At 66.0% G+C, this 51,906-nt stretch carries 64 protein-coding genes (1 of these 64 only partly in view); 26 read left to right on the top strand and 38 right to left on the bottom strand.

The features are described from left to right. The first annotated feature begins 64 nt into the window (after positions 1-64). The 3 genes from NDI54_RS10715 to NDI54_RS10705 all read left to right on the top strand — a co-directional run bounded on the left by NDI54_RS10715 (position 65) and on the right by NDI54_RS10705 (position 2,134). A complete protein-coding gene (locus tag NDI54_RS10715) occupies positions 65-973 on the top strand; it encodes an AEC family transporter (protein ID WP_310896439.1) in 909 nt (302 codons plus the stop codon). A 45-nt stretch (positions 974-1,018) separates the two neighbouring features. Then, positions 1,019-1,393, top strand: coding sequence for a cupin domain-containing protein (locus tag NDI54_RS10710; protein ID WP_310896438.1), 375 nt, complete (start codon positions 1,019-1,021; stop codon positions 1,391-1,393). Between the two features lie 90 nt (positions 1,394-1,483). Next, positions 1,484-2,134, top strand: coding sequence for a bifunctional 4-hydroxy-2-oxoglutarate aldolase/2-dehydro-3-deoxy-phosphogluconate aldolase (locus tag NDI54_RS10705; protein ID WP_310896437.1), 651 nt, complete (start codon positions 1,484-1,486; stop codon positions 2,132-2,134). Positions 2,135-2,199: 65 nt separating this feature from the next. Here NDI54_RS10705 and NDI54_RS10700 read toward each other — a convergent pair whose 3' ends face one another. From NDI54_RS10700 to NDI54_RS10670, 7 genes are all read right to left on the bottom strand, one after another. Next, positions 2,200-2,646, bottom strand: a complete 447-nt coding sequence (locus NDI54_RS10700) for a cell wall anchor protein (protein WP_310896436.1) — start codon at positions 2,644-2,646, stop codon at positions 2,200-2,202. 550 nt (positions 2,647-3,196) lie between these two features. Then, positions 3,197-4,807 carry a Coenzyme F420 hydrogenase/dehydrogenase, beta subunit C-terminal domain gene (locus NDI54_RS10695; RefSeq protein WP_310896435.1) on the bottom strand — a complete coding sequence of 537 codons (1,611 nt, stop codon included), beginning with the start codon at positions 4,805-4,807 and terminating at the stop codon, positions 3,197-3,199. Next, positions 4,800-6,539, bottom strand: coding sequence for a nitrite/sulfite reductase (locus NDI54_RS10690; protein WP_310896434.1), 1,740 nt, complete (start codon positions 6,537-6,539; stop codon positions 4,800-4,802). The genes NDI54_RS10695 and NDI54_RS10690 overlap by 8 nt, the downstream gene beginning before the upstream one ends. Before the next feature lie 229 nt (positions 6,540-6,768). Beyond that, positions 6,769-8,064: a signal recognition particle-docking protein FtsY gene (gene ftsY, locus NDI54_RS10685; RefSeq protein WP_310896433.1), complete on the bottom strand. Its 1,296-nt coding sequence runs from the start codon at positions 8,062-8,064 to the stop codon at positions 6,769-6,771. Positions 8,065-8,070: 6 nt separating this feature from the next. Then, entirely contained in the window at positions 8,071-8,538 is a 468-nt protein-coding gene (pfdA, locus tag NDI54_RS10680; protein WP_406600177.1) for a prefoldin subunit alpha, read from the bottom strand. After that, entirely contained in the window at positions 8,535-8,708 is a 174-nt protein-coding gene (rpl18a, locus tag NDI54_RS10675; protein ID WP_004594032.1) for a 50S ribosomal protein L18Ae, read from the bottom strand. Before rpl18a ends, pfdA begins: the two co-directional genes overlap by 4 nt. A 129-nt stretch (positions 8,709-8,837) precedes the next feature. Next, positions 8,838-8,975: a hypothetical protein gene (locus NDI54_RS10670; protein WP_310896432.1), complete on the bottom strand. Its 138-nt coding sequence runs from the start codon at positions 8,973-8,975 to the stop codon at positions 8,838-8,840. Positions 8,976-9,071: 96 nt separating this feature from the next. Here NDI54_RS10670 and NDI54_RS10665 point away from each other — a divergent pair, with 96 nt between their 5' ends. After that, complete coding sequence (locus NDI54_RS10665) at positions 9,072-9,236, top strand: hypothetical protein (protein WP_310896431.1); 165 nt, start codon at positions 9,072-9,074, stop codon at positions 9,234-9,236. A 29-nt stretch (positions 9,237-9,265) separates the two neighbouring features. Here NDI54_RS10665 and NDI54_RS10660 read toward each other — a convergent pair whose 3' ends face one another. Genes NDI54_RS10660 through NDI54_RS10650 form a run of 3 tightly spaced genes read right to left on the bottom strand, consistent with a single transcriptional unit; the run spans position 9,266 to position 10,364 of the window. Further along, positions 9,266-9,931 (bottom strand): translation initiation factor IF-6, encoded by a 666-nt coding sequence (locus NDI54_RS10660; protein ID WP_310896430.1) that lies wholly within the window; start codon positions 9,929-9,931, stop codon positions 9,266-9,268. A 2-nt stretch (positions 9,932-9,933) separates the two neighbouring features. Next, positions 9,934-10,212 (bottom strand): 50S ribosomal protein L31e, encoded by a 279-nt coding sequence (locus tag NDI54_RS10655; RefSeq protein WP_137682999.1) that lies wholly within the window; start codon positions 10,210-10,212, stop codon positions 9,934-9,936. Beyond that, positions 10,212-10,364: a 50S ribosomal protein L39e gene (locus NDI54_RS10650; protein WP_004518346.1), complete on the bottom strand. Its 153-nt coding sequence runs from the start codon at positions 10,362-10,364 to the stop codon at positions 10,212-10,214. The genes NDI54_RS10655 and NDI54_RS10650 overlap by 1 nt, the downstream gene beginning before the upstream one ends. 186 nt (positions 10,365-10,550) lie before the next feature. On the opposite strand from NDI54_RS10650, the gene NDI54_RS10645 reads away from it, so the two are divergent. After that, on the top strand, positions 10,551-11,003 hold the full coding sequence (locus NDI54_RS10645; protein ID WP_310896871.1) for a hypothetical protein: 453 nt from the start codon (positions 10,551-10,553) through the stop codon (positions 11,001-11,003). Here NDI54_RS10645 and NDI54_RS10640 read toward each other — a convergent pair. Beyond that, positions 11,000-11,812: a ZIP family metal transporter gene (locus tag NDI54_RS10640; protein ID WP_310896429.1), complete on the bottom strand. Its 813-nt coding sequence runs from the start codon at positions 11,810-11,812 to the stop codon at positions 11,000-11,002. The two genes, NDI54_RS10645 and NDI54_RS10640, sit on opposite strands and share 4 nt — an antisense overlap. A 163-nt stretch (positions 11,813-11,975) precedes the next feature. On the opposite strand from NDI54_RS10640, the gene NDI54_RS10635 reads away from it, so the two are divergent. Beyond that, complete coding sequence (locus NDI54_RS10635) at positions 11,976-12,248, top strand: hypothetical protein (RefSeq protein WP_310896428.1); 273 nt, start codon at positions 11,976-11,978, stop codon at positions 12,246-12,248. Positions 12,249-12,261: 13 nt separating this feature from the next. Here NDI54_RS10635 and thpR read toward each other — a convergent pair whose 3' ends face one another. Beyond that, on the bottom strand, positions 12,262-12,825 hold the full coding sequence (gene thpR, locus NDI54_RS10630) for an RNA 2',3'-cyclic phosphodiesterase (protein ID WP_310896427.1): 564 nt from the start codon (positions 12,823-12,825) through the stop codon (positions 12,262-12,264). Between the two features lie 45 nt (positions 12,826-12,870). Continuing rightward, complete coding sequence (locus tag NDI54_RS10625) at positions 12,871-13,269, bottom strand: hypothetical protein (protein WP_310896426.1); 399 nt, start codon at positions 13,267-13,269, stop codon at positions 12,871-12,873. Between the two features lie 84 nt (positions 13,270-13,353). On the opposite strand from NDI54_RS10625, the gene NDI54_RS10620 reads away from it, so the two are divergent. The 6 genes from NDI54_RS10620 (at position 13,354) to NDI54_RS10595 (ending at position 17,660) form a co-directional block, all read left to right on the top strand. After that, positions 13,354-14,082: a tetratricopeptide repeat protein gene (locus NDI54_RS10620; protein ID WP_310896425.1), complete on the top strand. Its 729-nt coding sequence runs from the start codon at positions 13,354-13,356 to the stop codon at positions 14,080-14,082. Continuing rightward, positions 14,079-14,369, top strand: a complete 291-nt coding sequence (locus NDI54_RS10615; protein ID WP_310896424.1) for a DUF424 domain-containing protein — start codon at positions 14,079-14,081, stop codon at positions 14,367-14,369. The genes NDI54_RS10620 and NDI54_RS10615 overlap by 4 nt, the downstream gene beginning before the upstream one ends. A 63-nt stretch (positions 14,370-14,432) precedes the next feature. Then, positions 14,433-14,900: an SET domain-containing protein gene (locus NDI54_RS10610; protein WP_310896423.1), complete on the top strand. Its 468-nt coding sequence runs from the start codon at positions 14,433-14,435 to the stop codon at positions 14,898-14,900. 59 nt (positions 14,901-14,959) lie between these two features. Next, positions 14,960-16,207, top strand: coding sequence for an aminotransferase class V-fold PLP-dependent enzyme (locus NDI54_RS10605; RefSeq protein ID WP_310896422.1), 1,248 nt, complete (start codon positions 14,960-14,962; stop codon positions 16,205-16,207). 178 nt (positions 16,208-16,385) lie between these two features. Then, positions 16,386-16,814 (top strand): Fe-S cluster assembly sulfur transfer protein SufU, encoded by a 429-nt coding sequence (gene sufU / locus NDI54_RS10600; RefSeq protein WP_310896421.1) that lies wholly within the window; start codon positions 16,386-16,388, stop codon positions 16,812-16,814. Between the two features lie 84 nt (positions 16,815-16,898). Beyond that, positions 16,899-17,660: a methyltransferase domain-containing protein gene (locus NDI54_RS10595; protein WP_310896420.1), complete on the top strand. Its 762-nt coding sequence runs from the start codon at positions 16,899-16,901 to the stop codon at positions 17,658-17,660. A 30-nt stretch (positions 17,661-17,690) separates the two neighbouring features. Here the strand turns inward: NDI54_RS10595 and NDI54_RS10590 are convergent, their stop codons facing one another. After that, the gene (locus NDI54_RS10590; RefSeq protein ID WP_310896419.1) at positions 17,691-19,718 is read right to left on the bottom strand and encodes a heme-binding protein; all 2,028 of its coding nucleotides are present in this window, start codon (positions 19,716-19,718) and stop codon (positions 17,691-17,693) included. Between the two features lie 123 nt (positions 19,719-19,841). Here NDI54_RS10590 and NDI54_RS10585 point away from each other — a divergent pair, with 123 nt between their 5' ends. Next, positions 19,842-20,768 (top strand): S49 family peptidase, encoded by a 927-nt coding sequence (locus NDI54_RS10585; protein ID WP_310896418.1) that lies wholly within the window; start codon positions 19,842-19,844, stop codon positions 20,766-20,768. Position 20,769: 1 nt separating this feature from the next. Then, a complete protein-coding gene (locus tag NDI54_RS10580; protein ID WP_310896417.1) occupies positions 20,770-21,849 on the top strand; it encodes a DUF4350 domain-containing protein in 1,080 nt (359 codons plus the stop codon). A gap of 170 nt (positions 21,850-22,019) precedes the next feature. Here the strand turns inward: NDI54_RS10580 and NDI54_RS10575 are convergent, their stop codons facing one another. From NDI54_RS10575 to NDI54_RS10555, 5 genes are all read right to left on the bottom strand, one after another. Beyond that, positions 22,020-22,337, bottom strand: a complete 318-nt coding sequence (locus NDI54_RS10575) for a DUF5783 family protein (protein ID WP_310896416.1) — start codon at positions 22,335-22,337, stop codon at positions 22,020-22,022. 112 nt (positions 22,338-22,449) lie between these two features. Then, complete coding sequence (locus NDI54_RS10570) at positions 22,450-22,683, bottom strand: hypothetical protein (RefSeq protein ID WP_310896415.1); 234 nt, start codon at positions 22,681-22,683, stop codon at positions 22,450-22,452. 92 nt (positions 22,684-22,775) lie between these two features. Beyond that, positions 22,776-24,296 (bottom strand): DHH family phosphoesterase, encoded by a 1,521-nt coding sequence (locus NDI54_RS10565; protein WP_310896414.1) that lies wholly within the window; start codon positions 24,294-24,296, stop codon positions 22,776-22,778. Between the two features lie 94 nt (positions 24,297-24,390). Next, positions 24,391-24,942, bottom strand: a complete 552-nt coding sequence (locus NDI54_RS10560) for a hypothetical protein (protein WP_310896413.1) — start codon at positions 24,940-24,942, stop codon at positions 24,391-24,393. A gap of 1 nt (position 24,943) precedes the next feature. After that, positions 24,944-25,198 (bottom strand): hypothetical protein, encoded by a 255-nt coding sequence (locus tag NDI54_RS10555; protein WP_310896412.1) that lies wholly within the window; start codon positions 25,196-25,198, stop codon positions 24,944-24,946. Positions 25,199-25,414: 216 nt separating this feature from the next. Here NDI54_RS10555 and NDI54_RS10550 point away from each other — a divergent pair, with 216 nt between their 5' ends. Next, positions 25,415-26,140 (top strand): PspA/IM30 family protein, encoded by a 726-nt coding sequence (locus tag NDI54_RS10550; RefSeq protein ID WP_310896411.1) that lies wholly within the window; start codon positions 25,415-25,417, stop codon positions 26,138-26,140. A 33-nt stretch (positions 26,141-26,173) separates the two neighbouring features. Here NDI54_RS10550 and NDI54_RS10545 read toward each other — a convergent pair whose 3' ends face one another. From NDI54_RS10545 to NDI54_RS10520, 6 genes are all read right to left on the bottom strand, one after another. Continuing rightward, positions 26,174-26,989 carry a uroporphyrinogen-III synthase gene (locus tag NDI54_RS10545; protein ID WP_310896410.1) on the bottom strand — a complete coding sequence of 272 codons (816 nt, stop codon included), beginning with the start codon at positions 26,987-26,989 and terminating at the stop codon, positions 26,174-26,176. After that, positions 26,989-27,750, bottom strand: coding sequence for a uroporphyrinogen-III C-methyltransferase (gene cobA, locus NDI54_RS10540; RefSeq protein ID WP_310896409.1), 762 nt, complete (start codon positions 27,748-27,750; stop codon positions 26,989-26,991). Before cobA ends, NDI54_RS10545 begins: the two co-directional genes overlap by 1 nt. Further along, a complete protein-coding gene (gene hemC, locus NDI54_RS10535; RefSeq protein WP_310896408.1) occupies positions 27,747-28,901 on the bottom strand; it encodes a hydroxymethylbilane synthase in 1,155 nt (384 codons plus the stop codon). Before hemC ends, cobA begins: the two co-directional genes overlap by 4 nt. 56 nt (positions 28,902-28,957) lie before the next feature. After that, positions 28,958-29,230: a hypothetical protein gene (locus NDI54_RS10530; protein ID WP_310896407.1), complete on the bottom strand. Its 273-nt coding sequence runs from the start codon at positions 29,228-29,230 to the stop codon at positions 28,958-28,960. A gap of 64 nt (positions 29,231-29,294) precedes the next feature. Further along, on the bottom strand, positions 29,295-29,840 hold the full coding sequence (locus tag NDI54_RS10525) for a CDP-2,3-bis-(O-geranylgeranyl)-sn-glycerol synthase (protein WP_310896406.1): 546 nt from the start codon (positions 29,838-29,840) through the stop codon (positions 29,295-29,297). Between the two features lie 156 nt (positions 29,841-29,996). Further along, entirely contained in the window at positions 29,997-30,371 is a 375-nt protein-coding gene (locus tag NDI54_RS10520; protein WP_004594065.1) for a NifU family protein, read from the bottom strand. Between the two features lie 144 nt (positions 30,372-30,515). Here NDI54_RS10520 and NDI54_RS10515 point away from each other — a divergent pair, with 144 nt between their 5' ends. Continuing rightward, on the top strand, positions 30,516-31,040 hold the full coding sequence (locus NDI54_RS10515) for a helix-turn-helix domain-containing protein (RefSeq protein ID WP_310896405.1): 525 nt from the start codon (positions 30,516-30,518) through the stop codon (positions 31,038-31,040). Between the two features lie 7 nt (positions 31,041-31,047). Here NDI54_RS10515 and NDI54_RS10510 read toward each other — a convergent pair whose 3' ends face one another. Further along, positions 31,048-31,521: a DUF6789 family protein gene (locus tag NDI54_RS10510; RefSeq protein WP_310896404.1), complete on the bottom strand. Its 474-nt coding sequence runs from the start codon at positions 31,519-31,521 to the stop codon at positions 31,048-31,050. Positions 31,522-31,671: 150 nt separating this feature from the next. On the opposite strand from NDI54_RS10510, the gene NDI54_RS10505 reads away from it, so the two are divergent. After that, entirely contained in the window at positions 31,672-32,244 is a 573-nt protein-coding gene (locus NDI54_RS10505; RefSeq protein WP_310896403.1) for a peroxidase-related enzyme, read from the top strand. A 27-nt stretch (positions 32,245-32,271) separates the two neighbouring features. Here NDI54_RS10505 and NDI54_RS10500 read toward each other — a convergent pair whose 3' ends face one another. Beyond that, positions 32,272-32,439: an FmdB family zinc ribbon protein gene (locus tag NDI54_RS10500; RefSeq protein ID WP_310896402.1), complete on the bottom strand. Its 168-nt coding sequence runs from the start codon at positions 32,437-32,439 to the stop codon at positions 32,272-32,274. Positions 32,440-32,582: 143 nt separating this feature from the next. On the opposite strand from NDI54_RS10500, the gene NDI54_RS10495 reads away from it, so the two are divergent. From NDI54_RS10495 to NDI54_RS10475, 5 genes are all read left to right on the top strand, one after another. Beyond that, positions 32,583-32,720: a hypothetical protein gene (locus NDI54_RS10495; protein WP_004964745.1), complete on the top strand. Its 138-nt coding sequence runs from the start codon at positions 32,583-32,585 to the stop codon at positions 32,718-32,720. An 85-nt stretch (positions 32,721-32,805) separates the two neighbouring features. Continuing rightward, positions 32,806-33,786, top strand: a complete 981-nt coding sequence (gene twy1, locus NDI54_RS10490) for a 4-demethylwyosine synthase TYW1 (protein ID WP_310896401.1) — start codon at positions 32,806-32,808, stop codon at positions 33,784-33,786. 190 nt (positions 33,787-33,976) lie between these two features. Then, the gene (locus NDI54_RS10485) at positions 33,977-34,675 is read left to right on the top strand and encodes a DUF120 domain-containing protein (protein ID WP_310896400.1); all 699 of its coding nucleotides are present in this window, start codon (positions 33,977-33,979) and stop codon (positions 34,673-34,675) included. Further along, positions 34,662-35,336, top strand: coding sequence for a 3,4-dihydroxy-2-butanone-4-phosphate synthase (gene ribB / locus NDI54_RS10480; RefSeq protein WP_310896399.1), 675 nt, complete (start codon positions 34,662-34,664; stop codon positions 35,334-35,336). The genes NDI54_RS10485 and ribB overlap by 14 nt, the downstream gene beginning before the upstream one ends. Before the next feature lie 172 nt (positions 35,337-35,508). After that, entirely contained in the window at positions 35,509-36,441 is a 933-nt protein-coding gene (locus NDI54_RS10475; protein WP_310896398.1) for a branched-chain amino acid transaminase, read from the top strand. A gap of 18 nt (positions 36,442-36,459) precedes the next feature. On the opposite strand, the gene NDI54_RS10470 is transcribed toward NDI54_RS10475, so the two are convergent. The 3 genes from NDI54_RS10470 to NDI54_RS10460 form a co-directional block, all read right to left on the bottom strand. Then, entirely contained in the window at positions 36,460-37,119 is a 660-nt protein-coding gene (locus NDI54_RS10470) for a DUF502 domain-containing protein (RefSeq protein WP_310896397.1), read from the bottom strand. 113 nt (positions 37,120-37,232) lie between these two features. Continuing rightward, positions 37,233-38,408 (bottom strand): galactonate dehydratase, encoded by a 1,176-nt coding sequence (gene dgoD / locus NDI54_RS10465; RefSeq protein WP_310896396.1) that lies wholly within the window; start codon positions 38,406-38,408, stop codon positions 37,233-37,235. Positions 38,409-38,602: 194 nt separating this feature from the next. Next, positions 38,603-39,487: a ketopantoate reductase family protein gene (locus NDI54_RS10460; protein WP_310896395.1), complete on the bottom strand. Its 885-nt coding sequence runs from the start codon at positions 39,485-39,487 to the stop codon at positions 38,603-38,605. Between the two features lie 87 nt (positions 39,488-39,574). Here NDI54_RS10460 and NDI54_RS10455 point away from each other — a divergent pair, with 87 nt between their 5' ends. Beyond that, positions 39,575-40,132 carry a hypothetical protein gene (locus NDI54_RS10455; RefSeq protein ID WP_310896394.1) on the top strand — a complete coding sequence of 186 codons (558 nt, stop codon included), beginning with the start codon at positions 39,575-39,577 and terminating at the stop codon, positions 40,130-40,132. Between the two features lie 2 nt (positions 40,133-40,134). On the opposite strand, the gene NDI54_RS10450 is transcribed toward NDI54_RS10455, so the two are convergent. The 3 genes from NDI54_RS10450 to NDI54_RS10440 form a co-directional block, all read right to left on the bottom strand. Then, positions 40,135-40,437, bottom strand: coding sequence for a DUF7130 family rubredoxin-like protein (locus tag NDI54_RS10450; RefSeq protein ID WP_310896393.1), 303 nt, complete (start codon positions 40,435-40,437; stop codon positions 40,135-40,137). 142 nt (positions 40,438-40,579) lie between these two features. Further along, the gene (gene metX / locus NDI54_RS10445; protein WP_310896392.1) at positions 40,580-41,788 is read right to left on the bottom strand and encodes a homoserine O-acetyltransferase MetX; all 1,209 of its coding nucleotides are present in this window, start codon (positions 41,786-41,788) and stop codon (positions 40,580-40,582) included. Then, positions 41,785-43,071, bottom strand: a complete 1,287-nt coding sequence (locus NDI54_RS10440) for an O-acetylhomoserine aminocarboxypropyltransferase/cysteine synthase family protein (protein ID WP_310896391.1) — start codon at positions 43,069-43,071, stop codon at positions 41,785-41,787. Before NDI54_RS10440 ends, metX begins: the two co-directional genes overlap by 4 nt. Before the next feature lie 143 nt (positions 43,072-43,214). Here NDI54_RS10440 and NDI54_RS10435 point away from each other — a divergent pair, with 143 nt between their 5' ends. After that, complete coding sequence (locus NDI54_RS10435) at positions 43,215-44,168, top strand: AAA family ATPase (RefSeq protein WP_310896390.1); 954 nt, start codon at positions 43,215-43,217, stop codon at positions 44,166-44,168. Between the two features lie 2 nt (positions 44,169-44,170). On the opposite strand, the gene NDI54_RS10430 is transcribed toward NDI54_RS10435, so the two are convergent. From NDI54_RS10430 to NDI54_RS10410, 5 genes are read right to left on the bottom strand one after another with little or no spacing between them, the layout of a single operon-like run. Then, on the bottom strand, positions 44,171-44,596 hold the full coding sequence (locus NDI54_RS10430) for an SHOCT domain-containing protein (RefSeq protein WP_310896389.1): 426 nt from the start codon (positions 44,594-44,596) through the stop codon (positions 44,171-44,173). Positions 44,597-44,641: 45 nt separating this feature from the next. After that, a complete protein-coding gene (locus NDI54_RS10425) occupies positions 44,642-46,255 on the bottom strand; it encodes a DUF7519 family protein (protein WP_310896388.1) in 1,614 nt (537 codons plus the stop codon). A gap of 2 nt (positions 46,256-46,257) precedes the next feature. After that, positions 46,258-47,646 carry a DUF58 domain-containing protein gene (locus NDI54_RS10420; protein WP_310896387.1) on the bottom strand — a complete coding sequence of 463 codons (1,389 nt, stop codon included), beginning with the start codon at positions 47,644-47,646 and terminating at the stop codon, positions 46,258-46,260. Positions 47,647-47,648: 2 nt separating this feature from the next. Next, the gene (locus NDI54_RS10415; RefSeq protein ID WP_310896386.1) at positions 47,649-48,248 is read right to left on the bottom strand and encodes a DUF7269 family protein; all 600 of its coding nucleotides are present in this window, start codon (positions 48,246-48,248) and stop codon (positions 47,649-47,651) included. Continuing rightward, positions 48,248-51,031: a transglutaminase TgpA family protein gene (locus NDI54_RS10410; RefSeq protein ID WP_310896385.1), complete on the bottom strand. Its 2,784-nt coding sequence runs from the start codon at positions 51,029-51,031 to the stop codon at positions 48,248-48,250. The genes NDI54_RS10415 and NDI54_RS10410 overlap by 1 nt, the downstream gene beginning before the upstream one ends. 149 nt (positions 51,032-51,180) lie before the next feature. Here NDI54_RS10410 and NDI54_RS10405 point away from each other — a divergent pair, with 149 nt between their 5' ends. After that, positions 51,181-51,456, top strand: coding sequence for a hypothetical protein (locus tag NDI54_RS10405; RefSeq protein WP_310896384.1), 276 nt, complete (start codon positions 51,181-51,183; stop codon positions 51,454-51,456). Between the two features lie 94 nt (positions 51,457-51,550). Next, positions 51,551-51,906, top strand: partial view of an ABC transporter ATP-binding protein gene (locus NDI54_RS10400; protein WP_310896383.1) — the start only. 583 nt of this gene lie beyond the right edge of the window; only the first 356 of its 939 coding nucleotides appear in the window; the start codon lies at positions 51,551-51,553; the stop codon falls past the right edge of the window.

Raw genomic sequence — 51,906 nt, 5'->3', positions numbered from 1 at the left:
GAGGGATACCGCCACTTCTGCCCGTGACGAAAGGGTGAAATGGGCGAACCGACTGGGCGACAACATGGCCGTTCTCGGACAGCTCGGATTCATGGTCGCGTTCCTTTCGGCCGGCGTCGCCGCCGGCTCTCTCGAGCTGTTGACCGAGCGCCGGACGGAGGTGCTCACCTCCCTCGTGTTCACTGTCGCGCTGCCCGCGCTCATATTCCGCTCCACCTACAATCGACCGCTGCGGGAGATCATCTCGCCAGCGTTGCTCGGAGGCTTCTGGGCCGTCATCGTGTTGACGATTCTCCTGGGGTGGATCGTCCACAGGCGGCTGGAGTCGGCGGACCGGCGGAGCGTGTCGGTGGTCCAGTCGTACCACAGCAACATGGGGTTTCTCGGCCTCCCGCTGGTGGCGGCGACGATGGGCAGCGAGGCGACGGCAGTCGCAAGCGTCATCCTCGGCATCGGCGCGGTGACGCACGTCCCGGTGACGGTGTTCCTGCTGGTCCGAATCAACGGGAGCGACGCCTCGCTGCTGGCCGAGTGCAAGAAACTGCTCACGAACCCGGTCCTCATCGCGCTCACGGCCGGGATCACGGCGTCGGTCCTGTCGCTGTCGGTGCCGGAGACGCTGATTCAGGCGCTCGGGCTGCCGGCGGAACTGGCGCTGCCCGTCGCGTTGCTGTGTATCGGCGCGACGCTCGATACGGACCTCCCGCTGTCAGACGTACAGAAGACCGTCAGCGTCGTCGGGCTGAAGGTGCTGTGGATGCCGGCGCTGGCGTGGCTGGTGTACTCCTCGCTGGCGGTCGATACGACGGCGCTCGGCGCGGCGGTCGTGATGTTCGGCGCGCCGACCGCCGTCTCGACGTACGTCTACACGACAGAGCTTGGCGGCGATGCGGCGTTTGCCTCACTGAACGTCTTCATTTCGACGGTTGCCTCCATCGGGACGCTCTCCGTGCTCGTCTGGCTGTTCGCCTAGGTCTCCGTGGCCACGCTTTTGCCCGCCGACGCCCCCAGCGACGATATGGGCTATCACCAGATCGATCCTGAGGACTTGCCAGACACCGAGGACTACCCCTGTGATCGGCGCGGCATCTCCGACGCCGCCGAACTCCACGCGCTCCACGCGGCCACCTACGAAATGGTCCCCGGCGAAGACCTCTCGCGGACCTACCACTACCACGAGACGCGCGAGGAACTGTTCTACGTGCTTGCAGGCACACTCCACGTTGAGACGCCCGACGGGGAGTTCGTGGTCGCCGCCGACGAGGCCTTCGTCGCCGAGCCGGAGAGCCCCCACCGCGCACACAACCCCGAGGACGCCGACGAGTCGGTTACTGTGCTGGGTGTCGGCGCACCGCCGACCGACATCGCGCGCCCGTACGACCCGGACGCCTGACGTGGCCTTCTGGGACTCCCCCGATGCGGACGGCCCTAGAGACTCCGCGGTTCAGACACGCTTTTGGGCCACCCCATCGGAGTTGCGCGCATGACGAGCAAACAAGCGGTGCAACAGCAGCTGGTCGACAGCGGCGTTACGGCAGTCCTGCGCGGAATTCCCGAGGAGAAGATGGTCGACGTGGCGACGGCCGTCCACGAGGGCGGCGTCACGGCGCTTGAACTGACCGCCGACGCGAAGCGGTGCTCGGACATGATCGCCGCCGTCGACAAGGCCCTCGACGATACCGACGCGATCATCGGGGCCGGGACGGTCATGGACGCCGCCGCCGCCCGCAACGTCATCGAGGCCGGCGCGGAGTTCGTCCTCGCGCCGAACCTCAACGAGGACGTACTCGACGTGTGTAATCGCGAGGGCGTCGTCGCCATCCCCGGTGTCATGACGCCGACGGAGGCCGCCGACGCGATGGAGGCCGGCGCGGACATTCTGAAAATGTTCCCCGCTTCGACGGTCGGCCCGGGCCACATCGGCGCGCTGCAGGGGCCGCTGGGCGACGTGCCGATCATGCCGACCGGCGGCGTCTCCACGGACAACGTCGCCGACTTCTTCGACGCCGGCGCGGTTGCCGTCGGCGCTGGCTCTGCGCTGGTCAACTACGAAGCCATCGAGAACGACGACATGGACGGCGTCCGCGAACAGGCCGCCGAATTCGTCGCTGCCGTCGAGGCTGCCCGAGAATAGCAACTGTGTCGGCGTCTCCGGGACCGCCCCGGACCGTCGGAATAACAGATACCTACAAGAGCGGCCTATTCTTCGGTTTCGTTCGTCGTCTCGTTGCCGGCCGTACCGGTTTCGTTGCCTGGCATCTCCGTTTCGTTGCCTGGCATCTCCGTTTCGTTGCCCGGCATCTCAGTTTCGTTACCCGGCATCTCCGTTTCGTTGCCCGGCATGTCCGTTTCGTTGCCCGGCATCTCAGTCTCGTTTTCGCCCATTTCAGTCTCGGTTCCCATGCCGGTTTCTTCCTCGGTCTCCATCTCAGTCTCAGTTTCCATCTCGGTCTCCTCCTCAGTCATCACGTCGGTCTCCTCCTCAGTCATCGCGTCGGTCTCTCCCTCCGTGGGCGTGCCCGGGCCTTCAGCGCCACCACCGGTCTCTGTGCCGCTACCGTCGGAGCCACCACAGCCAGCGAGCGCCACAAGTGCGCCGCCTGCGAGTTTGATAACGTTCCGTCGAGATTTTATTGGTCGTCCCATAGCGTTTGCCCGGAGACCATCGGGGCAGTTTATGAATGACCTGCTAAGAGTCTGACGGAGCGATGACGGAACAGGTTAACCACACCCGAAGTCAGGATCCGTTCCTGAAGCAAGCATGAACGGTCCGTTTCAAGACATGATTGATCGACCGTCAGTCTCGAACCGAGTGCCTGAGTGGGGTTTCACGGTCGAATACGCACGGTAGCGAATCGTGCGTCAGTAGACCAACGCGGCGGAGTATGAGCAAGAAGTAACCATCCGGTTCGAGCGGTCATCGAACGGTTATCGAACGTATAGGTCCCGTCGGCGGCGAGATTAGGAGACGCTGCTATCGGTTCCGTTGCCGTCTCGTGACGCCAGTATCGGGAGCCATTTCGAGCATGCGCAGCCAGCCCCTGCTCGTCGGAGGCCACAGTACCGGCAGTACCCCATAGAACGAGTCCAGAATAGGGTGGCCTTACAATCGGTTTCACGGTCAAAATCAGCTCGACCGCGGTTTAACTACGGTATAACACCGCTACGTGGCCCGGTACCATGACTCCAGCCGTACTCAGTGGTCGCTCTCGTGCGGGTGAAGTTCGGTCCCGTAGTTTTCGGCGTGGTCGGCGTAGTCGATGAACCGCGGGGCGTCGGGATCGAAGGGCCGTTGCAGCGCGTCGAAGGCCTTCTTTTTGTCCCAGCCCTGGAGTTTGCCGACGGCGGAGCGGTCTTCGAGGTCGTGATAGTCCAGATTGGGCTCGGTCAGTTCCCACGCCCGCAGGCCGGTTTCGGTCCGGACGATGACCGAGGAGTACTCGTCGCTGGAGCCGACGGAACCGACGGTGAGGTCGGCACAGTAGCCCGTGAAGTCGGCGCACTCGTCACAGCCCTTGAGCGCGGCGTCGTGGAAGTTCTCGACATCTTCCTCTAACAGCATCTCGCCGTCCTCGCCATACACCATCATCTTCCCGTGGAGCACGTCCATCTTGCCGATATCCGCGCGGTCGATGCCCCGTTCCTCCTCGATGAGTTCGCCGATGAGCGAGTAGTAGTTGAAGTTCTTCGTACACATCAGCGCGATGGTGTAGTCGATGGCGCGGACGCCGTCCTCCTGGGCGGCGTAGTCCCAGTCGAAGTCCTGCAAGGCGCGGATTCCCTCGATTTCACAGGGCGTCCCGACCAGCGCGAGCGACGCCTCCGACAGCGGCCCGTCGAGTTTGTGTTCCCATTGCTTGAGGTCGAGGTTCCCCAGCGCGAGCGTCTGGTTGTAGAAGCTCCCGGCGTTGTCGATGCACTCCTCCGGTGTGGTGGCGAGGAACGACTCGGCTTTCCACTCGGCGTCGTCGCTCTCGGTGGCGATGAGCGCGCCGTCGATCTCACCGGCTTCGAGCAGGTGACACAGCACTGATGTCACGAGGCCGCCGTCCTGGGCGTTCTCGCGCCAGTCGTCCTCGACTTTCGCGGAGAACTCCGTGATGGGGTCGCCCGCGCCCTTGACGTTGTCGTCGCCGCCGGTGATCTTCCACTGGCGCTCGTAGCGAAGGCCGCCGCGAGGGCACATGTCCCAGCACAGCGAGCAGCCGGTACACATCTTTACGAGTTCGGGGAGGTCATCGTCGCCGACACCGATGGAGTCGCTGGGACAGGCCGCGACACAGGTCCCACACTGGATGCAGCGGTCGTCCTGGATGACGGCTTCGTCCAGTTCCATGAACCACGTCTTGCCGTCGGGCTCCTCGATGTCGCTCATCTCCGCGCGGATGCCGTAGCCGGGCGTGTCGAGGTCGACATCCTCGGGAACGTTGACCCGCTCGTCGGGACGGCCGTCGTCGACGGTCTGGCTGGTCCCAGAGGCAGGTTTCGTGAACTGGATGGGTTTGAGTTTCCCGTCCGGTTCGACGTTCGCCGCGCCGGTGCCCCCGTCCGGGCGGACCCGGCGCTCCTCACTGTCACCGGAGCCATGACTGTGCCCACGATCACTCCTGCCACAGCCGCAATCGCTCCCGCACCCACAGTCGCCGTCTTGACCGTCACCCGGAACTCCGGGCATCGACCGGCCGCCGTCGGTCACCAGCAGCGGGTCGGCGTCGTCACGGTCCGCGGAGGAGTCCGAGGTGTTCTCGACGAACTCGGGCGCGGCGTCGGCCGGCGCGACCTGCCGCCAGAAGCGCCGGTCAGTCATCGTCGGCCACCTCCCCGCGACCGCCGCCGTCACCGTGTGCGACGCCGCCGGCGACGTTGGCGTCGGCCCGTCGCATCACCGAGCGAAGCCGGTCGTTGCCGACCCGTCGACACCACTCGTAGAACCGTTCGCCGTCGTCGCGCTCGTCGGCATAGGCCTCGAACAGTTCCTCCAGTGCCGGAATGACGGCATCGGCGGGCACCGCGTGTTCGACCCAGTCGAGGAACTCGTTGTCCGCGCCGAGGCTCCCGCCGAGGCCGAAGTCCATCCCCTCGACGATGTTGTCCCCTTCTTCGTTCGTGGTCTCTTCCGGGTCGTCGATCTGGACCGTCTCGCCGCGGAAGCCGATGTCGGCGATCTGGGGCTGGGCACAGGAGGCCGAGCAACCGGACATGTGCATCCGCACCACGTCGATTTCGTCTGGCACGTCGATACGGCGGTCCAGCGCCTTCGCCCAGCGGCGGACGCGGTTTTTCGTCTCGATGATGCCGTAGTTGCAGAACTCCGAGCCGGTGCAGCCGACCGCACCCCGCGAGAACGGGCCGGGGTCGGGCTGGTACTTCCGGGCAAAGGGCGTGTTCAGCAGTTCACCGATGTTTTGTTCGGGGATATGCGTGAGGAGGAAGTTCTGGTCGGTCGCCAGCCGGACCGACGCGTCCTCGGTGCCGTACTCCCGTGCGGCGTGGGCCGCCCGACGGAATTCGTCGCCGCCCATCCGGCCGGCGATGACGTTGAAGCCGACGTATTTCAGGCCGTCCGCACGCTGGTCGTGGACGCCGACGTGGTCGCCGCGGTACCCCTCCGAGCAGTCGGTCCCGCGGGTCGGCAGGTCGACGGCACAACGGTCCCGGACCGCCGCTTCGAATTTCTCCGCGCCCATCTGCTGGACGAGATAGCGCATCCGGCAGACGCCGCGGTTGTTGCGGTCACCCAGTTCCTTGAACGTCTGGGCGACGGCCCGGCAGAACTCGACGGTGTCCTCCGGTGGCACGAACACATCCAGATCCGAGGCCATCCGCGGCCCGTCCGAGAGGCCGCCGCCGACCCTGACGTGGAAGCCGTAGTACTGCTCGCCGTCGATTTCGCGGCGGGCCGGCGTCAGTCCCACGTCGTTGATCTGGGACTGGGCGCAGTCCTGGCGGCAGCCGGTGATGGTCATCTTGAACTTCCGCGGGAGGTTCGCGTACTCCCGGTTCTTCGTGAAGAACTCAGAGACGGCGTCGACCACGGGCTGGGCGTCGAAGCACTCGTGGTCGTCCAGTCCGGCGGCGGGACAGCCAAGGACGTTCCGCGCCGAATCCCCACAGCCCTGGACCGTCGTCAGTCCGACCTCGTCGTAGCGCTGCCAGATCTCCGGCACGTCCTCGATCTCGATCCAGTGCATCTGGATGTCCTGGCGGGTCGTGATATCGAGGAACGCGTCACCCCAGATGTCGTTCTGTTCCTCGCCACCGAATTCCTCGGGCGCGGTGGCGTACTCATCTGCCACCTCGCCGATGACTTCGGCCTGCGCTGGCGAGAGGTAGCCGCCCGGGACTTTGGTTCGCATCATGAAATAGCCGTCCTGGCGGCCGTGGGCGTACAGCCCGGCCCACTTCAGCCGCTCCCACTCGCCGTCACCGGCCCGGGCCTCGATCTCTTCGAAACTCAATTCCTCGGCCGCGTACCGCTCGACATCCTCGATGACATCCAGCGGGTGCTTCTCCTGCTTCCAGCGTTCTACTGTGTTCATAGGTATCACACCACAATTTTGTGTGTATTACTACTGAACAACGAACGCCTTCAACTCCGCCCTGCCGGCGAAAACGACCACACCTCCCCTGCTGTGGTAATATTTACCGCATCTTTCGTGGCGCTGTCCCGTCGGGACGGCGCGGACTCTCCGGGTTCGACACAATCAGGGTCGGCAGTATCCACTCACAGCCGACAAGTAGCGGCAAAAATGACCGTAGAGTCCGAGCCTACTCGCCGATGAGGCTGTCGACGATTTCCTCGGGATCGAACGGTTCGAGGTCGCCGTAGTCCTGGCCGGTCCCCAGGAAGAGGATCGGCTTCCCGGTGACGTGGGCAACGGAGATCGCCGCGCCGCCCTGTGGATCGGCGTCGGCTTTCGTCAGGATCGCCCCGTCGATCTCGGCCGCGTCGTTGAACTCCCGCGCCCGGTTGACAGCGTCCTGCCCGGCGACCGCCTCGTCGACGAACAGCGTCATGTCCGGGTCAATGTTGCGGTCGATCTTCTCCAGTTGGGCCATCAGGTCATCTGAGGTGTGGAGCCGACCGGCCGTATCGCCAAGCACCACGTCGATGTCGTTTGCCTTGGCGTACTCGACAGCGTCGTAGACGACCGCCGTCGGGTCCGACCCCTGTTCGTGGGTGATGATCTTCTTGCCGAGGTTCTCGGCGTGCTTTTCGAGTTGCTCGTTCGCGCCGGCGCGGTAGGTGTCACCGTTAGCGAGCACCGTCGAGAGCCCGCGCTCCTCGAAGTACCGGGCCAGTTTCGCAATCGAGGTCGTCTTGCCGACGCCGTTGACCCCGGTGAACACGATGGTGACCGGCTTGTCGGCCTGCTGAACGCGCTCGTCGAAGTCGAACTGCCCGACGTTGATAACGTCGTACAGCGACTCCCGAAGCGCGTCCCGGACGAGGTTCCCCGTGCTGGAGAGCCGTCGTCGGGTCTGACCCGTGAGGTTCTCCTTGACGCCGTCGAGGATCTCGTTGGCGACGCTCATCTCCACGTCGCTGGACAGCAGCGCCAGTTCGAGGTCGTCGAGGTGGCTCTGCAGGTCCTCTTCCTCGATGACCGTTTTCCCGGTCGCCATGAGCTTCGCCTTCGCGGCGAGGCCGCGGCTGTCGTCCTCTTCGTCAGACTCCGAATCGGCTTCGGACGCCGGGTCGTCGTCGGTCTCTGCAACGTCGTCCGACTCTGACTCTTCCTCGCCCTCCTCGGCTACGTCTTCGACTGCCGCGGACGACGCCGTGGCTGACTCGTCTGTCGCCTCGGAATCAGCGGCTGGCGGTACAGAACCGGCCCCGGACTGGTCGTCCATGGCTGCTGGTGCCGCTGCCGCCGTCTGCGTGTCGTCCTCGGGCGGGTTCGCGTCCGCTTCGGACTCGGCATCGGCCTGCTGGTCGGCGGGCGCGTCCCCGTCGGCCTCGTCGGCGTCCGGTTCGTCCTCCGCTTCGAGTGCGTCGTCGTCAACGTCTTCCTCGACATCACTCGTGAACCCGCTGAGTTTGTCCTTCAGTCCGTCGAACATGCGGCCTTACTCGTCTTCCTGCTCTTGCTGTTGCATCATCTGCTGCATCTGCTGCTGTTGCATCTGCTGGGCCTGCTGTTCGAGTTCCTCCATCTCGGTCTCGACTTCGGCCTTCTCGTCTTCCAGGTCGCTGATGTGGTCGTCCAGCGTTTCCTTCTTCGTTTCCAGCGTGCTGACAGCGCCCTCCTGCTCGCGCTCTGCGGAGTAGCCGCCACCGAGGGAGACGACGACTTCGTCGATGTCCTCGATAGTCGCGCGGATGTAGGCGTCGCCGCCGAGCGGGACCTGCACCGTCGAACCGGAGTCGAGCGTCTCGATGGCCTCGATGGCCTCGTCGATGTCAGTCTGCTTCTCGCGGAGGCGTTCGATCTCCTCGTCGATGGCGTCGACTTCCTGCTCCATCTGTTCGATCTCCTGTGCGACCTGCTGCATCTGACCGCCACCGCCGCCACCGCCGCCGCCACCGCCCATCATGCTGCCACCTCCTCGATCGTGATCTGCGTGCGCTTGAGGTTGTGCTGGGAGCCGAAGTCGCTGTAAACGCGCTCCTCAGCGACGTTCTCGTTTGGCGCGTCGACCTCCTTCTCGAACTGTTGTGGGCCGTCTCGGGCCGGGAAACTACCGCGAACAGTGTACGTGCTCATACACGCAGGTGCGGGCAGGGCAGGGAAGTATCTTCCCCTTCCAGCCTTCTCCGAGTTCCAGGACTCACACGGGCGATCCGTCGCTGTCCGGCGGCTGACACGGCGAAAAACTCGAAGCGGGCGGCGGCGCTACGTCTCCGTTCCTGGTGCGTACACCATGTCGCCGCCACACTCGGGACACGACGGCCGAAGCACCGCTGTCGAGTAGTCACACTTCCGGCAGACGAGCCGGTTCTGGTCGTCGGCGGCTGGGGTTCGCTGGACCATACGTGCTAGTTGGGAACACACCATATTATTCTTTGACACGGAGTATCATGGTCGGCGACCTGGAGGAATTTGTCGAGGTAGTCCCAACATGCGACCATGAGCCAGACGACCTACCAGTGCCAGTGCGGTGCGACCCTTCGATTCAGGCAGGATCTGACGCTGGAGCGTGGCGGGACCAGTCGGTCCTGGGCCTGTGGCGATTGCGGACTGCCCGTTCCGGGCGTCGTTGCGGAGAAACTCAGCCACCAGCATCCGTCCTGAGCGAGCGGTGCGTGTCAGAAAAGACCGCGTCAGTCGATGTAGCCGAGCGCCTGGTCGATACGGCCCAGTTCCGGCCCGGAGGTGTCCGAGCCACAGACGTAGCCGTGGTCGTTGGCGATCAGCCCGGAGCCGACGAGCGGGCCGCCGTAGTTGATCGTCCCGATATCGGCGGGCACATCGAGGACTTCTTCGAGGGCGTCGAGTTCGCCGTCCGTGGCCTTCGGATGGCAGAGCACGCCCTTGTTGGTGGCGACGGCAGCGGTCCCGACAGTCGTGACACCGGCGATGACGCCGCGTTCGACGGGCACGTCCAGCCCGTCTTTGATTGCCTGGACGGCGTCCCGCGAGAGGTCGGGGTGGACGTACGCGCCGTAGTCGTTACAGCAAACGACGTTGCCGGCGGCGTTGATCCGGCCGGGCAGCCGCGTGATGGGCACGTCGACCGCGTCCTGAATCCGCTCGATCTCGGTCTCGCGGACGCGTTCGGAGACGACCAGCCCGTTCTCGTTGCCGGTCGCGAGCGCGCCGACGGTCCCGGACCGGCCGACGGTGGTCGGCACGGCCGGAACGTCGAGTTCGTCGCTCAGGTCATCGAGCAGCGATTCGTCTAAGTCGGGGCGAACCAGCACACAGTCGTCGGTCGCACGGGCGAAGACACCCACGTACGACGACCCGGAGAAAGCCGCGCGGAGCAACGTTACTCTGCGGTCTCTGCTTCGACGATGGCTTCGCCCTCTTCCTCGAAGCGGGCGGCGCGAACACGGATCTTGCTCGGCGTGTTAGCACGGCCGCGAGCCCAGGCCGCCTCGTTGATGGAGGGGTCCAGGCGGACGGCGCTCTCCTCGACCGAGAAGTGCTTGGCGAGGTGCTCGCGGATGAGGACCATCGCTTTGTCTGCGCGCTTGTGGTTCGGTTCTGCTCGCGCGTCTCGGAGCGGAATGGTGACGACACGCTCCTCGAAGTCACTGGCGCTCATTATTCGTCAGTGTCGTTGCGCCGCCAGTGGCGTCGCTTGTGGTTGCGCTGGACCTCGCGGTCCGTCTTGAGCATGACCCAGGCCGGGACTCGACTGTTCTGGTTGTCGAGCTTGGCCAGTCGCTTCTTCGTAGCCTTCGATTTCTTACCCATGGTATGGTGCTTGTTCCGCGCCGTGGTTTAAATTCCTTCCTTTTCGAGCCGGTCACGGCCGGTTATCAGCGGCTATAACTGCGGACGTAGAACTAAGTAGCGCTCAACCCTGATTATCAATGGATGAAGCGCCGGAGATTTCTCCAGACAGCAAGTGTCAGTGCGACGGCCGTCGGCGCTGGGTGCATGGGCGGTGGCGGCGAAGTCGTCGTGAGTGTACGGAAGGATGTCAGAGTCAATCCGCATGAAGCGTGGATACAGGAAGAAATCCCCGACGTGTCCGACCCCGGGGGCGAAATACAGTACATCGTCAAGGCGGAGATCCCGTTCAACGTGTACGTCTTCACTGACCGGGAGAACTTCGAGCAGTACGACACGTACATCAAGGGTCGAGAGCCCGACGAGACACCGCCGGGGAATCCCAAGTTCAGCCAGACAGCGGTCCAGCCGAAGGGGTCGGACATCTACGAGGCGTCGACGGACGACGGCGGCGCACGCGAATCACTTGACGAACCAGGGCCGTACTTCTTCGCCGTCGACCACTCGAACTACCGGATGGAGACCCGCGTCGGGGACTACGACGACCCGCTGACGGCCTTTGTCGATCTCACCGTCATCCGGAAGAAACTCCCCTTCTAGACGAACGCCAGCGGGACCATCGCTAGTACCCCGATAGCGACGCCGGCAGTCAGTTCGCGCTTGCCGCCCCCCGGCAGCCCGTCCCCGTACTCCAGCGCCTCGGGAACGAACTCCGTGAGGACGAGAGACACCATCGCCCCGGCAGCGAAGCCGAAGCCGAACGGGAGAAACGCCTTCGCCAGCGTAACGAAGTAGTACGCGATAACGGCCCCGACCGGCTGTGGCAGCGAGGAGAACACCGCCCACCAGACCATCTTCGGCTCGCTGACACCCAGCGAGCGAAGCGGAATTGCGATGGCAGTCCCCTCCGGGATATTGTGGATGGAGATGGCGACCGTCATGAACACCGCCAGCAGCGGCACGGAGACGCCGAGGATGCCCACAGCGGAGTCAGGCGTGGCCGATTCCAGCCCGAGTTCCGCGAAGGAGACGCCCACAGCCACGCCCTCCGGGAAGCTATGAACGGTCAGAATGCCCAGAATCAGCAGGAGCTTCGTGAAATCCGCCTGTTCGAACTGTTTGGGCGAGTGGTCGAAGTCATCCAGCACCCGGTGGGCGACCACGACGAGTACGACCCCGGCGAGGATACCGGGAACCATGAGCAGTGCCGACCCGTAGGCCAGCCCCTCGCGGACGAGTCCAAACAGCGAGGCGGCGACCATGATTCCGGAGGCCAGCCCCCACAGCAGGACGTTCCACCGGTCGGAGAACTCATCGACGAGAAAGAACGGTATCGCGCCGAGCCCGGTGGCGAGTGCCGTGAGCAGCCCCGCGACGAACACGAAGGCGACGTTCTCGACGGCGACCATACCGGTGCTACGTCGCTCGAACCGATAAGAATTATCACTAACTTGATTGTTTTTGGGAGACCTAGACAGCGTGCCAGAACACCGTAATACTCCTTATATAATATCACAACCTCATACTCGCTAGTGGGACACGCTTATACAGTAAAACCCAGAATAGTCGTGTATGTCAAAAGCAGTTCAGCAAAATAGTGCAAATTCATACATCGTAGAAGAAGATACCCCATCGGATGTCGAATTAACGCTACGGGACGTGAACACCGGGCGGTGTTACGATATTGTCGACTACGCCGACCCCATCCTGGCAGAAAAGCTACAGGCCCGCGGTCCCGGTAGCACCGTTCGTGTGGAGCTCGCACCGGTCGACACCGACGGCGACCGCTGGGCCGTGACGCGGCATCTGCCCGGCGCACCACCTCGCATCGGATTGGGCCGCTAAGCGCGGTCCACGCTCACAGCGACACCGATCCGACGGTCCGATACGTCGGGCCGTCGGGCTCCAGCTCACTCTCTTTCAGGCGGATTTCGTCGACCTGCAGGCGACCGACATCCGGGTCGTCGTTTTCGACGACAGTCTGTACTGTCTCCTTGCCACCAGCGTGGTCCATCCTGGCGATTGTCGCGTGGGGCGTGAACTCGTGGTCCTCCGGGTCAAACCCCATCGCAACAGTCCGGTCTTCGATGGCTTTGTGTAGCGCTGTCAGTTCTGTGTCTCCCTGCCCATCGCGGACGCCGACCCAGACGACGCTGATGTAGGACAGCGACGGAAAGACGCCGAGGCCGCCGAATTCGGCTCGGAACGGGTCGACACCGCTGTCTTCGACGGCGGTTTCGAGGGCAGCAACGATGTCGGCAACACGGTCCGGGTCGGTGTCGCCGAGGAACTTCAGTGTGACGTGGGCTTGCTCGGGGTCAGTCACCCGGAGGCCGGAGACGCCGTCGAAGCTATCCTGAACGGCCGCCACAGCGTCCCCGAGTCCGTCGATATCGACGCTGACGAACAGGCGCTTGGCCATAGCTACCGGTTCCGGTCAGGCCTGCAAGAAAGCTACGGCAAGGGATCAGTTTCGACTGGAGTGCGGGGCCGTCTGCCACCGCCAGAGGCCGTGTCCGAGCCCCAGAGCGACCATTGCGACCGCGACGCCGAAGAGAGCGGGGATAGCGGTGTCAGGCAGTAGACCGAGAGATAGCCGGACAAGGATGGCCGCCACAATCAGGAGCCCCACCCGGGCTCGTTCACGGGGCGTCTCTGCCGGACTGGACACCGAGCGCCAGAGCGCCGATAGCTGCGCGTGGTAGCGTCCAACGAGAGCCGCCAGAACGACCGTTCCAGCAACGCCCGCTCCAGCGGCGGGCAGTGACAGCGGGGCCTCGTTCGAGGTGATCGCAGCCCAGCCAACGACCGCGAACACACCCCCGAAGAAGACGAGCAACGCGTCTACTGCCAGTGGGTCCCGCATATCCGGGAATCCGGTCGCAGGACACCTAAATCTTCACGAGCCGTGGACGTAGCCCTTAACCGGATTGGCCGTCAATCAGGGAGTATGACAGACAACGACGACGACCACGCCTTCTCCGAGGGCCAGGGGTTCGGCGAGCCCTACGAGGGGTTCGACCTCGAACCGCCGGAGTTCGAAGTGGACCCGGACAAGGTCGACCCCGTCGACTCCCGTGTCGTCACCGACCTGCTGGACCAGCGGAACGTCTCCTCTGACGCCGTCGAGCCCGAGCAACTGCTCGATGTCGGCCTGGAGTACATGCACATCAACCGCCACGAACAGGCCGCCGAGACGTTCGAACGGGTCGCCCAGTACACGGACGACGACCGGCTCAAACAGGAGGCCTGGACGAACAAGGGCGCGGCCCACGCGGAACTCGAAGAGTGGGACGCCGCCATCGGCGCGTACAAAGAAGCGCTCAACTTCGACGAGGAGTCCGACCACGCCGCGACGGCGGAGACGAATCTTGCGTACGCGCTGTGGAAGTCCGGCCGCTCGGAGCAGGCGCTGGAACACGCCGAGCGCGCCGTCGAGATCGACCCCCGCTTCGGCGAGGGCTGGTACAACCGCGGCTTCTTCCTGCTCGAGCGTGGGCTGGCCGACGAGGCCCTCGACGCGTTCGACAACGCCGTCCGCCTGGGCTTTCGCAACGCCGACGTGCTCGAAGAGAAGGCCCGCGCGCTCGAAGAGGTCGGTGAGTTCGACCGCGCCGAGGAACTGGCCGAGGAAGTCGACGAGATGCGCGAGGAGGCCGAACAGCAGCTGCTTGAATGATACTCAACGAACGCGACACCGACGAGGGGCTGCTCGTCTCCGTCTGTGATCCCGAGATCATGGGCGAAACGTTCGAGAACGGCCCCGTCTCGCTCACCGTTAACGAGGAGTTCTACGGCGGCGAATCGGCTACCGAAGACGAGATCGTCGACAGCCTCGCCCGCTGTTCCGTCGCCAACATCGTCGGCGACGACGCCGTCACCGTCGCCATCGAACACGGCTTCGTCGATGAGGAGAACGTCCTCGATCTGGGCGAGACCCGGCACGCGCAGTTGCTCTGGATGTAAGCGGGACGCTGCCGCGAACCTGATTCCGAGAGTCTTTGCACACGGCCATCGAGAGGGACACGTATGTATTCCAGAGACCACGCTATCGTCTCTGTGGCTGTCGGGGCCGCCGGCGTCGCCGGCCTGCCGCTTCCCCTCCCCTGGTGGGCCGCCGTCGGCTACGCGGTCGTCGTCGGCGTCGCCATCGATTTCGACCACTTCGTCGTCGCCCGGCTGGAGACCGGCGACTGGGCCGCGCTCCGCCGCTGCCTCCGGAACCCGAAGATCGCGGTGCTCGACCAGGACGAGATCTTCGACCCCCAGGACCTCTGGCCGCTCCAGCGACTACTCAGCCACCACCTCATCGGCGGTGTGGTCGTGTTCGGCCTCTGGCTTGTCTCCGCGCCGCTGGCGCTGTTTACCGCCCTCGTCCTGTACGCCCACGTCCTCGGGGACCTCGTCTGGGACAACTACCTGCTTGAGACCTACCGCGAACAGCACGCCAGGGCCGCCGAATCCGTGTCCGATGCCGACTCGGGATCTGCCGAATGACGGACAGAGTTCTAGGTGAACCGAAGGAATGTTGCCTGTCGAGTCCCTGTATAGAGGTAATGGGACATTCTGAATCTGAGCTACTGGACGTGGAGCGTATCCGCGAGGATTTCCCCATCCTCCAGCGCGAGTTCGACGGCGAGCAGGTGGTGTATCTCGATAACGCGGCCACCACGCAGACGCCCGAGCCGGTCGTCGAGACTATCGCCGACTACTACCGGACGACGAACGCCAACGTCCACCGCGGCCTCCACCAACTGAGCCAGGAGGCCAGCGTCGCCTACGAGGACGCCCACGACCGCGTCGCCGAGTTCATCGGCGCGTCGGGCGAGCGCGAGGAGATCATCTTCACCAAAAACACCACGGAGAGCGAGAACCTCGTCGCCTACGCCTGGGGCCTGAACGAACTCGGTCCCGAAGACGAGGTCGTTCTCACGGAGATGGAACACCACGCCTCGCTGGTCACCTGGCAGCAGATCGCCAAGAAGACCGGGGCGACGTGTCGCTACATCAGCGTTCAGGAGGACGGCACGCTCGATATGGATCACGCCCGCGAGATCATCAGCGACGACACGGCGATGGTCAGCGTCGTCCACGTCTCGAACACGCTCGGTACGGTCAATCCGGTCTCGGAACTGGCGGACATCGCCCACGACCACGATTCGTACATTTTCGTCGACGGGGCTCAATCGGTCCCGAACCGACCGGTCGACGTGGAAGCCATCGACGCCGACTTCCTGGCCTTTTCGGGGCACAAGATGGCCGGGCCGACCGGTATCGGCGTCCTCTACGGCAAGAAGCACCTACTGGAGGAGATGGAGCCGTACCTCTACGGCGGCGAGATGATAAAGAAGGTCACCTTCGAGGACGCCACCTGGAACGACCTCCCCTGGAAGTTCGAGGCCGGCACGCCCGTCATCTGCCAGGGGATCGCGCTGGCTGAGGCCTGTGACTACCTCGACGACATCGGCATGGAACGCATCCAGCGCCACGAGGAACAGCTCGCCCAGTACGCGCTGGAACAGCTCCGAGACGAGGGCGACGTGGAGACGTACGGCCCGCCCGCAGGGAAAGACCGCGGCGGCCTGGTCGCGTTCAACCTCGATTCGGTCCACGCCCACGACCTCTCCTCGATTCTCAACGACTCCGCCGTCGCCATTCGCGCCGGCGACCACTGCACCCAGCCGCTCCACGACAAGATGGGTGTCGCCGCCTCTGCGCGTGCCTCCTTCTACATCTATAACACGCGCGAGGAAGTGGACAAGCTGGTCGAGGCGATCGACGACGCCCGGCAGTTGTTCGCGTAGTCAGTTTCGTACCGCGAGCGCAGCGAGCGGTTTCACCGGTCGCGCAAAGCGCGACCGGCCTTTTTCGCCCACGTTTTTGTACGGGGGTTGAGCGCTCGCCGCTGGCGAGCGCGATGCCCCCGTGGAAAAAGGTGGCTCGGAAGCCTTTTCCGACTGACAGTCGTATAATAGTTCAATTATGGGTATCGGTGGCTCGGACATGTACCGGCAGCAGATCCTCGATCACTACAAGAACCCCCGGAACTATGGGGAAATCGAGGACCCGACGTTTACCCACATCGGCGAGAATCCGATGTGCGGCGACGAGATACGGATTGATGTCGTCCTCGACGAGAGCGAGGAGACAATCGAGCAGGTCGCCTTCCAGGGCGACGGCTGTGCCATCTCCCAGGCCTCCGCGTCGATGCTCTCACAGGAGCTGGCGGGAATGGCGGTCGAGGACCTGGAAGCGATGGACCGCGACGACATCACGGACATGCTCGGCGTCGACATCTCCCCGATGCGCGTCAAGTGTGCCGTCCTCGCCGAGAAGGTGGCCCAGGACGGAGCGGAGATCTACTTCGGCGAGAAGGACATCGACCGGACGACCACAGAAGACGACGACTGATACGACGGCTGTTTTCCGGCAGTCACGGAGCTAAGCGCCGCTCGCACGCCATGCTTTTGACCGATAGGGACACACCTCTGAGACATGACCGGCGGGAACGACTGGGACCCTGACGACTACGACGACCGCCACGGGTTCGTCCACGAGCACGGCCAGTCGGTCGTCGACCTGCTGGACCCGCAACCGGGCGAGCGGGTGCTGGATGTCGGCTGTGGCACGGGCCACCTGACGGCGGAAATCGCCGACAGCGGAGCCGAGGTGGTCGGTATCGACGCGTCGCCGGAGATGGTCACGCAGGCCCGGGACGCCTATCCGGACCTCGCGTTCGAGCAAGCGGACATACGGTCCTACACCGCCGACAGGCCGTTCGACGCGGTGTTTTCGAACGCGGCACTGCACTGGATTCCCGGCGAGGACCACGACGCGGTGCTGTCGACCGTCGCCGACGTGCTGACCGAGGACGGGCGGTTCGTCGCAGAGTTCGGCGGCACGGGCAACGTGGCAGCGATAACCGACGCGCTCGTCACCGAACTCGACGCTCGCGGCTACGAGGTCGCCCATCCGTGGTACTTCCCCAGCATCGGCGAGTACGCGCCGCGGGTGGAATCACAGGGGTTCGAACTGCGGTTCGCCCGGTTGTTCGACCGGCCGACGCCACTCGATGGCGGCGAAGGCGGGCTCCGGAACTGGATCGGGATGTTCGGCGACGAGTTCTTCGCCGACGTTGCCGACGACGAGCGGGACGCGGTGCTATCGGCCGTCGAGGATCGGCTCCGGCCGAAACTGTTCGACGGCGACACCTGGGTGGCCGACTACCGACGGCTGCGGCTCGTCGCCGTTCAATAGCGGAGAAAGCGCTCGACTGATCGGCGTTCGTCAGGCCAGGAAGACGTGGCGCGGTCGGTCGGCCAGCACGTCCCGGCCCCAGCTGACAGTCTCCGAGAACTCATCGGAGCGGAAGAAGGCCATCGCGTCCTCCTGTGAGTCCCACTGGCTGGCGATGAACATGTCGTTCTCGTCGTCGTGGTTGAACAGCAGCGAGGTCTCGCGGTGGCCGTCCATCTCCACGAGCAGGTCGCCGACGGTGTCGAACTTCTCCACGAAGTCCGTGCGATACTCGGGCTTGACCGTGTAGAACATCCCCATCGTCCCGAAGCCGTCGCTCTCGCCGTGTCGGCGGACGACACCGGGGAGGTCGGTGAGGTAGTCGCCAGCGGTCTCGGCGGCGTCCTCGGTGTCCCACAGCGATGCGACGGCGGTAACGCCGGCATCGGGGTCCCCGTACACCGTCGTCTTGACGTGGGTGTCGTAGCGGTCGAAGGCGCTCCGGAGGTCCGCCACTTCGTCGTCGAGCGTCCCCGCGTCGGCCTCCGAGTACACCACGAGGGCGTACACGTCCTCGCCGTGTGGCTGGCCGGCGTAGACGCCCTCGGCTTCGAGCGTCTCGCGGATGGACTGGGAGGATTCGGCGGCCTCCGAGCCGCCAGCAGCAGCGTCACCGCCGTCCTCGACATCGCCGTCGTCGGTCGCCTCGCCGAGCGGGCCGCCCATCGTCCGTTCGATGCCGTCGATGTCTGTCAGGAACCCGGCCGCCGTCTCGGCGGCGTCTTTCGCCGTCCAGATGCTGACGACGTAGGTCTGACCGCTGTCGGCGCGCACGGCCGTCTGGACGTGGCGGTCGTAGTGGTCGAAGCTCTCGCTCAGTTCCGAAACGTCGTCGACGATGTCCTCCGCATCAGCCGAGGAGTGAAACAACAGCGCGTAGTCGCCGGCGTCGTAGGCGTCGCCCTCGTACAGCCCCAGCCGGCCGAGCCGCTGTGTGGCGTCGTCTATCTCCTCGAAGTCGGCGGACACGTCCGGCCGGCCGCCGCTCGCTCCGCTCGACGAACCGGATTCGTTCGGGTGGTCGTCCTCGTCGGCCGACTCCTCCGAGTGTGGGTGGTCGCCCTCGCCGGCGCTACCGGGATGGGCACCGCCGTGGCTGCCGGTGTCGCCGCCGGCATGTGCGCCGCTCGAATTCGGCTCGTCGGCGTGGCCGTGGCTCGCGCCGGCACCGGCCGGAGCGTGTTCGTGGCCGGCATCCTCCGACGGTGTGTCCGGAACCGGCTCGTCGTCGGTCGGGACCCGCTGACCGGCCAGGACGGCCGGCAGCTCCGACGGGTCGAACTTCCGGCCGACGTAGAACGGGCCAAAGTCGGCGAACTGCGATGTCGAGGGGTCAAAGCGCATCTCGGTCAACAGCTCCTTGATGTGGCGCATGTCGTCGCTCCAGAGCGTGATGCCCCACTCCCAGTCGTCGAAGCCGATGGAGCCGGCGATCATCTGATTCACGTCGCCGCCGTAGGTACGGCCGATGTCGCCGTGGCGTTTGATGTGGGCCGCCCGCTCCTCGAAGGAGGTGTCATACCAGTTCTGGTCGGGCTGGCGGCGTTTGCTCATCGGGTAGAAGCAGACGAACTCCTCGTCGGGCACGTCAGGGTGGAGCCGGGCCTGGATGTACTGGGCCAGCCCGGAGTCGTCGTCGACCTCGCCCTCGAAGTACTCGCGGGACTTCTCGGTGTAGCCCGAGGCCTCCGTCACGGAGACGTAGGAGAACTCCCGCTCGGTGAAGGCGGCGAACTCCGTCTGCTCGAAGTGCCGCTCCGCCGCGTCGAGGTCGCCCATCGTCGGCCGCAGGTGGAGGATCATGATGTCGGCCTTGTGACCCATGACGGTGTACACCGCCGTCTGCCCCTCGTCGGCGTCTTCGACAGCCTCGTACGCGTCGAGGAAGTCGATGCCCTCGGACAGCGCACGGTCGCGGACTCGCTGCGGTGCCTCACGCCAGGCGTCCCAGTCGATGCTCCGACAGTCGTGCAGGGCGTACCAGCCCTCCTCCGTGGCTGGGGGTTTGCGTTGGTCCATATGTGGCGGTTGCATGTCGATACTAAGGAAACTTCTCATGTCGTTCCGGTCGGGCGACTTCTGGCCCTGCAGTTCGGGTCGTGTTTTTATTAGGACGACGTGTCAGCGAGTCGGTGAGGTCCCATGAACAACCCAATCGACAGACGGGTCGCAACCGCCCTCCAGTCGTATACGGTGCTGGCGGTCATCGCGATCCTCCTCGGTGCCGCCGTCGTACCGTATGCGGCGTCCGTCACAGAGGACGACGAACAGTACGTCGCTGTGGTGAACATCGACGAAACGATCACGAGCGCAAGCACACAGGACACGATACAGGAGCTTCGCGAACTCCGCAGCAACGAGTCGGTGAAGGCAGTCGTCCTGCGGGTGTCAAGCCCCGGCGGCAGCGCCGCCTCCAGCGAATCGATGTATCTGGCCGTCAAACGGCTTTCGGCGGCGAAGCCAGTGTACACGAGCGTCGATCAGTACGCCGCCTCCGGCGCGTACTACACCGCCGTCCCGAGCGACCGCATCTACGTGACGCCGGCCAGTATCGTCGGCCACGTCGGCGTCATCGGAACTGCGCCGAGCGACGGCCTGAGTTCGTCGGCCACGTCCGGACCGGACAAAGCCCATCAGGGCATGACGCGGGACGAGTATTACGCGAGCCTCGAATCGATGAAGCGCTCGTTCGTCGGCGCGGTCATGACCGAGCGCGGTGACAGGCTCAACGTCTCCCGGGAAACCGTCGCCGAGGCGTCCGTCTACAACGGCGGCCGCGCGGTTCAGACCGGCTACGCCGACGAGGTCGGCGGGCTCGAAGCCGCAATCGCCGGGGCAGCGGAGGCCGCCGGCATCTCTGAGTATCAGGTCGTGTACCACAACCCCGCGGGCTCGCAGGGACTGCTCCTCCTCAGCGGGAGCAGTGGTGCCAGCGGGAACGCCACTGTCGCCGCCGCAGGCGCACCGTACACCTTCCGTGGCGTCGATTCAGTCCACTTCCTCATGATATACGGCACGCCGGAGAACCAAGAGGTCGTCTACAACAATAGCGCACAGGGAGGTGCCTGAGATGAGTACGACGAGTGCTATCGTCCGCACGGTCTTTTTCGCCGCGGTGGTCGTCCTCGCGGCGGTCGTCGGAACCGCAGCGATTGGCGGGGGAAGCCAGTCGGCCCCCGAGGTGTCACAGGTGAACGCGCCGTCGTTCAACAGCGACGAGGCCGTCGCAACCCCACCCGGAGAGGACGGTGAGCTCTCGATGTCCGCGGACGCGTCCGGAAACGTCGTCGTTATCGACGTGGCTCACGCGGGGAGCATCGACCGCGAGGCGCTCACACCGCTCGTGTCGACGCTGACGGAAAACGGTGCGACGGTCCGCTATCACGTCGGTGAACGGCAGAACGGTCGCCCGCTCAACGCGTCGCTGCGCTCGGCCGACGCCTTCGTCGTCCTCGGTGCGGAGCAGCGCTACACCGAGAACGAACTGAACGGGCTGGCCGCGTTCAGTGACGCCGGCGGTCGCGTCCTCCTGCTGAACGAGCCCTCGCAGGCGAGTGCTGCCGGACTGGGACTGCTCAGCCCGACTGCCTCGGAGAGCGTGACCAAGCCAATGGCCCCGCTACTGAGTCAGTACGGGCTCTCGTACGGCAACGGCTACCTCTACAACATGCACGAGTACGACACGAACTACCGGAGCGTCTACGCGACGCCGACAGGCGATACGGCGCTCACGGAGGGTGTTGACCGGACCGTCTTCTACGCCGCCATTCCCGTGCAGGGCGGCGACACCGCCGTCACGGCGACGGAACGGACCACGCTCTCACAGACCCGGCGGCAAGGGTCGTACGGCGTGGTCACCCGCTCGGGGAACGTCGTCGCCGTCGGGGACACGAACGTCCTCACCCAGGAGTTCCTCTACCGGGCCGACAACGAGCAGCTGGTCGGGAACCTGCTCGATTTCCTCGTCACTGGGGAGAAATCGCCCACTACTGTGCCACAGCCAGCAGAACCCGGAGCGTCCGGACCCAGCGGGGCACTCCCAAGTGGCGGTGGTAGCGTTCCGCCAGCCGCACCGGACCCGACCCCGGAACCGGAGTCGACGCCGACACCGGAGCCAAACGGCACCGCAGCATCGACGCCTGAGGAATAGGGCGTCACCGCGCGGTTTTCGTCCGCTATAGTAGCCATTGAAAATCAATGCACACCTGATCGCACGACAGCAGTGCGATCAATGTGTAAATCGTTTCAATTGTTACGATAGCCAATGGAACGAGATCGAAAAGAGCGGTCGCTGAGCCGCGGAACCGTCGCTCCCCGAATTCAGTCGTCGAGATCGAACACGCGGCGGAGTTCGCGCTCGATCTCGTCGACGTACTCGGAGAGGACGGCGTCGAGTTTCTCGTCGTCGACGATGACCGCCGACAGTCTCTCGCTCGGGTTCTCCGGCAGTTCGACGCTGAACTCGCCGTCCTCGTAGAACGGCTCTGACTCGTTGAGGATCTGCTGATCGATGGCGTGGACCAGTTCGGAGTCGTACGTGTCGTTCATCCGCTCGAAGGCGTTCTTGTAGGCCTTCTGGAGCTCCGGGAAGTAGTTCGCGTACTTGTCCTCGAACTTCTCGGGGTCGAACTCAGTCATTGCCAGAATCGTACGGGGCTGGGAATAAAGATGACCCGATGTTCATACTGTCGGCTGTACGTCTGTGACGAATGTCGCCTCGCGGGGGGATCTAGAAATACCGCCAACAGTATCACCGTTGGATCGTGCGCGCGTCCTTCTGGGGGAGATACATCGTGAGGTACGCGACGAAACAGATACCGAAGATACCGCCCAGCACGAGAAACACGCGGATGTCGAGACCGGCGATAGCCGCAATAATCTCCGCCAGCGTCGTCCGCGGGTTTGCGAAGCCAAACGTCTCAGTGTACGCTAACAGGCCAGCGACGGCGACGAGTGCGATATCGAACAGGCCCCGAGAGTCCATCGTGGGGTGTTCGGAGAAGCGGACGTATAGCTTTTATTGCCGATACTGGTACGGGGTGTCATAAATCGCGCTCCCGCGCTGTTTGCGTCCGGCTACGAAAGTTGCTCGCTGATAATCTCGTCGGCTGCCTCGATGAACGCCGATTCCTCGCCGGTCGGAATGGTCGCGCCCGCCGCGATGTCGTGGCCGCCGCCGTCGCCGCCGACGGACTGGGCCGCCTCGCCCATTACGACCGAGAGGTCCACGCCCCGACCGACCAGCGGGCCGGTGGCCCGCGAGGAGACCTTCGTCTCGTCGTCGTCCGTACTGGCAAAGGCGATGATGGGCTTGTCCGAATCGACGCCGTCGGTTCCCAGCGCCATCCCCGCGACGATGCCGACGATGGTCTCGCGGACGGCGTCGCCGGCGTCGAACCACTGGACGGACCCCGCCTGCGTGACGCCGCGCTCCTGAACGAGCGTGAGCCCTTCGGAGAGGTTCCGTCGGTGGTTCGACAGTAGCGTCCGCGCCCGCTCCAGCGGCGCGTCGCGCTCGCCGAGACAGACAGCCAGTCCCACATCCGCCCGCTCGTAGCGGGCTGTGGCGTTCAGCAGCGTCGAGAACTCGCTCGCGTCCCGGAGTTCCGTCCCGCGCGGTTCCGCCGTCAGCGTGTATGTCGTGCCGACCAGCGTCTCGATCTTGTCCGCCGGGACGCCGCGCTCGACGGCCCGCCGAACGAGACCGCTGGCGACTGTCTGGCGCTCGTCGTCGGAGAGGTCCGCCCACGTGCGCCACTCGCCGGCAGACGCGCTCCGCGCGCCTCCCGAGCCCGGTCTCTCGTCGCTCGACCGGACGCCATCAGCTTTCAGGTCCAGCCCGAGGTCTTCCAGAAACCGGGTCGCCCCGGCCTGGTCGTTCGAGATGCCCGGAATCGGGACTTCGGTAGCGTACTCAAGTAGCTTCGGCAGCGGCCGGGTCTGTTTGCCGTATAGCGAGAGGTCGGTGCCCTCCTCCAGCACATCGGCGTCGATCCCCTCCTCGACGAGGCCGGCGTTGGCCCCGACGAGTTCGCCGCCGACGGCCTGCATGTCCCCGACCGCGCCGACGACCGCCAGCGCGGCGAGATCGCGGTTGTCCGTCTCATCGGTCGAGAGCGCGCGGGCGAGGACGTACGCCGCGCCGGCACCCGAAAGCTCCGACGCCCCGTTGATACCCTCAAGTAGGGGATTGAGATGGTACTCAAAATCAGCATAGCCGTCGGTGTCGACGACCGCGTCGGGGTGGCAGTCGTCGGGGGAAGCGGGCTGGTGGTGGTCAGCGATGACCGCCTCGAAGTCGCCCGCGGCGACGTGCTCGGAGATAACGTCGAGCTGGCCGGACCCGAAGTCGGTGAACAGGACGGTATCGTACTCCCGGGCCGCGATGCTCTCGATTTCGGTGGCGTCGAGTTGCTTCTTGAACACGGTCTCGACGGGGATGCCGGCCCGCGACAGCGCCGCGGTGGCGATAGCGGCGCTGGTCAGCCCGTCGGCGTCGATGTGGGAGGCCAGCAACACGCGGTCGGCCGCCCGGAGTCGGTCGGCACAGGCGGCCGCGCGGTCGGCGAGCGCTGGAACGGGGCCGGTCGTAGTCATCGTATCGGGGATAGGTGCGCTCCGGGATAAAAACGTTCAGACGCACGGCCGCCGCGACAGGGCACAGGTTAGCGGGCCGGCGTGTCGCGACGCGTTACGTGACATCGCGTTGCTCGGTGAGCGTGACGGTCCGGTCGGCCGTCTCGACGGTGGTCTGGACGGTAATCCAGCCGTTCGCCTGCTCGATAGCGTAGGCGTCACCGAACGACAGGTCGACGCGCCGGGTCGTTGTGTAGGACCCGTCCGCTTCGAGCGTCCCGACATCCTCGGACCCCTCCCAGACTGTGCCACCCTCGGTTACGTTCCCGGCATAGATACGCGTGTAGACGGTAACGGCCTCGGCCGTGCCGTTTTGCTGGTTCGTCAGCGTCGAGGTCACGTCCCGGCAGGTCCGCCCGCATTCCGCGATGGAATCCACGGTAAACGCGAACGGCGGAGTACTGGCCGCGCCGCCGTCGGAATCGCTGCCCTCGTCGCCGTTTGCGGTGTCGCTCTCACTGCCTTCGGTGGTCTCCGTCGGGAACTCAGAGAGGTCTTCACCGCTGCTTTCGGCCTGAAACGGGCCGAGGCCGGCGACGAACGCCCCGCCGACACCGGCGACCAGGAGCACCGCAACGCCGCCGACGGCGAGGAGTTTCCCGTTCATCTCAGCCACCGGTCTCGCCCGCCGCGTCACTCATGCTCGGTCCCGGGCTGGCGTCACTCCCACCCGCGAGGAACTCCTGAATCGCTTCGATGATAGTCGAAACGAAGTCAGGGACCTGGTCCGGGAGGCCGCCGGGCGGGCCGACGGCTGTCGTTGCGTCGCCACTGTCCACCACGGGCGCGGCCGCCGCCGCCCCAGTCAAGAGCGTCAGGGCGAGTACCAGCGTGCCGACCGTGCGCAGTAGAGTTTGTGTCATCGTCACCTGTTCGTTGACCCCGCCACCCCATCAAGTAGCCAGACGGTAAGGTCGAATAGCCGCGGATTTCCGTCGTTTTAGCCGATTAAACCCACCTTAAATCGAGTGACACCCTGTTATTATAATGGTGTCAGACATACGATGGGATATGCGTCCCGTCACGACCGAGCCACAGTCGGAATCGCTTCGAGTCATCTGCCGACCGGAGCGGGCGCGATGAGCCTGCTCCGGCGGTTCGTGTTCGCAATCCGGGCCAAACTCAACGCCCTGCTCAACCGGACCGCGGACCCCGCGGCGGAACTGGACTACTCCTACGAACAGATGCGGGACGAGTTGCAGGACGTGACCCGCGGCATTGCCGACGTGACGACCCAGAAGAAACGCCTGGAGATACACCGCACACGGTTGCGTTCGAACGTCGAGAAACACGACACGCAGGCTCGGGCCGCCCTACAGGAGGGGCGTGACGACCTCGCACGTCGAGCGCTGGAAAAGAAGCAGGTCAACGTCAGTCAGATAACGGAGTTGACGGGCCAGATAGACGACTTACAGGAGACCCAGGACCGACTGGTCGGCAAGCGGGCCGAACTCAGCAGCCAGATAGAGCAGTTCCGGACGAAAAAGGAGACCATGAAGGCCCGCTATCAGGCCGCCGAGGCGTCGGCGCGGGTCTCGGAGGCCTTTACCGGCGCTGGCGATACGATGGCCGACGTACACCGCTCCATCGAGCGCGCGACGGAGCGCACGGAGCAGATGGAGGCACGCGCGGCCGCGCTGGAGGAACTCGAAGAAAGCGGCCAGCTCGAATCCGTGCTCGACGAGGGCGATTCAATCGATCAGGAACTCGACCGGCTCTCCAGCGAGCGGGCCGTCGAGAACGAACTGGCGACGCTGCGGGCCGAGATGGACGACCGTGAAGCCGTCGAAGAAGCAGCAGAATAATTCGGAGAGACGCCGAAATCGCGTTCTCGTCCGTTATTCGTGATGTGTCGGAGCCGCCGCCTCGACGGCCTCGCAGGCCAGCGCCTCGAAGTCGGCCTGGTCGGGTACAACGTCGACCGAGATGCCCGCGTCCTCGGCCGTCTCCCGCGTCGGCTCGCCGATAGCGCCGACAGTCGCCTCGTTCAGTCCGTCGATAGCGGCCTCGCGGACCCCGCGCTCGGCGGCCGCATCGAGGAAGTGCTCGACCGTGAGCGAGGACGTGAACAGCGCCGCGTCGAGGTCGCCGTCGGCCGCCAGATCCGCTGATTCGCCGGATTCGGGCGGCCGGACCAGTCGGTACAGCACGGTCTCGTGGACGTACGCGCCGGCGGCCTCCAGCCCGTCGGTCAGCACCGCGGAGCCGTGGTCCGACCGGGCGACTTCGACTCTCGCGCCGGCCACCGCGTCGGCCAGCGCCTCGACCAGTCCCGACGAGGAGTACTCAGCAGGGATGACATCGACGCCGTAACCGGCCTCGTGGAGGGCTTGGGCGGTCGACTCGCCGATGGCACACACCGTCGCTTCGCCGGGGTCCCAGTCGGCCGCGGCGGCGAGTTCGACGCCAGTCTTGCTCGTCAGAACGACGAAGTCGGCGTCGGTGCGGGGCGTGACCCGGTCGTCGGCATCGCTGTCGTCGGTGTCTCCGCCCTCGGCGGCATCACTGCCTTCGGCCACCGTCGCCGGCTCGACGGCTAGCATCGGGTCAGGCACCGGATCGGCACCCAGCGATTCCAGCAGTTCGACAGCGTCGTCGAGGCGGTCGTCGTCGGGGCGGAAGGCGGCCACCCGGAGGCGTGGTTCCTCGCGCATCAGTACCCCTCCAGAAACGCCACCACCCGCTCGCGCTCGCCGGCCACCTCGCCGATGACGGTGATCGCGGGGGGTTCGATGCCGGCCTCGTCGCGGACCGAGACGATGGTGTCGAGTGTGCCGGTGGCGACCTGCTGGTCGGGCCAGGTCGCCCGCTCGATGAGCGCGACCGGCGTGTCGGGGTCCATCCCCGCCTCGCGCAGCGCTTCGGTGTACTGGGGCAGTTTGCCGACGCCCATCAGGACGACGAGCGTCCCGCCAGTCGCTGCGAGCGCCTCCCAGTCGACAGCGGATTCGTCCTTCGTGGGGTCCTCGTGGCCCGTGACGAAGGAGACCGACGACGTGTAGTCGCGGTGCGTGACCGGAATCCCGGCGGCTTCCGCGCCGGCGATTGCGCTCGTGATGCCGGGAACGATTTCGACCGGAATCCCGTTGTCCGCGAGATGGGCCAGTTCCTCGCCGCCGCGGCCAAAGACCGTCGGGTCGCCGCCTTTCAGGCGGACGACGGTGTTGCCTTCTTCGGCGAGTTCGACCAGCCGGGCGTTGGTGTACTCCTGGGGCGTCCACTCGCCGCCGGCGCGCTTGCCCACGTCTTCGCGCTTCTCCTCGGGAATCATCCCGATGATTTCCGGGCCGGGGAGCTTGTCGTGTAGCACCACGTCGGCCTCCTCCAGCAGGCGCTTTGCCTTGACCGTCAGCAGGTCCGGGTCGCCGGGGCCGGAGCCGACCAGGTACACCTTGCCGGGCGCGGCGTCCGTCATTCCTCGTCTTCCTCCCGCGCGGTCGAGGCGTCGTCGTCGGCCCCCGATGAGTCTCGCTTTGCCTCGGCGATGAGGTCGTCAGCGCCCTGTTCGGCGAGTTCCGCCGCGAGGTCCTGTGCCGCGTCGATGTGGTACTCGGCCGGGATGTCGCGGCCGACCGACACCTCCTCCGTGCCGTCCTGTGAGAGGACTCGCACTCGCGTGTGGACGACTGCCCCTTCGAGGTGGGCGTGGACGCCGATGGGAGCGACACAGCCGCCGCCCAACTCTTCGAGAATCGTCCGTTCGACGGTCGTCTCGACGCGGGTCTGTGGGTCGTCCAGCCGGTCCTTGATGTCCAGCGCGAGGTCCCCGTCGACGGCGGTCACCGCCAGCGCGCCCTGCCCCGGAGCCGGCACGAACCGGTCAGGGTCGAGGTCGGCCATGCCGACGTAGCGCGTGAGCCCGGCCCGATGGAGGCCGGCCTTCGCCAGCACGATGGCGTCGTACTCAACGTCCGGGTCCCGCTCCATCGCCCGCCGCTCGAACTCGGTGAGGTCGTCGAACCACTCCTCAACCGTGCGGTCGTAGGGGTGTTCCTCCTCCTCGTCGGTGTCGGGGTCGCCGGCGTTGCCCTTGCGCTCCTGTTCGGCCTCGTGGCGCTCCTGGTGTTCCTGCTGGAGCGACGGAGCGAGCAGTTTCGCAAGGCGCGTGTCGACGTTGCCCCGGAGCGGTTCGACGGTGAGGTCGTCGCGTTCGGCGAGCAACTGTGCCTTGCGTCGGAGGCTGGACGTGCCGACGGTCGCGCCATCCGGCAGTTCATCGAGCGAGCGGCCGTCGGGCGTCACCAGCACGTCCTCGGCAGCGGCCCGCTCGGGGACCGCCGCGACGACGAGGCGGTCGGGCCGTTCGGTCGGCATGTCCTTCATCGAGTGGACGGCCGCGTCGAGTTCGCCCTCCAGCACCTTCTCGTCGAGGCTGCGAACGAACGCGCCGGTCTTGCCCAGTCGGTGAATCAGTTCGTCCCGGATCTGGTCGCCCGTCGTCTCCACCTCGACGAGTTCGACCGTCAGCCGGCGACTGCTCAGCGAATCCCGGACCGTCGCCGCCTGGCGCAACGCGAGGTCCGAGCCCCGTGTCGCCAGTCGCAGCGTCTCCCCGCGTGTTGTCATACCCGACACTCCTCGGTCAGCGCGTAAAAACGCACTTCTTCGTCGGTTCGCTGGAGTTACGCAGTCCGCTTGCCGAGGAAGGTCTCGGTGAGGAACTGCGACACGAACCCCGCAGCGAACGTCGTCAGGCCGCCGGCGACGAGGGCAAAGTCGATCAGTCTGTTGAGCGTGTGGACGGGACCAACGCTTATCGTGAGAACGATGTACGCGTGCAAGAGGACGTACATGACCGGCAGGAAGATTGCTGTACAGAGCACGCCGGTCGCCGTCGCGCGTCGAACGGTCGGCGGGGCGCGTCTGACGACCGGGAGGGAGTTTGTCAGGGCCATCGACTGCGACTTCGTGGGCGGGATAAGTAGTTCTAGGGTGGTATCCGCAAGCCGCTACAGAGCGTTACCACGGCTCGTTTTTCAGGCCGAGCAGGTAGGCGATGCCGTTAGTCACAATGTGTAACACCGGCGTTGCGACGACGACCACGACCAGCACCGGGAGTGTGAACGTCTCGGTGAACCACGACGGCGCGGCCACGAGCGCACAGAGCAACGCCCCGACGACGAAATCCAGTTGGTCCAAGCCGGGGAACGCGGCCCCGCGCTCGCGCCCTGTCCGGCGTTTGAGGAACGAAGCCCCGATGTCTCCGAGCATCGCGCCGAAAGCGAGTCCGAGTCCCGCACGGACCGGAAACGTCGGGAGATCGGTTCCCAGCGCGGCGCTCACGCTGGGCGCGATCTGCGTCAGGCCGAGCGCGAGCAGCGTGCCGGCCGCGGTCCCGATCAGCGTCCCGCGCCAGGTCTTGCCGTCGCCCAGCACCCGCCGGCCGCCCCACGTTCGGCCGCCATCAATCGGTCTGCCGCCGCCGGCCAGTACCGCGGCGTTGTTCGGGATGTACGCCGGCAACATCGCCCACAGCGCCCAGACAACCGTGTCGACCGTCTCCATATCCCCGCCGTCTGCCCGCGTCGTCTTAATCTGTGTGGCTCACCGGTGCAGTTACGCCATCCCGGAGACGACGACTGCGAACACAGAACCAGGGGGCACACAGACGCTTCCACACCCGCGGCTAGCCACAATTCTAAAAAAGATCGAGAACTGGCCTCAGAACGGCGCTTCGGGGCCTTCGTCTTCGTCGCCGCCAACGTCGCCGCCGCGGGACTCGCCGGGGAACGAGGGGCTCATGCCGCCGCTGCCGCCGGACATGCCTTCCTGCTGGTCCATCCCGGTACGCGCGGTGACCTCGTTGATCTCCGGGATCTCCTTGGTCATGCGCGTCTTGATGGCCTGGATGGTCATCGGCGAGATGCCACAGCCGGAACAGGCCCCGCCGAGGCGGATCGTGACGCTGCCTTCCTCGCGGTCGATCTCCTCGATAGCCGCGCTCCCGCCGTGCATCTGGATCTGGGGGAAGTTACGGCGCAGGAAGTTCGTGATTCGCTCGCGCAGGTCGTTGGCGTCCTCTGTCTCAGTGCTCATAGTGAGTTGTATTCGGTCCCGGGAGGGCTTAGACCTTTGGACTAACATCTCTTTCGCGGGCCGCGAAACGCGGCCCGCAGACGTACATGTCAGTTACCTCGACCATACCTGAAGCTTCTATCGGCGGGGCGAGTAGCCCGTCGTATGACATCCCCTGCCGACGAGACGCGGCTGTTCGAGTGTGGGACCTGTGGCGGCGTCGGCATCGGCCCGAATCGCCCGACCTGCTGTGACGAGCCGATGACCGGAATCGAAACGACGGAGGCGGCGGTCAGCGAGCCGAGCCTTGAAACCCTGCTGCGGACCGTCTTCGATATGTCCGGCACCGAACTGGACGTTTGTCTCTGCGTGATGGAGGGCGGCGAGCTTACTGTCACAGAGCTGGCCGAACAGATCGGCTACGACCGGAGCGTCGTCGCGCGCCATCTCAACCATCTCGCTGAACTGGGCGTCGTCGAGAAGCGCCGGCGCATCAGGCCGGAGGGTGGCCACGTGTATGTCTACACCCCACAGCCGCCCGACGTAGTGCGGGAGCGGCTCCGCGGAGAGTTCCTGTCGTGGGTTCGGATGGCGACCGCGCAGCTGGACGGCCTGCAACGCGAGAAGGTCGAGGCGATAGCCGACGCCGAGACCGGCGAGCGCCAGTGGACCGTGTTTCAGGAGCAATAGCGGAGCATCACAGCCGATCCGCGGTGACGGCGTAGACGCCGCCGAGAACGACGCCGTAAACGACGTGCCACAGCAGCGACGGCGGCGCGAAGTTCGGGAACGGCGGCGAGGCTGGCGAGCCGACGACGCCGAGCCAGAGCGGCATCACAAGCGCGGCGAAGACGGCCCACGTGACGACACCCCAGCCGACGCCGAGGCCGAGCAGTTTCCCGGACGAGTCCGTGTGCAACAGACTCGCCAGCCCGGCGAACAGCACGCCCATTACGGCCCCGTGTGAGAGGTGGACGACGAGGCCGGCCCCCGGACTCGGCGGCGGCGCGAGCCCGTAGAGGGACGGAATTGCGACGGCGAGTGTCGGGGGATTCATTACCAGTATCAGCGCCCCCATGACGGCGCTCCCGGCGATGCCGCCGAGGACGCCCGCTTTCCAGTTGCCGGTGCCGAAATCGTAGGTCTGTGTCGTTTCTGTCGTCGTTGACATGCATCCGAAATATCCGCACGGGTGACGAAAGCGACGGCGGGGCTGTTCGATCCGGCACCACGTCCCCCCAAGAGCTATACGCCGGCTCTCGGCGGCCATGACCAGACAGGCGGCGAACTTTCAAGCCGAGGCCGGGCGGACATGTGTGTCATGGTAGACTCCGACACGGTGATGGGTCGATTCGAAGCCCCGGATGTAGACGACCTTCCCGAAGACCTGCAGGACCGGATCGCCGAGGAGACCGACCGCGCCGGCTTCACGCCGAACATCTTCCCAGCGATGGCGTATCGCCCGTCGCACTTCCGGGCGTTTTTCGCGTATCACGACGCGCTAGTCGAGGAGACAGCGCTGGAACGGGAAGAAATCGAGATGATTATCGTCGCCGTCAGCGGCGTCAACGACTGCCTCTACTGCATCGTGGCCCACGGCGCGCTGCTGCGTATCTACGCCGACGCACCGAAGCTCGCCGAGCAGGTCGCCGCGAACCACCGCACGGCCGACATCAACGAGACACACAGGGCGATGCTTGATTTCGCGGTGAAACTGACCGAATCGCCAGCCCGTATCGAAAACGCGGACCTCGAACGGCTGGAAGAGTACGGTTACAGCCGCCGCGCTATCTGGGATATCGGCAGCGTCGCCGCCTTCTTCAACCTCTCGAACCGCCTGGCACAGCTCGCCGACATCCGCCCGAACGACGAGTTCTACGACCTGGGCCGCTGAGGCGGGCGGCGTACTGGCTCCCCAGCCTCACGCCGCTTCCGCTGGCCGCACCGCCCCAGCGCCACACTCCGGGCAGGTCAGGTCCTCAACCGTCGCCGCGCGCTGTGCGAACTCGGTCCCGCAGTCGCCACAGCGGAACCGGTAGTGCTGGTCCCCGGAGCCGAACAGCTCGGAGACCGTGTCAATCACACCCATACTAGAGCCCTCAACGTCGAAGCCCCAAAATCTTCCGGCTGAGATACATTTTCGACGGGTTTTGATACATATAGTATACGTCACAGCGCGTATCTATACACCTAGTAGTTCTGGTCTTGCCTATCAGGGGCATCCACAGGTGTATGAACAAAACACTCTATCTGATGCAGAAGGACAGCGAAACGCGGATCGAAGTCGACGACGACGGCTACGACCGAATCATGGAGAACGGCAACGTCGTCGGCCACCACATGAGCAACCCCATCGTCAAGCTGACGTGAGCGGCTAGACAGCGAAGTCCGGACGTATCGCGGCTGACGCACAACATCCGGGAGTTTTTGCCGCTGGCTGTCGAAGCCGATAGCAATGAGTGACGCCGACGGCGGTCCGAAGCAGGTCTCGGACCCGGCCTACCACAGCGAGAACCACACGGCCGCCCAGACCTGCGGCTGGACGAAAAACGCCATGCGCGGGGAAGGCAAGTGTTACAAGTACATTTTCTACGGCATCGAGTCCCACCGCTGCATCCAGATGACGCCGGTCGTCAAGTGCAACGAGCGCTGTGTCTTCTGCTGGCGGGACCACGCCGGCCACGCCTACGAACTCGGCGACGTGGAGTGGGACGACCCCGCCGCTGTCGCCGACGCCTCCGTGGAGCTCCAGCGGAAACTCCTCTCCGGCTTCGGCGGCAACGACGAGGTCCCGCGCGAGGTGTTCGACCAGGCGATGGAGCCCCGCCACGTCGCTATCTCGCTTGACGGCGAACCCACACTGTACCCACACCTGCCGGAACTCATCGAGGAGTTCCACGACCGCGACATCACCACGTTCCTCGTCTCCAACGGGACCAACACGGAGATGCTGGAACGGTGTGACCCGACGCAACTGTACGTCTCCGTCGACGCTGCCGACCGCCAGACGTTCGATTCGACAGTCCAGGCGATGGAAGACGACGCGTGGGACTCGCTTATCGATACGCTGGACGTGCTGGCCGAGAAGGACGACACCCGCACCGTCATCCGGACGACGCTGGTCAAGGGCCACAACATGCACCACCCAGAGTGGTACGCGGCGATGTGTGACCGGGCCGACGCGGACTTCGTCGAGATGAAGGCGTACATGCACGTCGGCCACTCGCGGGGCCGTCTGGACCGGGATTCGATGCCCGACCACAGCGAGGTTCGGGAGTTCACCCGAGAGATGGGCGAGTACCTTCCCGACCACGACGTGCTGAAGGAGGTCGAGGACTCCCGCGTGGCGATGCTCGCCGAGGACGAGAACACGTGGGTCCCGAAACTGGAGAAGTCGAGCGAGTTCTGGGAGCAGGATCCCCTCGTTGAGTACTGAGTGAGCGTTAGCACCACCGTTACACCGATATAAAAGGGCCCGAACGTGTGAGCCAGCGCATTGAAACGTATCCGGCCGCCTAGTAATAAGTGCGTTTTCTGCCAACGCGTTCCGAGTTTGTGACCGTTCCAAATATGGAATGCATTCCACATTCGGTATGCTTATCCGGCGGGAATCCGTAGCTCATTGCATGGCTGAATCAACGGGACAGGGCGTCGGTCGGGACGAGCTGGCGACGCTGAAACTGCTCGCCCTCGACGGTGCGCTCGACGAATCGACGAAGGTGTCCTGTGCCGCTCTCGCCGAACGGCTTGACGCCTCGAACCAGACCGCCTCGCGGCGGCTCCAGCGGCTCGAAGACGCCGGGTTACTGACCCGGAACATCGTGAGCGACGGACAGGAAATCGAACTGACCGACGACGGAGAGCGCCGCCTCCAGTCCGAGTACGCCGATTATCGGCGGATCTTCGAGTCCGACGCGAGCGTCGATCTGGCCGGCGTCGTCACCTCCGGGATGGGGGAGGGCCGTCACTACATCACGCTACCGGGCTACATGGAACAGTTCATCGAGCGGCTGGGGTACGAGCCGTTCGCGGGCACGCTCAACCTCGAACTCACGGCCGAAAGCGTCCGCAAGCGAGCGCGGATGAGCGCCATCGAGCCCGTCACCATCGAAGGCTGGGAGGACGACGAGCGGACGTACGGCCCCGCGTACTGCTACCCCGCTTCGATAGAGGGCAGCGACGGCGAGTACGAGCCGGCCCACGTTATCGCACCGGAGCGGACCCACCACGACGAGGCGCAGCTCGAAGTGATTGCGCCCGAAAAGCTCCGCGAAGTGCTGGAACTGGCCGACGGTGACGAGGTGATCGTGCATGTCTCGGAGTGAGGACGCCGCCGTCGACGGAGACAGCGTCGCCGACGCCGTCGCCGCCTTCGCCCGCGGCGAACCGGTGTTGATCCACGACGCCGCCGACCGCGAAGGCGAAACCGACCTCGTCTATCCGGCCGGTGCCGTCACCACCGAGGCCGTCGCTCGGATGCGAAACGACGCCGGGGGGCTCGTCTGCGTCGCGCTCTCGGACCGCGTCGCCGAGGCGCTGGAGCTGCCGTTCATGCAGGACGTGCTCGGCCACCCGACGGCGGCCGACCACGACCTCGCCTACGACGAACGCTCCTCGTTCTCGCTAACGGTGAACCACCGCGACACGTTCACCGGCATCACGGACGACGACCGCTCGCTGACGATTCGAGAACTGGCCACCGTCGCGGCGGACCCCGACCCCGACGCTTTCAGCGAGGCGTTCCGGTCCCCAGGCCACGTCCACCTTCTTCGAGCGGCCCCGGATGGTCTGGCCGACCGCGAGGGCCACACCGAACTCGCGCTCGCGCTCGCGGCCGCGGCCGACCAGCCCGAGGCCGCCGTCGTCTGTGAGATGTTGGACGACGAGACCGGCGCGGCGCTGCCCCCGGCGGCGGCGCAGGCCTACGCCGAGCGCGAGGGACTGGTGTACGTCGAAGGCGCAAGCCTGCTAGAGCGGTTCGACTGACCCGTCGGCTGTCGAGGGGCGATGTAGTACTGCTGCTCCCGTGACGAAATTCCCGCGGACCGTCAACACTCTTAAACACGGAAAGCAATGGAGTAGATATGACACACGACGAGACAGCAGGGGGCATCACCCGCGGGCACCGTGACTGCCGACTCACCGGGGTGGTCGTGCGATGAGCGACCGCCCGGAGATGTTCGAGGGGGCCGACCGCATCTGGATGGACGGCGAGTTCGTCGACTTCGAGGACGCACAGACCCACGTCCTCACCCACGCGCTGCACTACGGCACCGGCGTCTTCGAGGGTGTCCGCTGTTACGACACCGAGCAGGGGCCGGCTATCTTCCGCTGGGAGGAGCACCTCGACCGCCTGTACAAATCCGCGAAACCGTACGACCTCGACATCGAGTTCAGCAAGGACGAACTCACCGAGGCGACGACGGAACTCATCGAGACGGAGGGGTTCGAATCCTGTTACATCCGCCCCATCGTCTACTACGGCTTCGACTCGCTGGGCGTGAGCCCGAAGAACTGCCCGACGAAGACCACCATCGCGGCCTGGCCGTGGGGCGCGTATCTGGGCGAGGAAGCCCTGGAGGAGGGCGTCGACGTGATGGTGTCGTCCTGGCGCAAGCACGCCTCTAGCCAGATTCCGACCAACATCAAGACGACTGGACTGTACGTCAACAGCATGCTCGCCGGCGAGGAGGCCCGCCGGAACGGCTACACCGAGGCCATCGTCCTGAACAAGGAGGGCAACGTCGCCGAAGGCCCCGGCGAAAACATCTTCATGGTCCGAGATGGCGAGATCTACACGCCCGGACTGGCCGAGAGCATCCTCGAAGGCATCACCCGCAACACCGCGATCACGCTCGCCGAGGAGATGGGCTACACCGTCCACGAGGAAGCGACCATCTCCCGTGGCGAACTGTACACCGCCGACGAACTGTTCTTCACCGGCACTGCGGCCGAGGTCACCCCGATACGGAGCGTCGACGACAACGAGATCGGCGAGGGGACGAAAGGACCGGTCACCGACGACATCCAGTCGGCCTTCTTCGACGTGATCGAGAGCGGCGACCGCGAAGAGTGGTTCCGCTACATCTGACGGCGCGCTGACTGCTAGTTAGTCGTCCGCGAGTTCGTCCTCGTCTGCGACCGGGATCGGCGTGGCGTTGCTGTGGTCCGTATCGCCGAAGCCGGCACTGAGGATGCGCGTCAGTGCTTCTTCGACCCGCTCGTCGACTTCCTCGTAGCGGTTGGGTTTGACCTCGACGACGTAGCCGGTCGTGATGTTCGGCGCAGTCGGCAGGAAAAGCACGTCGCGGCCGTCGTCTGTCGTCTGGCCGGTTTTGAACGCCGTCATCCGCATCCCGTCCCACACTTCGAGTTTCACCGGTGCCTGGAGTTCGCCGGTCCCCGAGACGGCCGTTTCGACCGCCATCTTCGAGGCGTTGTACACGACCCGCAGCCCGGGGACCTGGTTCATCGCGTCGTCGATGGCCCGTTCGACGATGTCGCCGAAGGCCGTCCGCATCAGATAGCCGATGGAGAACACGATGAGGATGAAGATTATCAGCGTCGTGAACACCCGAGCGAGTTCCTCAGCAGCGGCCCCGGAGGGCAGGCCAAGCGCCGCCAGTAGCTCGCTGTCGATCGGCGGGATGATGGCCGCGGACACGAGGATCGAGTAGAGATAGAGAATGACGTAAATCGTCACCAGCAGGGGCAACAGGACGATGAGGCCGCTCGCGAAATCGCGCTTCCACGACGTTGACGAGGCCATACAGGTACGTATCGGGCGCGGGATATGAGCCCTTTCCTTTGGCGTGCCCGTGGCGGTCTCACGGGCGATGGCACGGATAACTAGCCGGTCGACAGTACGGAATCGCTGCCTGGCTACCACTCGGCGACGCTGCCGTCGTCGTGTCGCCAGACCGGGTTGTGCCAGTCGACATCCTGCTGAGACTGCTCGCGGACGAACGACTCGTCGATCTCGATGCCGAGGCCGGGGTCCGTGGGAACGGTGACAAAGCCGTCCTCGTAGTCGAACACCGACGGGTCAGCCAGGTAGTCCAACACGTCCGAGGTCTCGTTGTAGTGGATGTCGATGCTCTGCTCCTGGATGAGGGCATTGGGCGAGCAGGCGTCGATCTGCACACACGACGCCAGCGCGACCGGCCCGAGCGGGCAGTGCGGGGCCATCGCTACGTCGTAGGCCTCGGCCATCGACGCGATCTTGTACACCTCGGTGATGCCACCGGCGTGGGAGAGGTCCGGCTGGATTACGTCGACGGCACCGTCCTCGAAGACCTCTTTGTAGTCCCACCGCGAGTACATCCGCTCACCGGTCGCAATCGGGATATCGGTGTGGGCCGCAAGCGCCGGCAGTGCGTCGTTGTGTTCGGGCAACACCGGCTCCTCGATGAACATCGGTTCGTAGGGCTCCATCGCGGACGCAAGCCGTTTGACCATCGGCTTCGTGACGCGGCCGTGGAAGTCGACGCCGATGTCGACTTCCGGGCCGACGGCCTCCCTGACCTCCCGGAGGCGGGTCGCGGCGGCCTCGACCGTGGCCGGGTTGTCGACGCGCTCGATCTCCGGCGTCGCGTTCATCTTCAGCGCCGTGAAGCCGGCCTCGACCTGCTCGCGGGCGGCGTCGGCCACATCGGAGGGTTCGTCGCCGCCGATCCACTGGTACACCCGAATCCGGTCCCGGGCCTGGCCGCCCAGGAGCTGGTGGACCGGCGCGCCGAGTTGCTTCCCCTTGATGTCCCACAGCGCCTGATCGATGCCGGCGATGGCGGACATCAAGACCGGGCCGCCGCGGTAGAACCCGCCGCGGTACATCGCCTGCCAGTGGTCCTGGATGTTTTCGGGGTTCTCCCCGATGAGATACCCCTCCAGCAGTTCTTCGACGGCGGCACGTACGGTGTGGGCCCGCCCTTCGACGACGGGTTCGCCCCAGCCGACGGTGCCGTCAGCGGTCTCCAATCGCAGGAAGAGCCACCGCGGGGGGACCTCGAACAGTTCGTAGTCGACGATGCGGTTCCCGCCCGCGTCGTCCGCTGTCATTCCAGTACCCTCCACGCTGTGGTACGTGAACTATTCCCATTGGCATCGATACGCGGCAGTTCGAGAGGCTGTACCGCGGTTTGTCCGATCATATGCGAGACCATAGGTGACACTTATTTAGTCGTTGTGTCATGCCCGAAGCGTCCGTCAGCCACCGATATCCCGCTCACCTCTCGCGTCGAGTGCCGACGACCCTACCGCTCGCGGTGCCGTTCCCACGTACGGACGAGACCGGTCAGCGTCTCGTTCACGGGCACCGGTTCCGTCGCGGTGTCGACGACGTAGCCGTTGATGGCGTCGATTTCCGTTTGCTGGCCGGCAGAGATGTCCTGATACATCGACGAATGGTTAGCGGCGGTGTCGTGGACGACCGCCTCGACGAGCGAAACCGCACGCTCACCGGAGAGGTCGATACCCTGCTCGCGGGCGACAGCGGCCGTCTCCCGTGCGGCGTCCGCGGCGAGGGCGTCGGCCGGCGAGTCGGCGAGCGCGCCGTTCTCCACGCGAGCCAGTGCCGTCACGGCGTTGATGCCGGCGTTGACCGCGAGCTTCTCCCAGAGGCGGGTCGGCATGTCCGCTGCGACGGTCGTCTCGATGCCGGCCGCACGGAATGCCGTGCCGATGTCGTCGGCGACCGCGGACCGACCGCCGTTGCGGTCCCCCAGCACGACATCGCCGCGGCCAGTGAACGCGACAGTGCCCGGTTCTCGAAGGCGTGCGCCGTAGGAACACGTCCCCGCGAGCACCGGACAGTCGAGTTCGGCGGCCAACTGCGCTTCGTTGCCCATCCCGTTCTGGAGCGAGAGGCAGGCATCGAGAGTGCAGTCCGCGAGGGCAGCCGCTACGCCAGCGGTGTCGTAGGCCTTGACCGTCACCAGCGCGAGATCGGTACTGGTCGGGATCGTCGTCTGTGCGGTCGGCCGGACCCGAAACTGCTCGGTGCCGACGACCGAGAGCCCGTTCTCGGTGACGGTGCGCACGTGTGGCTCCCGGCCTACGAGCGTCACGTCGTGTTCGCGGGCGAGCAGGCCACCGACGAGGCTGCCGAGGCTCCCGGCCCCGACGACGACGATATCCATACCGACGGGCACGTTCGGCCCGGACAAAAACCCATCACCGGCGGGCGAAATCAGCACGCACTTGGCCGCGAGTCATGAAGGAAGGGCATGGGCGACTCCGACGACGCCGAGGCGGTAGTTCGGGCCATCGACGAGATCGGTATCGACCGGCTGACCGAGACAATCGTCACGGCGTGGGCGGGCATCGGTGACGGCGTTGAGCCGGGACCGACCTGGCCCCAGGACGAAACCACACGGCGCTTCGAACTGTCCGACCCCGACGAAGCGGTCGGGCTGGACCTGCTCGCGGCGGTGCTGGACGCGTCCCCGCGGACACCGGAAGCAGCGTTCGTCCACCTCGGTATCGGGCGGCGAGACAACCCCGGGGGCGAGCGATTCGCCGTCGAGACGCTTGCGGGCCACACCGACGTTTCAGCGACCGACACCCACACCACCGGGACGGTCCCGATGACGGCGGAGACGTTCGACGCACTGGCGCGAGTCCATGGTGAGACGCTGGTGTACGTGGTCGTCTATGACGACGACGGGCGAGCGATTCTGGAACGTGACTGGACGACGCTCCGGTTCTCGCTCCCGCCGTCGGCCATTGAGACGGTGCGGGAAGCGGTCGGGATGGCCGTCGCCGACCGGTTCGAGCGGGTGTAATTTCAGTCTTCCTGCCAGTAGTAGATGTCCTCTTTGGGCGCGTTGCAGGATGGACACTCGTCAGGGATATCCTCGATTTGCCCCATCTCGCCGCATTCCCAACAGCGCCACATCAGTTCGGCCCCGCCCGCGGCCCCTGCGCTGAGGTGCTCGCTCGACAGCGCCTCGATGCCGTCCTCGACCGTGACGTAGAACCCGTGTTCGTCGAACCCGCGGATAGTACCGAGTTCGGTGCCGTCCTCGTCGTACACCGTCTGTCCGAACGAATACTCCTCGCTTTCGATGTTCGTGGTCATGTCAGCCATACATAGAGCTAGTCGGAGCGAAATATGATAAATGCTAGCGTGTAGCGAGTTATGCATGATTAGCGAGCCGAATCGACGAACGGCATGCTCACACCCGACAGACGGTCTTACACGCACGTCGGCAAACAGCACGCCCGCAGCGCTACCGCGAGAAGAGGCTGTTGTGGACCGGCGCGAAGTCGCTCTCCTGGGAGTCCTCGACCACCGAATCGGTGACGGCCTTGCCATCGACGCCGGCGTCGAGGAAGTCAGACAGCGGCGGGCCGACGTTGTCCGGTTCGACGAGGAACGCGTCGTGGCCGTGATCGGAGTCGATGACGTGGTGGGCCACGTTCGCCTCGGCCTCTCTGAGCGAGTCGGCCAGTGCCTCCGCCTGCTGGGTGGTGAAGTGCCAGTCGGCGGTAAACGACATCACGAGCGTGTCGCCGTTGAACGCCGCCAGCGCGTCCGCGTCGGACTCGAACCCGGCGGCGAGGTCGTAGTTGTCCATTGCCCGCGTCAGATAGAGGTAGCTGTTGGCGTCGAAGCGTTCGGTGAACTTCTCGGCGTTGTAATCGAGATACGACTCCACGTCGCGGTACGGGAAGAACGCGCCCGCGGCGTCCGTGGGGAACGTGCGGACGGCGTCCCTGCCGGCGGCGCGGCGGCCGAAGCGGCGCTCCATCGACGCCTTCGAGAGGTACATCACGTGGCCCAGTTGGCGGGCCAGCGCCAGGCCGTCGCTGGGCGGCTCGTCGTCCTCGCCGTAGTAGTGGCCCTGGTTCCAGTTCGGGTCGGTTGTGATGGCCCGGCGGGCGATGGCATCCAGCGCGAGACACTGCGTATCCAGTCGCGCGGCGGCGGCGATAGGGACGATGCGGTCGACGTGGTCCGGGTGGCGCTTGGCCCACTCGAGGACGTTCATGCCGCCGACGCTGCCGCCGACGACGGCGTGGAGGTGCGGAATGCCGAGTTCGTCCAGCAGGGCGCGCTGGGCCTCGGTCCAGTCGCCGACGGTCACCGGCGGGAAGTCGGTGCCGTAAGGCTCGCCCGTCTCCGGGTTCTCGCTTTTCGGCCCCGTGGAGCCGTAACAGGAGCCCGGCACGTTCGCGCAGACGACGTAGTACTCCGTGGTGTCGATGGCCTTGCCCGGGCCGACGATGTCGTCCCACCAGGCACGGGCCTGGTCGGCGCTGTCGACGCGGTCGCGGCCCGCGACGTGGGCGCTCCCGGTCAGCGCGTGACAGATCAGCACCGCGTTGTCGCCGTCAAACTCCCCGTAGGCTTCGTAGGTGATTTCGAGCTCCGGAATCGTCTCCCCGGAGTCGAACTCGAACTCGCCAAGCGAGACGGTGTCGTGGTCGACGTTCATGTCACGCGGTCGATTGTGGCGTCGATGTCCCCGATGATGTCTTCCGGGTCCTCGATGCCGACGCTGAACCGGAGGAGGTCCGGCGTCACGCCGCTGGCGCGCTGTTCTTCCTCACTGAGCTGGGCGTGAGTGGTCGAGGCCGGGTGGATGACCAGCGTCTTCGCGTCGCCGATGTTGGCGAGGAACTGCGCGAGTTCGGTCTCCTCACAGAACCGCCGGCCGGCATCATATCCCTCTTCCAGCCCGAAGGTGACGATACCGCCGAACCCGCCGGAGAGGTACTGCTGTGCCAGGTCGTGAGTCTCGTGGCTCTCCAGCCCGGGATAGGTGACCCAGGCGACCTCGGGGTGGTCGTCGAGGTGCTGTGCGACCGTCATCGCGTTCTCGCAGTGGCGTTCCATCCGCAAGGAGAGCGTCTCCGTCCCCTGGAGGGTCGCCCAGGCGTCGAACGGCTTCTGGCCGTCGCCCAGCGAGCGGAGGGCGCGCTGGCGAGCGGCGACAGAGAAGGCGCGGTCGCCGAAGGCATCGGTGAAGTTCTTCCCGAAAGCCTCGTTCTCGCCGCCCAGTTCCGGGAACTTCTCGGGGTACTCGTCCCAGGGGAACGAGCCGCCGTCAACGAGGACGCCGCCGACGGTCGTCCCGGAGCCGTGGATCCACTTCGTCGTCGACTCCCAGAGGAGGTCCACGCCGTGGTCGAGCGGGTTACAGAGCGCCGGCGTCCCGAACGTGTTGTCGACGAAGACGGGGACGCCGTGGTCGTGAGCGACCTCGGAAATCTCCTCCATCGGCGGGGTCACGAGCGAGGGGTTCCCGATGGTCTCGAAGTGGACGTAGGCCGTGTCCTCATCGATGGCCGCGGCGTAGGCCTCCGGGTCGAGCGTGTCGACGAAGCGGGTCTCGATGCCCCGGCGGCTGGCGGTATTGGAATAGTAGGAGTGGGTGCCGCCGTAGATGGAGGAGGCCGTCACGATGTTGTCGCCGTTGGCCGCGAGGACGAACGTCCCGGCGTCGAGCGCGGCCATCCCCGAGCCCGTCGCAACGGCGTCGACGGCGTTTTCGAGCGAGGCGATACGGTTTTCGAGCATCCGGACCGTCGGATTGTCGAACCGCGAGTAGACGTTGCCATCGTCCTCCAGGGCGTACCGGTCGGCCGCAGTGTCGGCGTCCTCGAAGACGTACGAGGAGGTCTGATAAATGGGCGGCGCGCGTGCCCCCGTCGCCGGGTCCGGCTCCTCCTGGCCGGCGTGGACACAGCGCGTCCCGAATCCGTAGTCGTTAGTCATGTGCAGTATGCATATATCTCCAGCTATCTATAACTCAGAGTTACGGCAATACTCTCTGATTGTGATGGTGTGCCACGGCAACAGTCCGTCGTCCGGCGAAACCGATGGAGAGAGTATTTGTCGGTGGCTGTCTACACGCCGGTATGGACCACGACACTGCCGGACGAACCAGCCGACAGATCCTCGACGCCGTCGGCAGTGCCGTCATCGCCGACGACCACTTCCTCGAAACCGTCATGACCGGGATTCTCGCCAGAGGCCACGTCCTGCTGGAAGACGTGCCAGGCACGGGGAAGACGCTCACCGCCCAGTCGTTCGCGACGGCGCTTGACCTCTCCTTCAAGCGGGTGCAGTTCACCCCGGACCTCCTGCCGTCGGATATCACCGGCTCGAACGTGTTCAACGAGGCCACCGGGGAGTTCGACTTCCAGCCCGGCCCCGTCTTCGCCAACGTCGTGCTGGCCGACGAGATCAACCGCGCGCCGCCAAAGACCCAGGCCGCGTTGCTTGAGGCGATGGGCGAGAAACAGGTGACCGTCGACGGCGTGACCCACGACCTCCCGGAGCCGTTTTTCGTCATCGCCACGCAGAACCCCGTCGAGCAGGAGGGAACCTTCGGCCTGCCAGAGGCGCAACGGGACCGCTTCATCGTGAAAACGTCAATGGGGTACCCCGACTTCGGCGGCGAGCGCGAACTCATCGACCGCCGCGCCGACCGGACGGCTCAGGCCCCGAGCGTCACCAGCGTCATCGACGGCGACCGCCTCCCGGCGCTCCAGCGAACTGTCGAAACGGTCACCGTCGACGGCACGCTCCGGGACTACGTCGTCGAACTGGGCCGGGCCACCCGCGAGGATGACCGCGTCGAGGTCGGCGTCTCGCCGCGTGGCATCCAGCGGCTGTTCGAGGCGACCCGCGCCGCCGCAGTGCTTGACGGCCGCGACTACGCCGTCCCCGACGACGTGAAGACCGTCGTCGAGGAGGCATTCGCCCACCGACTCGTCCTGACCGCCGACGCGGGCGTCCGTGGCGTCGACCCGGCGACCGTCGTTGACGATGTGCTGGACCGCGTCGAGGTGCCGGCCGTCAGCCCCTGAGTTCACGTCTCCTCGGTCTCGTGCTGTCGCTCCCGCGCTTTGTCTCGGACTGCCGCATCGTCTTCGATATCCTCCAGCGTCTCCGTTTCGAGTAATCGCTCCAGCTTTCGCTCGAACTGTTCGTCGGTCAGTTCCCCCTCGGCGTACCGTCGACGGAGGCGCTCCAGCGGCGTCTCGTCGGTGTCGGCTGATGACGCCCGGGGCGTCTCTGTCTCGTCGACGCTCGCTTCCGCCACCGCCTCGTCTTCGTCCGCATCGCCGTACAGCAGTTCGACCAGCGGAACGACCACAACGTAGCCGACGAGCAGCGCCACGAGCCACCACTCCTGGCCGGTGAACATGGCTGCGAGCCAGAATCCCGTGACGGCCAGCGAAGCGAGTGCCGTCGCGTTGTCTCTGACTCGTTCGCGTGGGGACCGCGCAGTCATACTGTTGGCTTGACAGCACTGCACAAAGGCTTGTTCGGTGCCACCCTATCGTATCGCAGCCACCAGCGCCAGCACGGCGACGAGACAGACCACGAGGCCCGCCACAGCGACGGACGGTTCCACGACGATAGCGCCCCGAGCGACGCCAGACAAGCCGAGCGTCGCCGCCGCGCCGATACCGCCGACTGCGACGGTCCCGCCGGTGTGGACGAGTTCAGTGCGGCGCGTCGCGGCCCCGGCTCCGGCCTCGTGTCCGAGCGTCGTCCCGAAAGAGCCGGCGTCCCAGACGACGACGGCACCGACAAGGCCCGCGAGTACCAGCCACGTCGGGGTGGCAAGCGTCGCGGCGAAGGCGCTGGCACTGAACAGGCCGGCCGCAGCGAGCGTGACGCCGGCCGTCCGCTCGCGTAGGTAGTTCGCTGCCAACAGCAGCCACAGCTGTCCGGTTGCACTGATGACCGAAAACAACGCCGCGACAACCAGCGCTAGCGTGACAGTCTCGGGGCCGTACACGTCCAGTATCGGGACAAGGACCTGTTCGACGGCCGCCGCGGCCGGGGTTGCCCGGAGCGCCGTCTCGATAGCACCAATCGCCGGCCCCGCGACCACCACCGCGGCGAGCGTGATGACGCCGCCGCCGACGTAGGGCGCGAGGACGGTCCCGACGCGGTCGGCCGAACTCTGGACCGCCCGCCGCAGGAACCAGACGGTCACCGAGACGGCCATCCCCCCGAGGAACAGCCACCAGAGGGGACCCCGGAGACCCGGTGCGGCCGTGACTGCGACGACGAGGTCGTACAGCCCGCCCGGGAGCGCGCCGGCGAGCACCTGCTGGCCGAGAGCCAGTTCGACCAGCCCGGCGACGGGGGCTATCAACAGGGCAAGTCGCCCCGTCCATCGGAACGTTCGCTCAGCGGCGTCGACGGCCCTGCCGATGTCGGGCGCGTCGCTCGTCTCCGGGACGAGTTCAGCCAGCGGCAGGGAATCGACGCCCCGGGCCAGCGCCGCGGCGGCGAGTGCGAGCAACAGACTGAAAATGGCGATGTGCGTCCGCCCGGGCACCGGGTCGAACACCGGCCCAAGCACCCGAGTGAGGACCTCGCCGGTCAGTTGCTGGACGCCCGGCGTCCCGGCGTTTGACTGCAGGTAGTCGACGGCCCCCCGCGTGAACAGCGCCAGGGCGACGGCGAAGGGAACGACGGTCGTCCGCACGACGACGCCGCCATAGGTCGCCACCCGCTCGGTGTCGACGACGCCGCGGGTGGCCGCACTCGCACCGAAGACGGCGGTCAGGCAGCCGAGGACGACGAAGACCTGCGACAGCAGCGTGACGACCGCGGGGCGGACGCCGGCCTGCGAGGAGACCGGAAACAGTTCGGCACCCAGCACGACGACTGCGCCGAGGCTGGCGACCGAGAACCCGACGGCGACCGGCAACACGAGGACGCTTGCCAGGACGCTGCCGGCCGCCTGCCAGCGGTCCCAGCCGCTCAACCACAGCGACAGCGCCAGCAGGACACCGGTTGCCGCACCGACGAGCGCGGCCCGGTCGGCTGAGACGGTTCCCAGCAGTCCCGCGACCAGCAGCGCCGTCACGCCGACGACGGTCACGAGACTGGTCGAGGGCATCCGGGTCGAGAGTGTGGTGTGGTCGTCCATGGTTACACGCTGAACAGGTCCGCAAGCGAGGCCCGCAGCGCCACGTCGATGGGGCTGTCGAGGTCCCAGTCGATGACGGTCGCGCCAGCCAGTTCGGCCCGCTGGATTCGGGCGGTGCGCTCGGTGCCGGCGACGGCCGCGCCAAGCGAGTCTCCGCGGGCCAGCGACGGGCTCACGAGCGTCGTCGGGTAGTCACGGACCGCGAGTGACGACACCAGCGAGACGGGCCAGTCGTCGGCGGCCGGCGAGAACACGACCACCTGCGCGGTCGGCGGCAGTCGGGCGAGTACGGCGAGCAGGGCCGGGTCCTCGACTGTGCCGCCGTCGGCCGTCGTCACCTGCATGTCGCTCCCGCGAGGCTGCTCCGGAGGGGTGTCCTCGGACACGTCAGCGTCACCGGCCGCGTCGGCAGCCGACTGCCGGGCCGCGGCCCGGCCTACGCTGTCGAACACCTGTCTCGCGTGGGCGGCCGCGTGACCGCCCGAAGCGTCGACCCACGCCAGTCCGTCGGGGCCGAGCCCGCCGGGCACGTCTTCCGGGGCCAAACCGACGGCACAGACGCTTGCGACGACACTGGTCCGAGAGAGGGCGTCGAACAGGCGCTCGGCGGCGTAGGCCGACAGTTCGGCGCCGGTCGGGAACCCCGGCTCGGGCGTCACGCGGGCCGGCGGCCGGGCGTCGACGACCAGCACCGTCCTGACGGCCTGTTCCTCCCGGTAGTCGATGGTCGTCAGCTCGTCGGTCTTGGCGTAACGCCGCCAGTCGATGCGGTTGACCGGGTCCCCGGGCTGGTAGCTCCGCGTCGAGTGGAACTCCAGCCCGCTGCCCCCGGTGTCGGTCGGGAGCGTCCCCGCCCGCGGGAGCGTCGCGTCGGCCATCGGCACCTCGGAAACGGTGTTCGAGCAGGTCAGCGTCCCGTCGCCGGCCACTGGCAGGTCGACAGTCACCTCGTCGCTGGCCGACAGCGTCCGCACCCGCACCGCGGCGGCGTCGAACGTGTAGGTCCCGCGCTTTGCCATCACGGCGTAGGACAGCGTCGCGCTCTCGTTTGGCCGCAGGGAGGTACAGCACCGCGGCGACCCTTCGATGATGGCCAGTTCCTCGGGCACGCCGTCAATGACCCGCACGTCGGTCAGTGAGCTGTCGCCGGTGTTCGTGAGAGTGAGTTCCACCTCAACGGGTTCGCCGGGCGTCGGCTGGGCGTCGGAGACGGAGCGGGCCGCCTGCAGGTCGGTCCCTGCCGGCACCCGCGACAGTGCGCCGTAAGCGACGTAGCTGAGCGGAATCGCGGTCGCCGCGAGCAACAGCGGCTCGGCGGTCAGCAGCGAGACGCTGACGAGAAACAGCGCGGCCGCGAGGCCGCCGCTCCAGCGCCGCATGCGGCGGTGCATTGTCAGCGCTCACCCCCCGACACCCGCTCGATGGCGTCGACCGTCCGGCGGATGCGGCGGCGGCGCTCGCTCTCCGGGTCGAGCCACAGGCGTAGTCGGGCCAGCAGCGACTGCGGTTCATCCGGCGCGAGCAGCGCCGCCGCGACGCCGTCGTCAGTCCAGGTCCCCGCCCGCACCGCCTGGCCGGCGGCCTCCCGCGAGACGCCGGCTCCGATGGCGTAAGCCGTCGTCGCCGCCGTAGCGAGTCGCTCGGTGACGGTGTCCATCGCCGCGTCGTCGCCCGCAACGGCGTCGTCGATAGCCGCGTCGATGTCGGCGGCGACCAGCTGGCTCTCCGTCGCTGTCACGGCCTCGGGCGGACTGTCGACAGCCACGTCGAAGGCTGTCGGCGAGCCACCGCCGAAGAGTCCGGCGAACCAGCCCGCAAACGCCGCACAGACACCGATAATCAGGCTCCCGGCGAGGAGGATGGTCGTGGGATCAGCGCTACCGAACACGGTAGCCAGCGACTCGCCAGCAACAGTCGGAGCGAACACGAGGGAGACCGCGACAGCGGTCGCCAGCAGCCCCACAGTCCCGAAGACGACCGTTCGCAGGCGCATCAGGGCCGCCCCTCCGTCGCGTCATCGGTATCGCCGGCCTCATCGGGTTGCTGTGATCCGGCGGCCGCTTCGATGGTGCGGATCGCGTCCTCGACGGGTGCCACGTGCTCCTGTGGGTCCCGCTGACCGTACTCAACCGCCCGGAACGCGTCCCGAACCGTCCGAACCGCGGCCGGCGGGAGCCCGTCCCTTTCGATGGCGTGGGTCGCGATCTCGCCCGGCGTCCGCGTCCAGTACCGCCGGAGCGAGACGTGGGTCAGGAAGCGCGTCCACGCTTCGCGGATGGTGACGCGGGCCGCGGGCGTCCCGTCGTTCTCGCTGGATTCGCTCGCGGAGACGGCCGCCACCGCCTCGCTGGCCGCGTCTTCGGCCGCCGAGAGACGTACATCGAGCCACGCCCGCAGCGCGTCGAGCAGCGCACCCGGCGACCGACGGCCGGCGAGCAGATCCCGGAGCGCCGTGACAGTGCGTTCGAGTCGCGTGCGAAAGCGGCCCAGCAGGTCGTCGAACACCACGGCCAGCCCCACCAGCGTGCTGACGGCGAGTTCGTGTGCGGCCCGCATCCAATCCAACAGCGTTCCCGGCGTGACGTTTCGGCGACGAGCGCCGACGACCGTCCCGCCAAGGAAGACGCCCAAGACAGCCAGCACGCCCGCGGCGTTGACGAACAGCCCGCCGACGGTCGTCGTGGCCGTCTGCCCGTACTTCGAGACCGACACGGTGGCGCTGGACGCGAGCGGGAGGCCGACCGTCGTGTGGCCGTTCGCACCAGTCCGGGCCGTCGGCTCCCCGCCGACCGCGACTGTCGCGTTCGTGACAGGCTCGCCGCCCATTGTCGCGTTCACCGTCTGGCCGGCCACCGGTAGCGCCAGGGGCAGCGTCGGCGACGTTGCTATCGAGAGCTGTTCAAGCGAAACGGTCGTGTTGCCGCTGACAGCGTCGCGCTCGACGGCAACCGAGACGTTACCGGGCTGGGTCAGGAGTGTGACCGTTGCGCGTCCCTGCCGGTCCGTCGTCGCCACCTGCTCGCCGTCGACCAGTACGTCGCCGTCCCGCACCGGCACGCCATCGACAGTCGCGGTGACGGTCACCTCGCCGCCGGTGACCTGCTCGCCAGTGAGGCTCACCGACGCGGTGGTGTTCAGTTCGTAGCTCGCGTTCGTCGACTGCTGGGCCTGCGGGCCGGCGACAGCGAACGAGCGCCCGCTGTCACGCGGCACCGACGGCGCGGTGAGCGATGCCTCGTCGCCGGGTGCATCGACGGCTATCGTCAGTTCCTCATCGTAGGGGACCGTCCCGGAAACGGTGCCGTCCGGCCCCGTCGTGCCGACCGGCTTGCCGTTGAAGGACACGTCAGCGCCCTCGACCGGCGCACCGTTGCGGGTCACCGTCGCTGCCACCGCCGCACCCGGGGTCGCCGTCCGGTTGAGTTCGACGACGAACTCGCCGGACTGAGAAACGGTCTGCCCATCGCCCGAGTCGCTGGGTCCGTCGCTGTCACCAGTTCCGTCGACACCCGTTTCGGTGCCCTCGCTTTCGTCGTTCTGTGACTGCTGGCCGTCCCCGCCGGTCGCTGTCTCCTCGGTTGGCGTCGCGCCCGTCGGCGTGCCGACAGCGAACTCCTCGTCCGGGCTGCCAGATTCCGCGGCGCTGTATTCCTGACTGTTGTTTTGCATCGCCTGCTGTTCCCCTTCGAGCCGTTCCTGGCCCGGCGTCGGGTCGAACTGCACCCAGCCGACACCCTCGAAGTACACCTCGACCCACGCGTGGGCGTTCATCCCGCGGACAGTGTACCGGTTCTGGCCGGTCTGCTCGCCGGTCGAGTAGCCGACGACGTACCGCGCCGGGATGTCCTGGCTCCGCAGCATCACCGTCATCGAGGTGGCGAAGTACTCGCAGTACCCCTCGTCCATCTGGAAGATGAACTCCGAGGCCACGTCGTCCTCGGGCGGCTGGCTGACGTTCAGTGAGTAGTTCTTGTTCGCCTCTAGCCACTGCTCGATTGTCACCGCCGTTTCGTAGGGCGAGTCACTGTCTTCGGTGAGGCGGTCAGTGAAGGGACCGACCTGTGCCGAGGTCGACGCCGGCACGCCCGTGTAGCGCGATTCGATTTCGTCGGGGTAGTCCCGCCCGCTCGTCTGCAACACCTCGGGGTCGTCGGGCGGCGTCACGCTGGTCGCGCTGTAGGTCGTTCCGGGGGGCAGCGGCCGCTCGGACGTAACCGCGCCGTATTCGGTGACCATCACGTTCTCGCGCGAGACAGACTTCGGCCGCCAGACGGTCGGCAGCGACGTGGCTGACCTGGCCAGTCGGACCTCGTAGTCGACCGTCGTGTCGGCCATCCCGTCGACCGCCATCGCCCCCTCGTAGGCCTGCGGGTCCGAACGCCCGTCCCAGCCCGTGCCGGTGTACGTTTCGTACGCGCCGGTCCGCCAATACGCCGGTTCGGAACTTGTGACGGTGAAATGTGGCTCCGTGTTCTGAGACTGATACGGGCTGTCGCCGCCGTCGAGCGAGCCGCCCACGCTGGTCTGGCTCCCCGGGTTCAACGCGCCGAGTTGCCCCCCGCTGCCGCCGGTCGAGGTCCCCCCGGCCTCCCCGAACGGGTTTTCCTGGGGGAGGGGGACGAGGGACTCCATCGGGCTCTGTGTCCCACCGGGGGACAGAATCGGAAGCGTCGCCGTCGCTAGCACCACGGCGACGACACAGACGGCAGTGAGCAGGACCCTGAGGTAATCCCTATCTGCCGATACGTCGTCGAAGGGCGAGTCGTCGGAGACCACGTCGGATTACCGTATCGTCCCGTGGCTGTGGGTATAAATCTGCTGTCAGTGACGGGGACGGGGTGCCTGTCATCGTCACAGTAGTTGCTGTACCGAGGAGCACCAGCTGGTTGTAAGATATAAACCGCCGGCGGAGCAACCCAACAGCAATGACCGACGACGAAGAGACGGTCCAGTGCTGGCTGGTCGAACGCTCCAGTTTCGGCGACGAGCGCATGGTGACGCTCATCTACGCACCCCCGGCGGGCGACCGCCACCTGACCAAACAGCTCTCGCCGAACCTGCTCAGGCGCAAACGGATCACAGCGGCCATCGACGTTGAACACGAACGGCTCGAACCCGTCAACGACGAGGAGACGCGGGAGCGCTACGCCACGGAGGCCCAACGGATGGCCGAGCGCCACGAGCCCGACGCTGAGGTGTAAACGGCCACGAGACGGGCTGAGACCGCGCGCTGACTTTTCTGATTGATAACTGGAACACGAAAGACTATACACGCGGCCGTCACAAACCGGCCGTATGGCTGCGATTGAACTGGATGGCGTCACCAAGCAGTTCGGGAGTCTCACCGCGCTGCAAGGGGTCGACCTCACCGTCGAGGAGGGCGAAATCTTCGGCTTCCTCGGCCCGAACGGGGCCGGGAAGTCGACGACGATCAACATCCTCCTGGATTTCGTCCGCGCGACCGACGGGTCGGCGACGGTGCTCGGCCACGACATCCACGAAGAACCGAAGCAGATCCGTGCCCGCACTGGTGTCCTCCCCGAAGGCTACGACGTGTACGACCGGCTCACCGGTCGCCAGCACCTCTCATTTGTGATTGAATCGAAAGACGCCGACGACGATCCCGACGAACTCGCCGAGCGGGTCGGCAT

It is taken from the genome of Haloarcula terrestris (genome assembly GCF_031624315.1).
In the GTDB taxonomy this organism is placed as follows: domain Archaea; phylum Halobacteriota; class Halobacteria; order Halobacteriales; family Haloarculaceae; genus Haloarcula; species Haloarcula terrestris.
This window is presented reverse-complemented; position numbering and strand designations above follow the sequence as displayed.

Bases quoted from the DNA above. Each gene is read 5' to 3' on its own strand.
- NDI54_RS10715 (WP_310896439.1), top strand. From the start codon at position 65: ATGGCCGTTCTCGGACAGCTCGGATTCATGGTCGCGTTCCTTTCGGCC.
- NDI54_RS10710 (WP_310896438.1), top strand. From the start codon at position 1,019: ATGGGCTATCACCAGATCGATCCTGAGGACTTGCCAGACACCGAGGAC.
- NDI54_RS10705 (WP_310896437.1), top strand. From the start codon at position 1,484: ATGACGAGCAAACAAGCGGTGCAACAGCAGCTGGTCGACAGCGGCGTT.
- NDI54_RS10700 (WP_310896436.1), bottom strand. From the start codon at position 2,646: ATGGGACGACCAATAAAATCTCGACGGAACGTTATCAAACTCGCAGGC.
- NDI54_RS10695 (WP_310896435.1), bottom strand. From the start codon at position 4,807: ATGACTGACCGGCGCTTCTGGCGGCAGGTCGCGCCGGCCGACGCCGCG.
- NDI54_RS10690 (WP_310896434.1), bottom strand. From the start codon at position 6,539: ATGAACACAGTAGAACGCTGGAAGCAGGAGAAGCACCCGCTGGATGTC.
- ftsY (WP_310896433.1), bottom strand. From the start codon at position 8,064: ATGTTCGACGGACTGAAGGACAAACTCAGCGGGTTCACGAGTGATGTC.
- pfdA (WP_406600177.1), bottom strand. From the start codon at position 8,538: ATGATGGGCGGTGGCGGCGGCGGTGGCGGCGGTGGCGGTCAGATGCAG.
- rpl18a (WP_004594032.1), bottom strand. From the start codon at position 8,708: ATGAGCACGTACACTGTTCGCGGTAGTTTCCCGGCCCGAGACGGCCCA.
- NDI54_RS10670 (WP_310896432.1), bottom strand. From the start codon at position 8,975: ATGGTCCAGCGAACCCCAGCCGCCGACGACCAGAACCGGCTCGTCTGC.
- NDI54_RS10665 (WP_310896431.1), top strand. From the start codon at position 9,072: ATGAGCCAGACGACCTACCAGTGCCAGTGCGGTGCGACCCTTCGATTC.
- NDI54_RS10655 (WP_137682999.1), bottom strand. From the start codon at position 10,212: ATGAGCGCCAGTGACTTCGAGGAGCGTGTCGTCACCATTCCGCTCCGA.
- NDI54_RS10650 (WP_004518346.1), bottom strand. From the start codon at position 10,364: ATGGGTAAGAAATCGAAGGCTACGAAGAAGCGACTGGCCAAGCTCGAC.
- NDI54_RS10645 (WP_310896871.1), top strand. From the start codon at position 10,551: ATGGGCGGTGGCGGCGAAGTCGTCGTGAGTGTACGGAAGGATGTCAGA.
- NDI54_RS10640 (WP_310896429.1), bottom strand. From the start codon at position 11,812: ATGGTCGCCGTCGAGAACGTCGCCTTCGTGTTCGTCGCGGGGCTGCTC.
- NDI54_RS10635 (WP_310896428.1), top strand. From the start codon at position 11,976: ATGTCAAAAGCAGTTCAGCAAAATAGTGCAAATTCATACATCGTAGAA.
- thpR (WP_310896427.1), bottom strand. From the start codon at position 12,825: ATGGCCAAGCGCCTGTTCGTCAGCGTCGATATCGACGGACTCGGGGAC.
- NDI54_RS10625 (WP_310896426.1), bottom strand. From the start codon at position 13,269: ATGCGGGACCCACTGGCAGTAGACGCGTTGCTCGTCTTCTTCGGGGGT.
- NDI54_RS10620 (WP_310896425.1), top strand. From the start codon at position 13,354: ATGACAGACAACGACGACGACCACGCCTTCTCCGAGGGCCAGGGGTTC.
- NDI54_RS10615 (WP_310896424.1), top strand. From the start codon at position 14,079: ATGATACTCAACGAACGCGACACCGACGAGGGGCTGCTCGTCTCCGTC.
- NDI54_RS10610 (WP_310896423.1), top strand. From the start codon at position 14,433: ATGTATTCCAGAGACCACGCTATCGTCTCTGTGGCTGTCGGGGCCGCC.
- NDI54_RS10605 (WP_310896422.1), top strand. From the start codon at position 14,960: ATGGGACATTCTGAATCTGAGCTACTGGACGTGGAGCGTATCCGCGAG.
- sufU (WP_310896421.1), top strand. From the start codon at position 16,386: ATGGGTATCGGTGGCTCGGACATGTACCGGCAGCAGATCCTCGATCAC.
- NDI54_RS10595 (WP_310896420.1), top strand. From the start codon at position 16,899: ATGACCGGCGGGAACGACTGGGACCCTGACGACTACGACGACCGCCAC.
- NDI54_RS10590 (WP_310896419.1), bottom strand. From the start codon at position 19,718: ATGGACCAACGCAAACCCCCAGCCACGGAGGAGGGCTGGTACGCCCTG.
- NDI54_RS10585 (WP_310896418.1), top strand. From the start codon at position 19,842: ATGAACAACCCAATCGACAGACGGGTCGCAACCGCCCTCCAGTCGTAT.
- NDI54_RS10580 (WP_310896417.1), top strand. From the start codon at position 20,770: ATGAGTACGACGAGTGCTATCGTCCGCACGGTCTTTTTCGCCGCGGTG.
- NDI54_RS10575 (WP_310896416.1), bottom strand. From the start codon at position 22,337: ATGACTGAGTTCGACCCCGAGAAGTTCGAGGACAAGTACGCGAACTAC.
- NDI54_RS10570 (WP_310896415.1), bottom strand. From the start codon at position 22,683: ATGGACTCTCGGGGCCTGTTCGATATCGCACTCGTCGCCGTCGCTGGC.
- NDI54_RS10565 (WP_310896414.1), bottom strand. From the start codon at position 24,296: ATGACTACGACCGGCCCCGTTCCAGCGCTCGCCGACCGCGCGGCCGCC.
- NDI54_RS10560 (WP_310896413.1), bottom strand. From the start codon at position 24,942: ATGAACGGGAAACTCCTCGCCGTCGGCGGCGTTGCGGTGCTCCTGGTC.
- NDI54_RS10555 (WP_310896412.1), bottom strand. From the start codon at position 25,198: ATGACACAAACTCTACTGCGCACGGTCGGCACGCTGGTACTCGCCCTG.
- NDI54_RS10550 (WP_310896411.1), top strand. From the start codon at position 25,415: ATGAGCCTGCTCCGGCGGTTCGTGTTCGCAATCCGGGCCAAACTCAAC.
- NDI54_RS10545 (WP_310896410.1), bottom strand. From the start codon at position 26,989: ATGCGCGAGGAACCACGCCTCCGGGTGGCCGCCTTCCGCCCCGACGAC.
- cobA (WP_310896409.1), bottom strand. From the start codon at position 27,750: ATGACGGACGCCGCGCCCGGCAAGGTGTACCTGGTCGGCTCCGGCCCC.
- hemC (WP_310896408.1), bottom strand. From the start codon at position 28,901: ATGACAACACGCGGGGAGACGCTGCGACTGGCGACACGGGGCTCGGAC.
- NDI54_RS10530 (WP_310896407.1), bottom strand. From the start codon at position 29,230: ATGGCCCTGACAAACTCCCTCCCGGTCGTCAGACGCGCCCCGCCGACC.
- NDI54_RS10525 (WP_310896406.1), bottom strand. From the start codon at position 29,840: ATGGAGACGGTCGACACGGTTGTCTGGGCGCTGTGGGCGATGTTGCCG.
- NDI54_RS10520 (WP_004594065.1), bottom strand. From the start codon at position 30,371: ATGAGCACTGAGACAGAGGACGCCAACGACCTGCGCGAGCGAATCACG.
- NDI54_RS10515 (WP_310896405.1), top strand. From the start codon at position 30,516: ATGACATCCCCTGCCGACGAGACGCGGCTGTTCGAGTGTGGGACCTGT.
- NDI54_RS10510 (WP_310896404.1), bottom strand. From the start codon at position 31,521: ATGTCAACGACGACAGAAACGACACAGACCTACGATTTCGGCACCGGC.
- NDI54_RS10505 (WP_310896403.1), top strand. From the start codon at position 31,672: ATGGTAGACTCCGACACGGTGATGGGTCGATTCGAAGCCCCGGATGTA.
- NDI54_RS10500 (WP_310896402.1), bottom strand. From the start codon at position 32,439: ATGGGTGTGATTGACACGGTCTCCGAGCTGTTCGGCTCCGGGGACCAG.
- NDI54_RS10495 (WP_004964745.1), top strand. From the start codon at position 32,583: ATGAACAAAACACTCTATCTGATGCAGAAGGACAGCGAAACGCGGATC.
- twy1 (WP_310896401.1), top strand. From the start codon at position 32,806: ATGAGTGACGCCGACGGCGGTCCGAAGCAGGTCTCGGACCCGGCCTAC.
- NDI54_RS10485 (WP_310896400.1), top strand. From the start codon at position 33,977: ATGGCTGAATCAACGGGACAGGGCGTCGGTCGGGACGAGCTGGCGACG.
- ribB (WP_310896399.1), top strand. From the start codon at position 34,662: ATGTCTCGGAGTGAGGACGCCGCCGTCGACGGAGACAGCGTCGCCGAC.
- NDI54_RS10475 (WP_310896398.1), top strand. From the start codon at position 35,509: ATGAGCGACCGCCCGGAGATGTTCGAGGGGGCCGACCGCATCTGGATG.
- NDI54_RS10470 (WP_310896397.1), bottom strand. From the start codon at position 37,119: ATGGCCTCGTCAACGTCGTGGAAGCGCGATTTCGCGAGCGGCCTCATC.
- dgoD (WP_310896396.1), bottom strand. From the start codon at position 38,408: ATGACAGCGGACGACGCGGGCGGGAACCGCATCGTCGACTACGAACTG.
- NDI54_RS10460 (WP_310896395.1), bottom strand. From the start codon at position 39,487: ATGGATATCGTCGTCGTCGGGGCCGGGAGCCTCGGCAGCCTCGTCGGT.
- NDI54_RS10455 (WP_310896394.1), top strand. From the start codon at position 39,575: ATGGGCGACTCCGACGACGCCGAGGCGGTAGTTCGGGCCATCGACGAG.
- NDI54_RS10450 (WP_310896393.1), bottom strand. From the start codon at position 40,437: ATGGCTGACATGACCACGAACATCGAAAGCGAGGAGTATTCGTTCGGA.
- metX (WP_310896392.1), bottom strand. From the start codon at position 41,788: ATGAACGTCGACCACGACACCGTCTCGCTTGGCGAGTTCGAGTTCGAC.
- NDI54_RS10440 (WP_310896391.1), bottom strand. From the start codon at position 43,071: ATGACTAACGACTACGGATTCGGGACGCGCTGTGTCCACGCCGGCCAG.
- NDI54_RS10435 (WP_310896390.1), top strand. From the start codon at position 43,215: ATGGACCACGACACTGCCGGACGAACCAGCCGACAGATCCTCGACGCC.
- NDI54_RS10430 (WP_310896389.1), bottom strand. From the start codon at position 44,596: ATGACTGCGCGGTCCCCACGCGAACGAGTCAGAGACAACGCGACGGCA.
- NDI54_RS10425 (WP_310896388.1), bottom strand. From the start codon at position 46,255: ATGGACGACCACACCACACTCTCGACCCGGATGCCCTCGACCAGTCTC.
- NDI54_RS10420 (WP_310896387.1), bottom strand. From the start codon at position 47,646: ATGCACCGCCGCATGCGGCGCTGGAGCGGCGGCCTCGCGGCCGCGCTG.
- NDI54_RS10415 (WP_310896386.1), bottom strand. From the start codon at position 48,248: ATGCGCCTGCGAACGGTCGTCTTCGGGACTGTGGGGCTGCTGGCGACC.
- NDI54_RS10405 (WP_310896384.1), top strand. From the start codon at position 51,181: ATGACCGACGACGAAGAGACGGTCCAGTGCTGGCTGGTCGAACGCTCC.